Origin of the sequence: Microcystis sp. Msp_OC_L_20101000_S702, assembly GCF_007095705.1 — a bacterium.
In the GTDB taxonomy this organism is placed as follows: Bacteria; Cyanobacteriota; Cyanobacteriia; order Cyanobacteriales; family Microcystaceae; genus Microcystis; species Microcystis ichthyoblabe_A.
Genome location: NZ_SFBO01000053.1, coordinates 1 through 42,230, shown reverse-complemented (window position 1 = coordinate 42,230; position 42,230 = coordinate 1). Strand labels below are relative to the sequence as shown.

Annotated in this window: 43 protein-coding genes and 3 pseudogenes; 23 read left to right on the top strand and 23 right to left on the bottom strand. The window is 43.3% G+C overall.

Annotated elements, in window-relative coordinates; translation table 11 throughout:
* The first annotated feature begins 475 nt into the window (after nucleotides 1-475).
* Nucleotides 476-1,297, top strand: coding sequence for a sulfotransferase family protein (locus EWV60_RS06105; RefSeq protein WP_002751757.1), 822 nt, complete (start codon nucleotides 476-478; stop codon nucleotides 1,295-1,297).
* 96 nt (nucleotides 1,298-1,393) lie between these two features.
* Here EWV60_RS06105 and EWV60_RS06100 read toward each other — a convergent pair whose 3' ends face one another.
* Nucleotides 1,394-1,594, bottom strand: coding sequence for a hypothetical protein (locus tag EWV60_RS06100; RefSeq protein ID WP_002735656.1), 201 nt, complete (start codon nucleotides 1,592-1,594; stop codon nucleotides 1,394-1,396).
* 402 nt (nucleotides 1,595-1,996) lie between these two features.
* Between EWV60_RS06100 and EWV60_RS06095 the strand changes: the two genes are divergently transcribed.
* Nucleotides 1,997-2,950: an ABC transporter ATP-binding protein gene (locus EWV60_RS06095; protein WP_287231580.1), complete on the top strand. Its 954-nt coding sequence runs from the start codon at nucleotides 1,997-1,999 to the stop codon at nucleotides 2,948-2,950.
* Between the two features lie 21 nt (nucleotides 2,951-2,971).
* Here EWV60_RS06095 and EWV60_RS06090 read toward each other — a convergent pair whose 3' ends face one another.
* Entirely contained in the window at nucleotides 2,972-3,724 is a 753-nt protein-coding gene (locus tag EWV60_RS06090) for a tetratricopeptide repeat protein (protein WP_287231579.1), read from the bottom strand.
* A 44-nt stretch (nucleotides 3,725-3,768) separates the two neighbouring features.
* On the opposite strand from EWV60_RS06090, the gene nblB reads away from it, so the two are divergent.
* Nucleotides 3,769-4,434, top strand: a complete 666-nt coding sequence (gene nblB / locus EWV60_RS06085; protein WP_002777701.1) for a phycobilisome degradation protein NblB — start codon at nucleotides 3,769-3,771, stop codon at nucleotides 4,432-4,434.
* A gap of 73 nt (nucleotides 4,435-4,507) precedes the next feature.
* Entirely contained in the window at nucleotides 4,508-5,599 is a 1,092-nt protein-coding gene (locus EWV60_RS06080; protein WP_004162147.1) for a tetratricopeptide repeat protein, read from the top strand.
* Between the two features lie 219 nt (nucleotides 5,600-5,818).
* Here the strand turns inward: EWV60_RS06080 and EWV60_RS06075 are convergent, their stop codons facing one another.
* Complete coding sequence (locus EWV60_RS06075) at nucleotides 5,819-6,292, bottom strand: DUF29 domain-containing protein (RefSeq protein ID WP_002737830.1); 474 nt, start codon at nucleotides 6,290-6,292, stop codon at nucleotides 5,819-5,821.
* A 100-nt stretch (nucleotides 6,293-6,392) separates the two neighbouring features.
* Nucleotides 6,393-7,379 (bottom strand): RNA polymerase sigma factor, RpoD/SigA family, encoded by a 987-nt coding sequence (locus EWV60_RS06070; RefSeq protein WP_002737778.1) that lies wholly within the window; start codon nucleotides 7,377-7,379, stop codon nucleotides 6,393-6,395.
* A 687-nt stretch (nucleotides 7,380-8,066) separates the two neighbouring features.
* Between EWV60_RS06070 and EWV60_RS06065 the strand changes: the two genes are divergently transcribed.
* Complete coding sequence (locus EWV60_RS06065) at nucleotides 8,067-9,491, top strand: Ni/Fe hydrogenase subunit alpha (protein WP_016514321.1); 1,425 nt, start codon at nucleotides 8,067-8,069, stop codon at nucleotides 9,489-9,491.
* 281 nt (nucleotides 9,492-9,772) lie between these two features.
* Here EWV60_RS06065 and EWV60_RS06060 read toward each other — a convergent pair.
* From EWV60_RS06060 to EWV60_RS06035, 6 genes and pseudogenes are all read right to left on the bottom strand, one after another.
* Nucleotides 9,773-10,004: pseudogene (locus EWV60_RS06060) on the bottom strand (helix-turn-helix domain-containing protein); the annotation flags it as partial.
* A 153-nt stretch (nucleotides 10,005-10,157) separates the two neighbouring features.
* Nucleotides 10,158-10,357: pseudogene (locus EWV60_RS06055) on the bottom strand (IS5/IS1182 family transposase); the annotation flags it as partial.
* A 121-nt stretch (nucleotides 10,358-10,478) separates the two neighbouring features.
* Nucleotides 10,479-13,529 carry a CHAT domain-containing protein gene (locus EWV60_RS06050; RefSeq protein ID WP_287231578.1) on the bottom strand — a complete coding sequence of 1,017 codons (3,051 nt, stop codon included), beginning with the start codon at nucleotides 13,527-13,529 and terminating at the stop codon, nucleotides 10,479-10,481.
* Between the two features lie 170 nt (nucleotides 13,530-13,699).
* Nucleotides 13,700-13,915, bottom strand: a complete 216-nt coding sequence (locus tag EWV60_RS06045; RefSeq protein WP_081330885.1) for a type II toxin-antitoxin system death-on-curing family toxin — start codon at nucleotides 13,913-13,915, stop codon at nucleotides 13,700-13,702.
* Between the two features lie 4 nt (nucleotides 13,916-13,919).
* Entirely contained in the window at nucleotides 13,920-14,144 is a 225-nt protein-coding gene (locus EWV60_RS06040; protein WP_080600713.1) for an AbrB/MazE/SpoVT family DNA-binding domain-containing protein, read from the bottom strand.
* Nucleotides 14,145-14,210: 66 nt separating this feature from the next.
* A complete protein-coding gene (locus EWV60_RS06035) occupies nucleotides 14,211-14,462 on the bottom strand; it encodes a DUF2283 domain-containing protein (RefSeq protein ID WP_287231577.1) in 252 nt (83 codons plus the stop codon).
* A gap of 254 nt (nucleotides 14,463-14,716) precedes the next feature.
* Here EWV60_RS06035 and EWV60_RS06030 point away from each other — a divergent pair, with 254 nt between their 5' ends.
* Entirely contained in the window at nucleotides 14,717-15,082 is a 366-nt protein-coding gene (locus EWV60_RS06030; RefSeq protein WP_002738073.1) for a hypothetical protein, read from the top strand.
* 25 nt (nucleotides 15,083-15,107) lie between these two features.
* Here EWV60_RS06030 and EWV60_RS06025 read toward each other — a convergent pair whose 3' ends face one another.
* Nucleotides 15,108-15,647 carry a hypothetical protein gene (locus EWV60_RS06025; protein WP_287231575.1) on the bottom strand — a complete coding sequence of 180 codons (540 nt, stop codon included), beginning with the start codon at nucleotides 15,645-15,647 and terminating at the stop codon, nucleotides 15,108-15,110.
* Between the two features lie 173 nt (nucleotides 15,648-15,820).
* Between EWV60_RS06025 and EWV60_RS06020 the strand changes: the two genes are divergently transcribed.
* Nucleotides 15,821-16,084, top strand: a complete 264-nt coding sequence (locus EWV60_RS06020) for a hypothetical protein (protein ID WP_002771281.1) — start codon at nucleotides 15,821-15,823, stop codon at nucleotides 16,082-16,084.
* A gap of 374 nt (nucleotides 16,085-16,458) precedes the next feature.
* On the opposite strand, the gene EWV60_RS06015 is transcribed toward EWV60_RS06020, so the two are convergent.
* The gene (locus tag EWV60_RS06015; RefSeq protein ID WP_002751759.1) at nucleotides 16,459-16,851 is read right to left on the bottom strand and encodes a hypothetical protein; all 393 of its coding nucleotides are present in this window, start codon (nucleotides 16,849-16,851) and stop codon (nucleotides 16,459-16,461) included.
* A gap of 12 nt (nucleotides 16,852-16,863) precedes the next feature.
* Here EWV60_RS06015 and EWV60_RS06010 point away from each other — a divergent pair, with 12 nt between their 5' ends.
* From EWV60_RS06010 to EWV60_RS05995, 4 genes are all read left to right on the top strand, one after another.
* Nucleotides 16,864-17,766 (top strand): hypothetical protein, encoded by a 903-nt coding sequence (locus EWV60_RS06010; RefSeq protein ID WP_287231573.1) that lies wholly within the window; start codon nucleotides 16,864-16,866, stop codon nucleotides 17,764-17,766.
* A gap of 88 nt (nucleotides 17,767-17,854) precedes the next feature.
* Nucleotides 17,855-18,052, top strand: coding sequence for a DUF751 family protein (locus tag EWV60_RS06005; RefSeq protein WP_002737592.1), 198 nt, complete (start codon nucleotides 17,855-17,857; stop codon nucleotides 18,050-18,052).
* 42 nt (nucleotides 18,053-18,094) lie between these two features.
* Nucleotides 18,095-18,487 (top strand): 30S ribosome-binding factor RbfA, encoded by a 393-nt coding sequence (gene rbfA / locus EWV60_RS06000; RefSeq protein ID WP_061430326.1) that lies wholly within the window; start codon nucleotides 18,095-18,097, stop codon nucleotides 18,485-18,487.
* A gap of 86 nt (nucleotides 18,488-18,573) precedes the next feature.
* Entirely contained in the window at nucleotides 18,574-20,154 is a 1,581-nt protein-coding gene (locus EWV60_RS05995; RefSeq protein WP_287231571.1) for a glycoside hydrolase family 3 N-terminal domain-containing protein, read from the top strand.
* Here the strand turns inward: EWV60_RS05995 and EWV60_RS05990 are convergent.
* A complete protein-coding gene (locus EWV60_RS05990; RefSeq protein ID WP_287231570.1) occupies nucleotides 20,151-21,350 on the bottom strand; it encodes a lipid-A-disaccharide synthase-related protein in 1,200 nt (399 codons plus the stop codon). The two genes, EWV60_RS05995 and EWV60_RS05990, sit on opposite strands and share 4 nt — an antisense overlap.
* 338 nt (nucleotides 21,351-21,688) lie before the next feature.
* Between EWV60_RS05990 and tsaE the strand changes: the two genes are divergently transcribed.
* Both tsaE and EWV60_RS05980 read left to right on the top strand, forming a co-directional pair.
* Complete coding sequence (gene tsaE, locus EWV60_RS05985; RefSeq protein ID WP_287231568.1) at nucleotides 21,689-22,159, top strand: tRNA (adenosine(37)-N6)-threonylcarbamoyltransferase complex ATPase subunit type 1 TsaE; 471 nt, start codon at nucleotides 21,689-21,691, stop codon at nucleotides 22,157-22,159.
* A gap of 360 nt (nucleotides 22,160-22,519) precedes the next feature.
* On the top strand, nucleotides 22,520-23,605 hold the full coding sequence (locus tag EWV60_RS05980; RefSeq protein ID WP_287231566.1) for a class I SAM-dependent methyltransferase: 1,086 nt from the start codon (nucleotides 22,520-22,522) through the stop codon (nucleotides 23,603-23,605).
* Nucleotides 23,606-23,609: 4 nt separating this feature from the next.
* Here EWV60_RS05980 and EWV60_RS05975 read toward each other — a convergent pair whose 3' ends face one another.
* The 4 genes from EWV60_RS05975 to ftsY form a co-directional block, all read right to left on the bottom strand.
* Entirely contained in the window at nucleotides 23,610-24,893 is a 1,284-nt protein-coding gene (locus tag EWV60_RS05975; protein WP_287231565.1) for a DUF3086 domain-containing protein, read from the bottom strand.
* Between the two features lie 243 nt (nucleotides 24,894-25,136).
* The gene (locus tag EWV60_RS05970; RefSeq protein WP_002777863.1) at nucleotides 25,137-25,553 is read right to left on the bottom strand and encodes a DUF3119 family protein; all 417 of its coding nucleotides are present in this window, start codon (nucleotides 25,551-25,553) and stop codon (nucleotides 25,137-25,139) included.
* Between the two features lie 39 nt (nucleotides 25,554-25,592).
* A complete protein-coding gene (locus EWV60_RS05965; protein ID WP_287231563.1) occupies nucleotides 25,593-26,393 on the bottom strand; it encodes a metal ABC transporter ATP-binding protein in 801 nt (266 codons plus the stop codon).
* 94 nt (nucleotides 26,394-26,487) lie between these two features.
* Nucleotides 26,488-27,822, bottom strand: a complete 1,335-nt coding sequence (ftsY, locus tag EWV60_RS05960) for a signal recognition particle-docking protein FtsY (protein WP_002751781.1) — start codon at nucleotides 27,820-27,822, stop codon at nucleotides 26,488-26,490.
* Nucleotides 27,823-28,027: 205 nt separating this feature from the next.
* On the opposite strand from ftsY, the gene EWV60_RS05955 reads away from it, so the two are divergent.
* From EWV60_RS05955 to EWV60_RS05940, 4 genes and pseudogenes are all read left to right on the top strand, one after another.
* Entirely contained in the window at nucleotides 28,028-28,615 is a 588-nt protein-coding gene (locus tag EWV60_RS05955; RefSeq protein WP_002737441.1) for a Uma2 family endonuclease, read from the top strand.
* 74 nt (nucleotides 28,616-28,689) lie between these two features.
* A pseudogene (locus EWV60_RS05950) lies at nucleotides 28,690-28,809 on the top strand (PCP reductase family protein); the annotation flags it as partial.
* A gap of 107 nt (nucleotides 28,810-28,916) precedes the next feature.
* Complete coding sequence (locus EWV60_RS05945) at nucleotides 28,917-29,504, top strand: Uma2 family endonuclease (RefSeq protein ID WP_002777858.1); 588 nt, start codon at nucleotides 28,917-28,919, stop codon at nucleotides 29,502-29,504.
* A gap of 101 nt (nucleotides 29,505-29,605) precedes the next feature.
* A complete protein-coding gene (locus tag EWV60_RS05940) occupies nucleotides 29,606-29,791 on the top strand; it encodes a PCP reductase family protein (RefSeq protein WP_002737708.1) in 186 nt (61 codons plus the stop codon).
* Between the two features lie 4 nt (nucleotides 29,792-29,795).
* Here EWV60_RS05940 and moaA read toward each other — a convergent pair whose 3' ends face one another.
* A complete protein-coding gene (moaA, locus tag EWV60_RS05935; protein ID WP_287231559.1) occupies nucleotides 29,796-30,785 on the bottom strand; it encodes a GTP 3',8-cyclase MoaA in 990 nt (329 codons plus the stop codon).
* 318 nt (nucleotides 30,786-31,103) lie between these two features.
* Between moaA and EWV60_RS05930 the strand changes: the two genes are divergently transcribed.
* Nucleotides 31,104-32,447 (top strand): DUF3370 domain-containing protein, encoded by a 1,344-nt coding sequence (locus EWV60_RS05930; RefSeq protein WP_287231558.1) that lies wholly within the window; start codon nucleotides 31,104-31,106, stop codon nucleotides 32,445-32,447.
* Nucleotides 32,448-32,454: 7 nt separating this feature from the next.
* Here EWV60_RS05930 and EWV60_RS05925 read toward each other — a convergent pair whose 3' ends face one another.
* Genes EWV60_RS05925 through EWV60_RS05915 form a run of 3 tightly spaced genes read right to left on the bottom strand, consistent with a single transcriptional unit; the run spans nucleotide 32,455 to nucleotide 33,388 of the window.
* Nucleotides 32,455-32,967: a TolB family protein gene (locus tag EWV60_RS05925; RefSeq protein ID WP_002782737.1), complete on the bottom strand. Its 513-nt coding sequence runs from the start codon at nucleotides 32,965-32,967 to the stop codon at nucleotides 32,455-32,457.
* A gap of 23 nt (nucleotides 32,968-32,990) precedes the next feature.
* Complete coding sequence (locus EWV60_RS05920) at nucleotides 32,991-33,206, bottom strand: hypothetical protein (RefSeq protein WP_002737387.1); 216 nt, start codon at nucleotides 33,204-33,206, stop codon at nucleotides 32,991-32,993.
* Nucleotides 33,207-33,238: 32 nt separating this feature from the next.
* On the bottom strand, nucleotides 33,239-33,388 hold the full coding sequence (locus EWV60_RS05915) for a hypothetical protein (protein ID WP_002748420.1): 150 nt from the start codon (nucleotides 33,386-33,388) through the stop codon (nucleotides 33,239-33,241).
* A 300-nt stretch (nucleotides 33,389-33,688) separates the two neighbouring features.
* On the opposite strand from EWV60_RS05915, the gene EWV60_RS05910 reads away from it, so the two are divergent.
* From EWV60_RS05910 to EWV60_RS05890, 5 genes are all read left to right on the top strand, one after another.
* On the top strand, nucleotides 33,689-35,446 hold the full coding sequence (locus tag EWV60_RS05910; protein WP_002777855.1) for a hypothetical protein: 1,758 nt from the start codon (nucleotides 33,689-33,691) through the stop codon (nucleotides 35,444-35,446).
* Nucleotides 35,404-36,372: a DUF1822 family protein gene (locus EWV60_RS05905; RefSeq protein WP_287231555.1), complete on the top strand. Its 969-nt coding sequence runs from the start codon at nucleotides 35,404-35,406 to the stop codon at nucleotides 36,370-36,372. The genes EWV60_RS05910 and EWV60_RS05905 overlap by 43 nt, the downstream gene beginning before the upstream one ends.
* A gap of 63 nt (nucleotides 36,373-36,435) precedes the next feature.
* On the top strand, nucleotides 36,436-36,753 hold the full coding sequence (locus tag EWV60_RS05900) for a DUF433 domain-containing protein (protein WP_002748414.1): 318 nt from the start codon (nucleotides 36,436-36,438) through the stop codon (nucleotides 36,751-36,753).
* The gene (locus EWV60_RS05895; protein WP_149985262.1) at nucleotides 36,750-37,097 is read left to right on the top strand and encodes a DUF5615 family PIN-like protein; all 348 of its coding nucleotides are present in this window, start codon (nucleotides 36,750-36,752) and stop codon (nucleotides 37,095-37,097) included. Before EWV60_RS05900 ends, EWV60_RS05895 begins: the two co-directional genes overlap by 4 nt.
* A gap of 46 nt (nucleotides 37,098-37,143) precedes the next feature.
* The gene (locus EWV60_RS05890; RefSeq protein ID WP_287231552.1) at nucleotides 37,144-38,835 is read left to right on the top strand and encodes a CHAT domain-containing protein; all 1,692 of its coding nucleotides are present in this window, start codon (nucleotides 37,144-37,146) and stop codon (nucleotides 38,833-38,835) included.
* A gap of 57 nt (nucleotides 38,836-38,892) precedes the next feature.
* On the opposite strand, the gene EWV60_RS05885 is transcribed toward EWV60_RS05890, so the two are convergent.
* Together EWV60_RS05885 and EWV60_RS05880 are read right to left on the bottom strand one after the other, a co-directional pair.
* A complete protein-coding gene (locus tag EWV60_RS05885; RefSeq protein WP_002751806.1) occupies nucleotides 38,893-40,980 on the bottom strand; it encodes a serine protease in 2,088 nt (695 codons plus the stop codon).
* A gap of 24 nt (nucleotides 40,981-41,004) precedes the next feature.
* A complete protein-coding gene (locus EWV60_RS05880; protein ID WP_002751807.1) occupies nucleotides 41,005-41,817 on the bottom strand; it encodes a S1 family peptidase in 813 nt (270 codons plus the stop codon).
* Nucleotides 41,818-42,230 lie beyond the last annotated feature (413 nt).

The window sequence follows — 42,230 nt, the reverse complement described above, 5'->3', positions numbered from 1 at the left end:
GTCCATTAAGAAATGTTACAAATTACATGGGTACATTAAGAAAAGTTAAGGGGCGTATCCATTGATGGATAAGGGTTTTCGGCTATTATAGTATATATGTATGGGGGAAGTTCAGTTATATCGCCGTTGCCATCAACTCTGAGCAAGGAATTTCCCCCCGCATCGGTGGCATAAATAACACCATTTTGCACAACGACGGAGAATTCTCATTTTAAGGTTTCATGACATTAAAACCCTTGCACCTAGAGGGGTTAATAATTCTTAACGAATCTCTAGATCGCTGAAACAACGCAAAATCGTTTCAAAATGAGAATTGCTGGTTGATCATAAACCAGACATCGGTTCGCGCTGTAAAAAACCAGAGCTAACAACTTGGCAATCTCATTTTGTATAAACCTCACTTTTATTTGGGTCTTAAATGGGATACATTATAGGGGAATCTTAGCGACAAGTTGACGCAATTCCTGATTAACCTATGACTATAGCCCTCGATCGCTTACCCCAATCTTGGCAGGGTTTAGCCCATCGTTTAACTTATAAGTATTTTCAGGCACGCATTGATATACCCAAAGACCCCTATAAAATTCTCTTTCGTCCCCAACCCTATCAGGTTTTATTTATTCTTAGCCATATGCGATCGGGTTCGTCTTTATTGACCCATATCCTCAATTCTAATCCTGAAATTATCGGTTTTGGCGAAACTCATCTGGTTTATGAGAGTGAACAGGATTTTAAAACTTTAATGTTTAGACTCCACTGGCGTTTGAAAGATTTAAACATGAATCATAAATATATTTTAGATAAAGTTCTTCACGATGAGAAGTTTTTAGATCATAGTTTTTTGCAATCTGATGCGGTTAAGACCATATTTTTACTACGAGAACCGAAGCGCACTTTAGCTAGTATTCTAGATATTAAACCCCATCACAATGAGCAGCAAGCCCTGGGTTATTATACTGGTCGTTTAGCCACCTTAGAAAGTTATGCCCGATTAATTAACAGTCAAGAAAAGAGTTTACTTATCACCCACGATCAACTATTAAACCAAAGTCAATTGGTCTTTAATAGTTTACAGAGTCATCTCGATACTAAAACGGGATTTTCTGAAGAATATCGAGTTTTAAACACTACTGGCATTCGTGGGCTAGGCGATTCTTCCGAGAATATCAGAGCGGGTAAAATTATTAAACAAGCCAGAAAATTAGATATAGAAATTTCCGACGATGTTTTAACCCAAGCCCAAAAAGCCTACGATCAATGCTACGAAACCCTTAGCCATTATTGTCATTGTATCTAAGCTGAATTGGGGATGAGCAATAGCCTTGATTCTCTCCTCGGAGTCCCAAGAAAACCCCCCTAATTCAACTCTAGGTTGATCCTTTAGTAGGTTCGATTAGCCTTCAATATTAGCAATTGTAAAGCCCATCTGACACTCGTAGAGATTGGGCTGTTGGCTGCCCCCTTTGCCTAGGGAATGACCACAGCCTAGTTTACCCTCTCGCCACCGGGGTTGCCCCTGCTGGTTGGCTAAAAGACAGCCCTGACACACAGAACCCGTATCGAGAATGTGTTCGTCGGTTAAGATCACTAACATGACGTTCACCCCTATTAATCTCCGATCATTCTTGTCTCCATTGTAGGAGGTTTTTTCTGAGATGTAGTGCCGCGCTATACATTCCGCTACTTTTTGGCTTTTTTTCGCCTGGACTCTTGTTATACAAGGTATTTACCGATCAATTGTGAATACTCAGAAGATAAGGCGGCTCTTCTAGGTTCTGTGTGAGGATGTTATAATATCAATACAGAATAGGAGGTGGGTTATCTGGATAAATTTTGATCAACTCCTCGATTTACCAAATGTAACAGTGGTCAATTATCAAAAAATTGAGAAGATATTAAGACTTAAACAATTTAACAACAACCAGCGGAAGTCATGGGAGATAAACCCTGTATTCTTGGTTAGCGAGTCACCCTCAGAACCTAACTTAAAAACTTTATGAACGCACCCGAATTAGCCATTGCTACCGTTGGTTTAACCAAACAATTTGACCGCCATGGGGCTGTTAATCAAGTAGATTTACAGATTGAAGCGGGGGAAGTTTACGGGTTAATCGGTCCAAATGGAGCGGGAAAAACCACTTTAATTAGGATGTTAGCGGCAGCGGAAGAACCGACAACGGGAGAAATATATCTGCACGGAGAACGTCTTTTAAGAGATGAGAGTAATCCCCGTCTCAAAAGAAATTTAGGTTATCTACCCGATAATTTTCCCCTCTACGATGACCTAAATGTCTGGAATTATCTGGATTATTTTGCCCGTCTTTATCATATCCCTCGCTCCCAACGTCATCGCCGCATTTATGAGGTTCTAGAACTGGTACAATTAACCAATAAAAGTCATAATTTGATCGCTACTTTATCCCGGGGGATGAAACAACGTTTAAGTTTAGCCCGAACGATTATCCATGAACCTTTAATTTTACTTCTCGATGAACCGGTTTCTGGATTAGACCCGATCGCTCGCCTACAATTTCGTGAGATTATTAAAGTCTTACAATCGGCAGGTATGACTATTTTAATTTCCTCCCATGTCCTTAGTGATTTAGCGGAACTTTGTACTTCTGTGGGTATAATGGAATTAGGTTATCTAGTGGAAAGTACCTCTTTAGAGGAATTAAATCAACGTCTAGCTGGTCAATACTTGCAGATTACGACTCTAGGCAATTTAGAAGCCTTAGAAACCGCTCTTAAACAATGTGTTTTTGTGGAAAGTTGGCAAAGAATTATTAATACTAATACTCTCCGAGTTAAATTTACGGGAACCCTAGAAGATAGTGCCGAATTGTTGAAATCTTTAGTCGTTTCTGGCCTGGCCTTAAGGGAGTTTTATACTTGCCGCGAAGATTTAGAAACTATTTTCCTAAAACTGGGACATCGACAGGCATCTTAAGGGGAAATAATAACTTTCAATCTAACTAGATAGTAACTTTTCGACTAATTTAATTTGCTCCTGACTAAAACCCGCTTCCTTCAGATGTGCCAGAAACCATTTTTGTCGATAACGACCGTCTAAATCCCTAGCCTTTCTATAGGTATCCCGCGCTTTTTTACTATCACCTTGATCTAAATAAATCATTGCCAAAGCCACAAGAGGATGGGGATTATTTGGCTCTAATTTAACTGCTTTTTTAGCGTTAGTAATAGCTGAATCAAAATCTTTTAGGCGATGATAGACGAGGGATAAATTATAGTAGGCGATTTCATTATCGGGTTTTAAACTAGCGGCTTTAGTATGAGTGACTACGGCTTTTTCAAGATGACCACCGACAAGATAAACAATACCCAAAGCATTATAAGCAGCCACATGATCGGGAGCAATTTTAATCGTTTCTTCGAGGGTTGTTTGTGCCGCTAAAGGTTGTTTAGCTAGGTGTTGTGTCCAGCCTAAAATTACTCTCCCGTCTAGATGATTGGGGTTTAACTGTACCGATTTTTTTAAAGCCTCAATACTTTTGATAAAATCTCCCTGTTGACGATACTGTAATCCCAATTGACGATAACGATTAGCAGCCTTAATGTCTGATGGGGGAATAATCGGACTGGCAGAAGGAGAAATGATTATCTTAGCCGTCGGTTCTTTTTTAGGGGGAGAGGGGGGACTACAGCCCCAAAAAACCGGGGAACTAAACATGATCAAGATAGTCAGGATTCGATAACTATTCATGGGACAATTAATACCAGTCCAATTGTTAAGGGTGTCATCAAATTATGAATTATTCCCCCGAATCCGTGCAACGGCTGCTCGATTCCAATGATTATGGCGATCGCTTATCGGGAGTTAATCAACTGCGTTATTTAGCCCCAGAAATCGCCTTCGAGATGTTACAGCCTTTAATTAACGATAGTAACGCTAGGGTGCGTTATTCGGCGGTAAGTCAGCTAGATATCCTCGGTCGTCAGAATCTCGATCTGGCCTTAACTATTCTACGCGATCGCTTGTTAAATGATCCCGAAGCAGACGTGAAAGCGGCCGCGGCCGATGCGATCGGGGGGTTAAAATTAACGGCAGCCTACGATGATCTGGTGGCCGTCTATGAACAATCCAGCGACTGGTTAATTCAATTTAGCATTGTGGCCGCTTTGGGCGAATTGGGGGAACCCCGGGGCTTTGAACTGCTCGAAATCGCCCTAAACTCCGATAATGAACTGGTAAAAACGGCCGCCGTTAGCGCTTTTGGGGAACTAGGCGACCCTCGCGCCGTCTCTTTACTCGTCCCCTTGGCTAATGATGATGACTGGCAACTGCGCTATCGTCTTGCTCAAGCTTTAGGCCGCTTAGGGGGGGAAGATGCGATCGCTGTTTTGACCCAGTTAACCAGCGATAAAAGCGCCCAAGTTGCCCAAGAGGCCCGCAATAATCTCGTTCAAGGGTGATGCAGAATAGTTGATTTTTGTCAATACCATTTACAATAAACTTTAATTAAGAATCGTTAACAAAGGTAAAGCGATGGAACAATTTACCCGTTTAATCTTGCTCGTCAGTCTCCTTGCGGGGGGCTGTTTCTCTGCCTCAATTGCGATCGCTGATAATCCGGCGGGGGCAATCGTGAGCAAGGATTCACAGGTTAACGAACTACTGCGTCAAGCGCGGCAATTGGTCAAAAATGGCAATTATGGGGAAGCTATAGCCGTTTACGAGCAGGCTGCCGCCCTTGATGGCAATAATGCCAAAATTTTCTCTGGGATCGGCTTTTTACAAACGCGGCAAGGGGATTATAACGCCGCCGCCCAAGCATACCAAAAAGCTTTAAGTCTCGATCCGAGTAATCCCGACTTTTTCCATGCTCTCGGTTATAGTTTGGCTAATATCGGCGATTACGACAATGCAGCCACCGCTTACTACTACGCTATCCAAATAGAACCGAAAAACGTCCAACACTACCTCGGTTTAGGGGTGGTATTATTACGGCAAAAAAACTATGCAAAAGCGGGCGAAGTTTACCAATGGATTTTAGCTCTCGACCCCAATAATCAGCAAGCCCACGAAATCATGGGTAAAGCCTTGATCGAACAGAATAAAAGCAGCGAAGCCTTCGATTTTCTCCAAAAATCCCTGCAAAGATTCCCTAACAATAGTGAATTAAGATTGCAACTGGCCAGCCTTTTGCTCAAACAGGGCGATTTAAATGGTGGAACCCAAATTTTAAAGGAAATAGAGCGACAAAGTGCAGGAAATTTTTTAATTCAGCTAAAAATAGGGATTTTACTCGAAAAACAAGAGCGTTTTGACGAGGCTCTCCCCTTTTATCGTCGGGCTGTTTTCCTAGAACCCCAATCGTTGGAAGCACAAGCGGGAATCGGTCGCATCCATCTGGCCAGAAAAGATTATCTTGCAGCAATTATCGCCTATCAAGATTTGGCCGAAATCGCCCCCAATAACGCTGATGTCTATCTTAATCTCGGTCGGGCCTACGCGGGCCGAGGACGAAAAAGAGAGGCGGAGGAAGCTTTTAAGCAAGCGCGAGCGGTTTATGTGCTGAAAAATAATCAATCCGGCCTGGAGGAAGTGGATGCCCTGCTGAAGAAATTGCTTGAGTAAAACCAGATCAGTTATCAGTTATCAGTTATCAGTTATCATACTAAATCTAGTTATTAAAAACTGATTATCTGTTCCCTCTTTTGCCTCTTGCCTCTTGCCTTTTGCCTGTCCTCATAAGTATCCTATGCTCAACGGATTTAGTATCGGTTATCAGATTTGAGTTTTCAGTTCACTGATGACTGTTTAGCGATTTAAGGAGTGATTTAGACAGTCAATAGTTTATTCCCAATCGATCGGCAGCCATTGATGATCTAAAACCTGTTCGAGATTAAAAATTATCTGACTGGGTAAACCGCCGGGGGATAAACCCATTTTTTTCCGGACGGCCTCTAAAGCTGTATGGTAGGATGGCTCAAAAATCTCCCGAAGATAGGGCTTTAAACTAGGGCTATCCTCCAGTAAATCTTGAATTTCTGCCCGAAAATTATTGATTTCTCCATTCCAATGATTACCATTCCGGTCTCTTTCCGATTGCCAGTAAGTTAATTTGAGTAAATGTTCTAGGAGACGAGTTAAAAGACTTTTGAGCGCGTGTCTTTCACTTCTCCCCATCGATTCAATCTCCTCAATTAAATTGTCTAAATCCACCTCGGCAAACTGGCCTTTTTTTAATTGTTCTGCCGTGGTTTTTAGCCAGAGATAAAAATCTTCTTCGTATAGTGTTGGGGTCGCTGTTTCTGTTGATCTAGTCATGACGGAACTGCCACAGGTGAAAACTAATCGGGATTCTATATTAATTAAACCCAAAAAAAAGAGAGCTTGAACTCTCCTTCTTGGTTATTTGCTAATCTTACTAACTAGCGACAATATATTCCTTGACGTTGGCCCGGCGACGGCGCAAATGAGCTAGGGCCTGGTGTTCTAATTGTCGCACCCGTTCCCGACTGATGTTCATTCTCTGACCGATTTTGGCTAGGGATAACTCCTTGCCATCGGTTAAACCGAAACGGAGAGTAATCACTTCCCGTTGTTGGGGGGTTAATTCGGCCAGGAGATTGGCTAAGTCTTGCCGTAATAACTCTTGGGTGATGAAGGTATCGGGAGAAACTCCGCTATCTTCCAATAATTCCGACAATTCCGTATCTTGGTTATCGCCGACGCGCACATCAAGGGAGATAGGTTGACGAGCCATACTGAGATATTCGCGGATTTGAGCGGGTTCTAGCTCTAATTCCAGGGCAATCTCGGCAGGGGTGGCACTTCTTCCCAGTTTTTGGGCGAGTTCGCGCTGGGTTCTTTTGATTTTATTCAGTTTTTCGGTGATATGGATGGGTAAACGAATGGTGCGGGCCTGTTGAGCGATCGCACGGGTAATCGCTTGTCGAATCCACCAGTAAGCATAGGTAGAAAATTTATAACCTTTGGTGGGATCAAATTTCTCTACACCCCTTTCTAATCCCAGACTACCCTCTTGAATTAGATCGAGGAATTCCATGTTCCGCTTTTGATATTTCTTTGCGATCGCAACTACCAAGCGGAGGTTAGCCTCAATCATTTTCCGTTTAGCTCGATCGCCAGTTTTCAAGGCGCGATCCAGTTCATTTTCGCTTAAATTCACCGAATCCGCCCACTCCAAGCGCTGTGGTTCCCGTCCTAATTGTTTCGATAGTGCTTCTTTCGCTTCTAACAGGCTCATCATCCGTTGGACTTGTTTGCCGTAAATAATTTCTTGTTCGTGAGTTAGGAGGGGAACCCGCCCAATTTCGTGCAGATAGGTACGCACCATATCGGCATTGAGGGTGGGCTGTGGTTGAGTTTGGTTGGTTTTTGCTGTGGGCATTGGTTTGGTGGTGACTCCTTGACACAGAAAAAGTCTGTTACTATTCCGACTCGCGGGTGAGTCTGGCTTATCTGAAGTCGGTATGAGTTCGATTCGGAATTCCTTTGATTGTATCCTGTGCTTTTAGACGCAGACAATCCCCTAAAGGTTCAAAGCTAATTCATTCTTTGGTATGATGTTAGGTTTATCCTTTTTCCCCCAACATTTAGAACAAAAGTATTACAGCCTAGAACTATCAACTACAATCGCTTGTTTTTGGGTCGCTTTTTCCCGAATCCTCGGCAGTGCCGCTGATACTGTTAGGTAAGATTACAAGACAAAAAGGTGATTTTCCCGATTAGTCATAAACAATTTGGCTGACTTCCGACCCTTTCGCCCTCAGCTTTGAGAGGAAGACTGACAGCCGAGAACCGACTTCTATATATATAATGACCGATCAACACCAGCAAAGTGAGATGTAATCATTGCGGATTTCCGAACTATTTTCTGTAGTATTTGTTACAAAATGCCAAATTAGCCGCGATTGAGAATCGGGAAAAATTGTTATAAAAATTAGGATTGCTAGGAGGGTAATAACTATCATAGAAACAGCAGGGCGGAGATCGGGATAAATTATCGTTTAAACCAAGCTCGATCGCAGTCTCCACAATGCCGTTCTGTGGAACTCCTGAACAATGAGGACTTACTATGACTAAAACCGTCGTTATCGATCCCGTCACCCGGATCGAAGGCCATGCCAAGATCTCGATTTTCCTTGACGATGGGGGGGAAGTGGATGACGTGCGTTTTCATGTGGTCGAGTATCGTGGTTTTGAGAAATTCTGCGAGGGACGGCCGATGTGGGAGATGGCGGGAATTACTGCCCGAATTTGCGGCATTTGCCCCGTTAGTCACCTACTTTGTGCCGCCAAAACCGGCGATAAAATTCTAGCGGTGCAAATCCCCCCTGCGGGGGAAAAACTGCGGCGCTTGATGAATTTGGGACAATTAACCCAATCCCATGCTTTAAGCTTTTTTCATCTTAGCAGTCCCGATTTTCTGCTTGGTTGGGAAAGTGACCCCGCTAAACGGAATGTGTTCGGTTTAATTGCGGCCGATCCCGACCTAGCGCGAGCAGGCATCCGTTTACGTCAATTTGGACAGAAAGTTATTGAACTTTTGGGAGCAAAAAAAATTCACCCCGCTTGGTCTGTCCCGGGGGGTGTGCGTTCCCCTTTAAGCGAAGAAGGGCGACAATGGATTAAAGAACGACTGCCGGAGTCTAAAGCGACTCTTTACACGGCTTTAAACCTATTTAAAGGACTTCTGGACAATTTAACCACAGAAATCGCCGCTTTTGGTAATTTCCCTTCTCTATTTATGGGATTGGTTGGTAAACGGGACGAGTGGGAACACTACGGTGGTCATATTCGTTTTACCGATAGTCAAGGCAATATCGTAGCCGATAACCTGAGCGAAGACAATTATCGCGATTATATCGGCGAATCAGTTGAAAAATGGTCTTATTTGAAGTTTCCCTACTATAAACCCCTCGGTTATCCCAATGGTATCTATCGAGTTGGTCCCTTGGCCCGCTTAAATGTTTGTTCCCATTTTGGCACGGAGGGAGCAGATATCGAGTTACGCGAATATCGCCATCGGGTCGGTGGTGTAGCAACCTCTTCTTTTTATTATCATTATGCTCGTTTAGTCGAGATTTTGGCTTGTTTAGAACAGATTGAACGTTTAATCGATGATCCCGATATAGTTTCTCAACGCTGCCGGGCCGAAGCAGGAATTAATAATCTGCAAGGGGTGGGAGTTAGTGAAGCGCCCCGGGGTACTTTATTCCATGATTATAAAGTGGATGAAAATGGTTTGATTGAAACGGTGAATTTAATTATTGCCACAGGTAATAATAATTTGGCGATGAATCAAACGGTGAAACAAATCGCCCAACATTATATCCATGGTGGCGAAATTCCCGAAGCGATGTTAAACAGGGTGGAAGCGGGTATTCGTTGCTATGATCCCTGTTTAAGTTGTTCCACTCACGCTATGGGACAAATGCCGCTACAGCTAGAGTTAGTTAATGCAGCTGGTGACGTGATTAATACTCGACAAAGGGGTTAATTATCTAAGTTGTTAGGGTGTTGGGAAATAGGGCAAATTCCTCCTAACACCCGGGGCTATTTCATTTTAGATGATAAGATATTGGGGGAAAATAAAACGGTTCTTCGGTTTGTCTTATGCAACGTACAGGGTTATAAGGAATCAAACTATTATAGAGAAAAACATTTGGCGATTTTTGTCAATTGTTTTCAATCTAGAGCGAACTAAATCAATTAAATCTCTTGCCAGATAAGGATTTAGTGGATTTATGCCGCACTATCGAACCATAACAAGTAACGAAGAGCCAAAAAATTTTTCTGTTTCTTTTTGGGGCGTTCAATGGGAGTTTCCGTTACATCCACTACCCTTACGACCGGTATCTCTGCTTGATTTAGTAGAGCTTTTTTTCCTTTTAAACGGAAGTTTCCCGATTGTGAAAGCATTTTTTCCGTCTTATTTACAGCCTATAGTTAATTCTGATATTTGACCGCTTGTACCAATGTGAAAATATGTTCTATATTCTCGCCAATATTCGGCTCTCCCAGCTTTGGTGGGTAAAATGTATTCTAAGATACATTTCTCAAGAGCGAGGGGGTGGAACGAACCACAAAGACACAAAGGACACAAAGATCGATCGATCCTATGTCAATTAAACTTATCACACAGAACCTAGAAGAGCCAATATTCTAACGTTACTAAAACTTGTTCTTCTATAGATAGTTTAGGTTTCGGTCCGCTTTTAGATACTGAATTAGAGTCGGCTTCAACACTTTTTACTGATTCTACCATCCTACCATCTTTCTATAGGTTTGTTTATACACACCGAAACGGCGTTTGAACTGTTCATCTGATAAGTTTTGATAATCCATATTTTTGCTAATAAACATAGCAAAAGTATGGATGATTTCCTGACCTAAGATCACATTTTATTCTTTTTTCCACTTCCATCTAAAAATCGAGAAAAAAGCAAGGCCTTCCATTATACCATAAAAAAATTATGCAAGAGGTCTAATTAGCAGCCCCAATCAAAATAAATAGCGACCAAAAATAAGGGTGGGGATACTTTTCGATCAGGCTTAATTTTGCCTCTCTCATCGATGCGCTTTTGCTCATTCCTTTCTGGAGATTTTGATAGAATTCAGCCATCATAATCGAATTAATTGCCTCATAGGATTTGTCTTCAAATTTTTTGCCATCAGGCGCGTTCCAAAGACTGGCAATTACTGATTTAGCACCGGCTCTTTCTAAGACGTAAGCAAGTCCTGAAATTTCCTGGCCGTCTGCGTTGGCTTCCTTGGCGGTTTGACAGGCACTAAGAGTGATTAATTCGGTATTTTTTAAGCCTAATAATGCGGCATCAGCGATGTTATATTGCTCTTTATTGGCGAAAAGAATAGTATTAGCTTGCATACCCAAATTAGGACAGCCAGCGAGGTCAAAACAGCCGTGAGTTCCGAGGTGGAGAATGGAGAAACGCGCCGCTTGAATTTTAAATGTGTCTAGGGTGGCTTTTTCACCGAGATATTTTTCACTTCCCGGAAAGATTTTGCTGATAGTTTCTGCTTCTATTTCTGTGCCTTTAAGTTCTTCTTGGGTGGGTTTAGGGTTAGCAAATGCTAGACCTTGTAAGGGTTTTCTTTCGGTCGCGGGAGGAGTAGATGTGGAGATGCGAGTTAAATAATAAATCGGATATTTTTTTAGGAGAACTTGTTTATTTTTCTTATCGTAGAGAGTTTCAAAGGGAATATAGCGCAGTTGTCCGGTAGCGATGATGGCGATATTTTTCGGGGAACTGGTGGCGATTTGGGACTCAATGGGACGGATTAAAATCTCGTACAATTTACTGCTGGTAACGCGCCAGTAGGCATTTTTATCATTGTCTAATTGGGTACGGTATTCGCTGACGAGTTTATTCAATTCATCGCGTTTTGCATCGCTTTGGATAACGATTAATTTTTCTCTAGTAACGAGAAATAGGGCGACTTTATCGCGGAGGAGAACGGGTTGAATAACGAGGGTATCAGGAGCGATATTTTTCTGGAGTTGGGCGATGTCGGTGGGTTTAGTTTCAAAAAGTTCAGCAATTTCTGGATATTTCTCTCCGATAGTTTCCGCATTTTTATAGACTTTTTCCTCGAATTGTCGGATCTGTTGTGCCAGTTCTTCAGAGAATTTATCCTGTAGTTGTCGGCGCATTCCTTCGAGTTGTCGATTGTCGGTGTTCCAGTTATCAAGTGCTTTTTGTGCATCGGGATCAGCAACTTTGGCATTAATCAGGCGATTGTAATCGGCGAGATCGGCGGTAGTGGCGAGGTTTAGCCATTCAAAAGCTTTTTCGGGTTGGTTTTGTTGGATTAGGACTTCGGCGAGGGTGATAACGGTTCTTTCGTTAGAGGCTAAAAACGATTTTCGATTTTGACCTGCAATATTTTCCCTCGAAATATCTCCCCGTATCTTGAGGATAATGTTGAGGGACTCTTCCAAATTCTTGATCGCTTCTGCGGGTTGATTTATCTTTTGATAAGCAACTCCTAAATTATTTAAAGAATTAGCTTCCCCTTTTAGATCGCCTATTTTCCTCGCTATGGCTCGATTCTCTTGATGGTGATCGATCGCTTTCTGATATTGTCCGAGGGAAAGATAAGCACTTCCTAAATTGCCTAAAGAATCGGCTTCCCCTTTTAGATCGCCTATTTCCCTCGCAATGTCTAAAGTCTGTTTAAGGTAATCGATCGCTTTTTCGTACTCTCCGAGGAAGTAGTGAGCAACTCCTAAATTGTTTAAAGAAGACCCTTCCTCTTGGCGAAGGCCTATATCCCTCGCCATGGCTAAAGAGTCCCGGTGGTAATTGATCGCTTTTTGATACTGTCCGAGGGATTGGTAAGCATTTCCTAAATTGCCTAAAGATCTGGCTTTACTTCCTTGATCGCCTATTTTCTTCGCAATGTCTAAAGACTTCTGGTGGTCATCGATCGCTTTTTGGTATTGTCCGAGGGATTGGTAAACGTTTCCTAAATTGCCTAAAGAATCGGCTTGCACTTTTAGATCGCCGATTTTCTCAGCGATTTCTAAAGACTGCTGGTGGTAATTGATCGCTTTTTGGTACTGTCCTAGTAAGTGGTAATTAAGTCCTAAATTGTTTAAAGAGGCCGCTTCCCCCTGTCGATCTTTAATCTCCCTCCTGATGTCTAAAGACTGCTGATGGTAATCGATCGCTGTTTGATACTCTCCACGCGATTGGTAAGCGTTTCCTAAATTGTTTAAAGAATTGGCTTCTCCTTGGCGATTAACTATCTCCCTGTTAATGACTAAAGACTTTTCGTGGAGATCGATCGCTTTTTGATATTGTCCGAGGGAAAGATAAGCACTTCCTAAATTGTCTAAAGAAGCCGCTTCTCCCTGACGATTTTTGATTTCTTGATAAATTTTTAAGGCTTTTTCCCACGATTGCAAGGCTTCTCGAAACTGACTTATTTCATATTGTTGAACGCCTTGCTCGAAAAGCTTATCCGCTTCTTTTCGCTGTTTTTCTGCTTCCATTAATACTAAGAGTTTTTCAGCAATTTTTTCTAAATCAGCATCCTTAATTTCTTTTGCGATGGTTAAAGTCTGCTGAAAAAATTCTATGCTCTCCTTAAATTCTCCTAACTCATAGTAAGCCCCACCGAGATATAAAAAGGCGAGGGCTTCTACACGACGTTCTTTTGACTCTTGTGCTATTTTAACCGCATTTTCTAAAACAGAAATAGCTTGACGGTATTGACCGTCGTTAACATAGGCATTGCCTAAATTAGCGGTAGATTTAGCTTCTCCTGAAAGGTCTTTAATTTGCCGGTAGGCTATCACCGCCTGTTGACAGGATTGAATCGCCAATTTTACTTGATTATTATCAAGATTCTGGCGACATAATTGCAAAAGTTGATCCGCTTCTGCTTTCCTCGCATCCGTATTTTGCGCTATTACCGCAGGGACGAGAGAGGAGAGTTTCCCGTTAACAACTGGTAGGGTGACGGTAGCCACTAGAGAAAGGGTAAGTAAGGCGTAAAATTTGGGATTCATAGTTATTTCCGCTATCAGTTATTAGTTAATACACCTCATCATGAGTTCCAATGTTAATCAAAACTATCCTATCTGTTTGAGTTTTTTCGTCTCGTTCCAAATAGAAAATGATGCGGCAATCATAACTACAGGAACAAGCTCTCAATTCCTGATATTCTCCCCTGACTCGATTAACATTTCTTGCTGTTCCCTGGGTAAGCGTAGGCTGCTGCCAAAGAAGCCATGTCAGGATGCGACTCAGAATAAGCCAGAAAATTTTGCGGTCGGGAAAGTGCGCTTTCTAGCAACCCCTCATCTCGAATACCCTCTAATCCACCATGCTCGGCTATTTGGCGGTGATGAATCGCGAGAGCTACCCCATCAGCTATCCAGATTAGCTGGTTCATGAGCCTAAGTTGCCAGCTTTCTCAAAACATTCCAGTCTTCGCGCATCACTTCCTCCGCCACTTCCATTTGCTGGACAAATTCGGGGTCGTAGGGTGTAAGCTCAAAGCCATTCGGCGTTTCCAAGAGGTAGAGCATATCGCCTTTACTAAGGCGCAGCTTCTCCACCAACTCTTTCGGGAAAATCACCCCCATAGAGTTCCCTACCGTTGTGACTTTTAACTTAATCATCGTTTTTTGACTGAGTAAATATATCAATTATAGCACCTCCCATATTTCCTGAATTTCTCACATCACTTAACAATTTAGTATTAACTTTCCGAACCATTGTCTAATCTCTTGTTTTTCACTCTCTTCCAACGGAAAATCAATATTTTTGAATCGTTCGGCCGTTCTCTGTTTGACTCCTAAAATCTCAATCCCTACAATCCTATCCGTCTCATCGTAATCATAGACAATCCCCAGCGCTACTTCCTCAGAATCAATAACCTTTCCCTCAAAACGACGAATATAAGCGGCATTAGCGGCTTGATCATAGTCTATTTTCATAGTTTCCCCTTTAATCGGCGTTCAAAATGGACAGTTACCAAAAGATTATAATTACTAAGTAGGTAGGCGTTAAAAATTATCAGAAACCCCCCTTATCAAGGGGAGCATGGGGGATCGCCACCCCCCTTATCAAGGGGAGCATGGGGGACCGGCACCCCCCTTATCAAGGGGGGCAGGGGGGATCGAACCTAAAATCCATTTTTAATTTAATTATAACCAGCTACTTATATTGTTCACATCAAACAAAAATACCCATGAAAACTAGACAAGAATACCTCAACGCCCTAGTCAACTTTGACCAACCCCTATCAACTATCCTCCCTATCCTAAAAACCTTTCCTTGGGACAGTAGCGAAGCAATTATCACCCTAAAAAAAGAGCATCTGATCGATATTCTCGATCGCTATCTCAATAACGCTCTATCTGCCACCGACCTAGAAAACTGGGCCGATGCCATCGAATGCAGAGAAGATATCGCCTATAAAACAGATGAGGAAAATCTCATCAATGACATCATCTTTGACCTCGCTAACCCGACCTTAAACGATCCACTATCACCAAAAACAATCGAACAATACATCAGCCAACTTTCCCATTTAAAGTCTTCCTTAATTGCTTAAAAAATAGACCTCTATTTTGTGAATTTTAATGGGGGTTTACTTGAATCTCAATTTTGTCCGAGGGGTTAAATTTAATTTCCTCGACAACGTAGGAACGGTTACGCACCACATCCTCGATCCCTCCTATTTCTAGAGAATCTAGCGAGGTTATAGTTACTTCTGCTTTTCCTTCATTAACATCAACAATTTTGAAGTTCTGTAGGGGTTCCGTCCAGCTTTGTCTATTCTGTTTTGGATTGCTTGATCCCCCTTCCCCACGAATAACAAGCCTTCCGCTTTTGATAATAACCTTCCCTTGAAACTCTATCTGTTTGATCTCTTTCATTGCCACTTCTTTTGTTTTTGATTCTCTCCCTAAAGCGATCGTTTTTGTTGGAGAATCGAACTTGATTAATCTCCCAGATAGAGAAGTGCCATTTTTTAAAGATACTTTTGTATCATCCGGCATGAATACGGGAATTTTCTTGACGGGAGATCGATCGCCGGTGGCTGGTAGATGATAGCCAGCAAGAGAGGCGATAAAAACTAGGCTAGTTGCGGTTATTATTGGGTAGAGTTTTTTCATCTTTACCTTGCCTGAATGATCGGGATTTAGTTGGTTCTGTTTTCGATCTTGGATGCGGTGGGTTAGGAGTAACAGTAACCCAACCTAGGGTTTTTTCTAGAGGGTTTTTTCCATATTTTAGCGTCAGGATTGTCAAAGGGGAAGCGTTTTATCTTCTCTTTATGTTAAAACTTATGAAGGTACTCCTTTATGCGGTAAGCGATAGAAATATGACTCTACAAGAGCTAATGCGGTGGGCGGAAAAATTATCCGCAATCGAGAAACGGCAACTGATCGAAAAAATTACCGCAGAAATGGCATCGGAATCGGCAGAAGTTAATCAACCCCGTCCCTCTTTATGGGGTATATGCGCCGATTTAGGACAGGCTCCCTCGGCTGAAGATATCGATAAAACCCGACGAGAAGCGTGGGGAGATTTTACGGCAGAGGATCTTTAAGTGTTAAAAGCAGTTTTAAGTAGGTAGGCGTTAAAAATTATCAGACACCCCCCTTATCAAGGGGGGCAGGGGGGATCGGCACCCCCCTTATCAAGGGGGGCAGGGGGGATCGAACCTGAAATCCATTTTAAATTTAATTATAACCAGCTACTTAGATACTCATGCGGTTATCTGGTATTTTTATATCGAATTATTGCGGCAACCGCCCTATATTTAAACGGTTCCTTAATTAGCCGAGATCGAAAAATTCAATTATCAACGGTTAATACGATCTGGTAGCAACGAACTAATCAAATTCCTATTCCCCGAATATAATTGGATGCGGTGGGTTAGCGCTACTCGTAACCCAACCTGCGGTTTTTGTCAATATATTTTTACTTTCCGAAACCTTTGTTCGGGCGGTTTTGTTTGGCAATACGGAGGGCTTTTCCGGTTTTGCCATCCTGTAGTGCGATCCGCATCGATCGCTTTTTCTGGTAGGATTGAATATCCGCCGCTAACGGATGATCGTTATCGATGCGTAGATGGGTTAAAGAACAGATAAGACCCGTTTGTTTTCCCAATTCATTTTTTAGGAAACAAATAATTCCCCCCTCGTCTCCCGTGTAGAAAATTTTATCGATCGAAAACTGGTGATCGGGTTTGTATCGCTCGCCTTTTGTTTCAGCTAGTTTTAACGTTTCGGGAGTTGCACGCACAGGGATTGGTAAACTCGCTTCCATTTTCTCAATTAACAAACGAACTTGTCGGGGATCGTCGATGGACATGGGTTATTCTCCTTGATAAAATACAAAGAACTGGCGATAGAACCCGATCGATCGAGTAGGATAGCGATCGAAAACGCCAATCAGGGACATTTTACCGTGAGCGCTCCGAATTCGCCCCCTCCCGGAACACAGATACTAGGAACCTTCGCCAGTCTTCTCGGTTTGCTGGGGATTTTTCTCTATTTTACGGGATGGATCTATCGGTGGGCCTATTTCGGCTGGTTTAGCCTTGAGATTAACCGTCTGGACTTGCCCTTGCGTTCCTTCCTTTTTGTGCCGATACAGGTCTTCTGTGGCGATTTCGGGGCGTTTCTGCGAACTTTTCTGGCGCTGGTTGCGGTTGCCTTTGCGATTCAATTTACTCTCTGGATTTTGTCTCCCCTGCCATCCTATTCAATTGTCAGTCAATCTAAACGGAAATTTCATCAAATATTTCACCCCCTAGGTTTATTAGTCCGGGGAATTCCCGAAGCTCTCCGAAAAGATTTGATCGCTGTTATTTGGCTATTAATTATACTTTTTTGGTTAGCTCGAATTCAGGGCTCGATCGATGCCCGTCGCGATGCAGTTAATGATACTTCTACCTTACCAGTTATCACTTTAGTTTTACCGGAAAAACAGATAGCGATCGGTCGTAATCCAGAGGATGTTTTTACCGATCCTTCTCTCAAAGGTTATCGAATTATCGGTGAGACTAAATTACTCGAAGAGCTGCGGGGAAAAGAAACGAATGATAGCAAAGTTAATCCCCCGCGAGTTTGGCGGTTATTAATCCAAAATAACAATTGGACTTATGTTTTTCGCGGGTTATCCCCTCAGTCGGCAGAAAATGAACGTCCGGCGATTCTAGCCATTCGCGAGGATAAGGAGGGACAATTGATGATTCTCGCGCCGGATGTCCCACAATCCCGATGAGAGTCAATCGGGGAAATGATCAAATTATCCTTGAACATCGAAGCTTACTGCTATAATTACTTACGGACAAAGATAATAAATAAAATTTATGGGCGACTTTTTTGATAACGTGAGCCGTTACCCCCGCTATCTGATTAGCTTTAGTTTAGGGATTTTCTTCGCCTTTTTTGGCTGGTTGGCCCCTTTATTAAAAAATCCCCTCACAGCGATCGCACTTGTCGGCTTTCTGGGGGGAACTTTCGCCTTTCTTTATTTCACCCTCAAAGCCATGCTCGGATTAGCTTGATACAATGGTAAGGGTTTCGCTGTTTTTAGAGGAGGAAGAATTATGGCTAACGACCGTCGAGTATCTCGCGTGTCCTCGCTAATTAAGCGCGAGGTCAGCCAAATGTTATTAATGGAAATTAAAGATGATCGCGTCGGTGCCGGTATGGTGAGCGTTACCGATGTGGACCTCTCCCATGACCTACAACACGCTAGGATTTTTGTGTCTATCTACGGCAACAAAGATGCAAAGGCCGAAACTATGGCCGGTTTAAAAGCGGCTGCGGGATTCGTCCGACGTGAACTGGGTCAACGCATCCGTCTCAGACGTACCCCCGAAGTGGTCTTCCTAGAAGATTCTTCCCTTGAACGCGGCGATCGAATGTTACACCTTCTTGATCATATTAAAACCGATCGACCCCCAGAAGATGACGATTCCGCTATCAGTGACCAGTGATCAGTAGAGGATAACTAAATTTAGGCAAAACTGGCAACTTAAAACTTAAACCTGATAACTGATAACTGATAACTGATAACTGAATAATGAGCGATCGCATTTTATCCCTAAAAGAACGTATTGGTCAGATGATAGTAGTCCGCGCTTCCGGCTATCTCTTTGACCAACAAATCCGCTATCCTGCTTGGGAACCTGTCAACGCCACCCTGAAACATTGGTTAGAAACCCTCCACCTCGGTGGGGTGATTCTGTTGGGAGGTAGCGCCGCCGAAATCGCTTTCCGCAGCCAACAATTACAAAGTTGGTCCGGCGATAATCATCTCCTCATCGCTGCCGATATCGAGGAGGGAGTCGGCCAAAGGTTTTCCGGCGCCACTTGGTTTCCCCCCCCGATGGCTTTAGGAAAAATAGCCGAAAAAAGCTTGACAAAAGCCACAGAATATGCTAGGGAAATGGGAGCAATTACCGCTAAGGAGGCTCTAGCGATCGGGATTAACTGGATTTTAGCCCCAATTGTCGATGTGAACAATAATCCCGACAATCCCGTTATCAATATTCGTTCCTTCGCCGAAACTCCCGAAATCGTCGCTAATCTAGCTCAAGCTTTTATTTTAGGGGCGGATTCCTATCCAGTTTTGACTACGGCCAAACATTTTCCGGGCCACGGTGACACCAGCAATGACTCCCATCTCGATCTTCCCATCATCAACCACGATCATCATCGCCTAGAAGCGATCGAATTGCCCCCCTTTCAAGCGGCGATCGAGTCGGGGGTTGATAGTATTATGTCAGGCCATCTGTTAATTCCCGCTTGGGATGCCGAATTTCCCGCCACTCTTTCCTCGAAAATTCTCGGGGAAAAACTGCGCCAAAATCTCGGTTTTCAGGGTTTAATTGTCACTGATGCCCTGATTATGGGAGGAGTGACTAAAATTGCCAGTGCTGCCGCCATAGCAGTGAGGGCGGTACAGGCGGGGGCCGATATACTGTTAATGCCACCCGATCCGATCGAAGCGATCGAAGCGGTGTATAGTGCCGTGCAAGCGGGTACAATTAGCGAAGCCAGAATTAATGATTCTTGGCAGCGTATTCAACGAGCAAAAGAGAAATTAGGGCAAAGACAGCCATCCTTAGAATCCTTAAGCAGTTTAGCGGCACCGCAAGCTCTAGAGATTGTCAGCGATATTTTAAAAGATTCCCAAACAGTTAGCGCTAATTTACCGATTCAAGCCACTCAAGGCCGCAATTTAATCATTATCGATGATTTACTCAACTGTGACTTTCTCGATCGCTCTTGTCCGGCGGTGACAATTCCCCGACAATGGGGTTATCAAACGCAAATAATCGACCGTAGCACCTTTAATCTGTCCCTCGTCTCCCCAGAAACGACTCTCCTACAAATATTTATCCGTGGTAATCCTTTTCGGGGTAGTGCCGGATTAGGGGAGGAAACGAAAGCTATCTATCAAGCTTTGCTGAAAACTGGACAAATTCAAGCATTGATTATTTATGGTAGTCCCTACGTTTTCCAGTGGTTTCGTCAACAAAGCGGAGAAATTCCCTATCTTTTCAGCTACGGACAACAAGCAAGCGCCCAAAAAATTGCCCTAGAAACTATTTTTGAGGGGCCCACTAGCGGCGAAAATCAGACCGATACTTTCGTTTAAGGGCAAAAATTGCCTAGTAACCATTGGGCAATGCGATCGGAGGCACCAGCCGCTCCCATTCTCTGACGACCATTAAAGGCGATTTCTTGCCACTTTGGGGGATTTTGTAATAAATATTCTAACTTGTCTGCCACTGACTCGGCACTATCGCCCAAGAGAATTGAACAGCCTAATAAACGCTGTTGCAGTTTGGCAAAATGGGGAGTAAATTGTGGTCCAGATCCCGCAATTGTGATCGCCGGTTTACCCAAACCGACGAACTGTTCCGTGGCAGTTCCCGCCATGGCGATCGCTAGATGGCAACGGACTAAATATTCGGCGTAATCCCTTTGAGAAATAGTTATAAATACCTCTTGACAAATAAACTTATTTGTGCTATATTCTCGCCAACCCCGGGAAATTAAAGCAGCCGTAAAAGATTCTAGGGGGAGAGAAGGAGCGATCGCCGCCAAAAATTCCAGCTTGTAATCGGGAAAACGGCCGATAATGGCGGCCACAGCTGCGAGAATTTGCTGCCAATTGTGGAGAGATTCGGGAAAGCGCGAACCGGGTAGCAGCAGAATATTTAGGCAATCTTGGGGAAAATCGCCCGTTATCGAGGGTAAAAGGTCATCCATCATCGGATTACCCCCATCGACAACGGCAATTGACCACTGTTGTAAAATTTTGCTAGTTAAACTATCCCGGGGAAAAACCCCCCGACAGCGAGGACGGGCCATTAACCAGCGTTCCCAGGGATAATAGTAGGAACCCCAGAGGTGATCGATCATCGAGCTACTATCTAACCATCCCTGCTCATCCCGGAGATAGTATTCCGATTTAGCCGTTCCCACAAAAGCATAATCTGTCCCGCTCAACCAAGCAAGGGCAAGGGGTAAGATATCTCCCACCGCGACAATTTTTCCCCTTTCTTGGCCCCAATTTCCGACCAGACGGTATTGACGGGAGGTTAATCCTAATAAACCCTCCCGCAGATCTCGCCATAATTGTTTGGGATCGCTAGTGATAAAACCCCCAGAGGGCATTTTTTGACCTCGATCGAGAAGGGGAATCCCCAGACGAGTATAAGCATAACCGTTACCCACTAGGGGTAAAGCAGTAATATCCGGACAGTGGGGAGATGATTGCAGTCTTTTAATAATCCGGATCGCGATCTCATCTTCACCGTGGCCATTACTCAAAAATAATAATTTCACTGTTCCCCTTAACTTCTAGCTTAAAGTCCTAAACTTCGGTTGTTTTATTCCCTTCGACCCTAGACAATGCTGATGGTTAGGGAACAATCAATTTTATAAAAGCAGTTAACCAACTCCCATTTAGTCTAATCTACCGGAAGGTTTCGCCGATCGCCTATCTCTGTCCTGATAGCGACCATTTGACCAAAGGTAAGACTAAGAGATAAGAGATTAGTTTAACTGCTTCTATTTTTATCGATCAAAAGACCAAATTTGGCCCCCCAGAGCCAAGAAGGTCAGAAAGCTGCTCTGATCGCTATATTAGAATCAGTGGTTAATTGGCATCCTAACGGGAAAAAATGATTATCGACTTACCCGATCGAGAAGCTACTGTCAATTTAGGCGAAAAACTGGGGCAAACCTTGGCCTCTGGCAGTGTAATTTTATTAAAAGGCGATTTGGGAGCGGGAAAAACCACCTTAGTACAGGGAATTGGCCTAGGATTGGGTATTCAAGAGCCTATAGCTAGTCCTACCTTCACCCTCGTTAACGAATATAACGAAGGCCGCCTTCCTTTGTATCATTTGGATTTGTACCGTTTGCAGGGTCAAGATATCGAGGCCCTGTACCTAGAAAATTATTGGCAGGGAATCGAGGTAGATTTAGGGATAGTGGCGATCGAATGGTCAGAACGTTTAACTTTTTTGCCAGAAAATTATCTAGAGATTACTTTACTCGATCGAGGCGAGCAGGGACGACGAGCGCTGCTCAATTTTGTCGGTGGGGACGAAAAAAATAGCGACCCCACAGGAGTCGCTATCAGCACTTGACTCTTTAAGCAATCAAACTTTAGCGGTAACTCTGGGCATCTAAGATAGATGTTGGGTTCGATCCCCCCTTAATCCCCCCTTATCAAGGGGGGAACTGATAGTTTTTAACATCTAACTACTTATAAGATGTAAAAAATAACTATTTTTTTACCTTTAATTTGCCCTTCCCACGGGGAAACTATCAGCTTTTCAGGGATATAATACTAAAAAAATCGGCAATTTCTGCTAATTTCACACTATCTTTAGATTTATCTTCTATCTTGATGTCTGATCGGTTTTGGCAGTGGTTGACCCTTTCCCCTCCTAGGGAATCGTGAAAAGAAAAAAAGAAGCGATCGAGTGCTAATTATGAGATGAGCGATGCAGGAAGAAAAAGCGATATTTAATATCAACAATACTTTTTATCGACCGGAGAGTAAAATCGTCCGAGATTTAGGAGTTTTAGGGGCGGCAATTGCCCAAAAAGAGCGGGGAAGTTTGCGCGTTTTAGAAGTAATGAGCGGCTCTGGTGTGCGAGCGCTCAGGTATTGGTTAGAAAGTGGTGCGGATTGGCTGTGGGTTAATGATGGTAATCCAGAAATTAAGCCAACTTTAGCGGCTAACTTAGAGAGTTTATTACAACAGAAACAAGGGAAAATAACCTATAAATCTGCTCAAGAAGTTCTCCTAGAATGTTATCTTGAAAAAGACCATTATGATCTAGTTGATATTGATGCTTTTGGTTCCCCTGCATCTCTGTTTAGTGCTATTCCTTTAGCCACTAAAATCGGTGGTTTAATTTATCTGACTAATACCGATGGACGGACGTTGACGGGTCATAATCTAGAAAATAGTTTAGCTGATTATGGAGCATCTGCTCGCAATCATCCGGCTGCCCACGAACAGGGATTAAGATTAATTATCGCCGGTTTGCAATTAGAATCGGCCCGGTTAGGTTTAGGAATTACGCCGGTTTTTTCCTTCTTTTTTGGTCAAAGTTATCGGGTGATGGTGCGGTTAACAGCTAATAGACAATTAAATAGTCATAACTACGGTTTTCTCGGTTATTGTCATAGCTGCGGAGAATATCAATCAGTGCCTTGGCCGAAGTTAGGCAAGATAGTTTGTTCTGGGGACGGACAACCTTTAACCTTAACCGGACCCTTGTGGTTAGGCAGTTTACACGATCGTTTTTATCTAGAAAAAATGGCAGATTTAGCCGATCAATGGCAGTGGAAAAAGGTAGTTAAATTGTTAAAAATAATGGGGGAAGAAAATGATTTTCCTCCCTATTTTTATAGCTTTCGGGAAATTGGTAGAAGGGGCAAATTAGATCTACCTAAAAAGGAAGATTTAATTGCGGCTCTCTTAGAACAAGGTTATCGAGCCGCTGCCACCCATATTAACCCGCAAGCGCTGAAAACTAACGCTTCTTTAGCCCAATGTATCGCACTACTCAAGGACTAATTAGTTAATACCAATAACTAGAACTTTGTTGGGGTTCAGGGGCAAAAGCTAACCAGTAGGGGAATTGTAAAAGAGCGAAATTCAGCCGTTCTTCGGTATCATCGATGATAATGAGCGGTGAATACTTATCGTCGATTAAACGTTCCGCTTTTTGAATTAAAGCTTCGGGAGACTCAAAGAGAACGATGCCGCGGTCAGGTCCAAAATCGGCGCGGGAAATGCCGAGACAATCTTGGAGACCGCGCCGCCATTCGCCTAAACGTTCGGGACTATTAGCCAGAACGAGAGAACGGAAGCGATCGCCTTGTAATTCCGCCATAATCGAGATAATTGCCGAAGCCACCAGAATATTCTGGAGACGGCTGCCCATACCGCGAATCGTACCCCGGCCCCCCTGTTTAAAGAACCACTGTTGCACCCGTTCGGCGTGAATTGGTTCAAAAGTGCGCCGTAATTGCCAAGGCGGACCGTAATAGTCAGGACGACTGCGATAACGCTCTAAAAGAGTTTGTATGCGCTGATTTTGGTCAGAAAAGCCCTGTCTAGGGGTGGATTGTCCCACCGGTTCCGATTCATAACCCGAACGATTAGAACGACGGGGTTCTTGCCAATTATCCCGGCCCTGGTTACTGGTACGGGGGGGACGGGGAATTTCTCCGCGATCATCCCGGCCTTGACTGCCACGGGATGGACGGGGGTTTTCCTCTCGTTCGGTCCGCTGGGGAGGTTCCACAGGTCGGGGGGATTTTTCGGGGGTTTCAAAACGGGGTAATTCCAATTGTTCGGCAGCCGCGGCCAAATCCTGTAAACTGCCCACCAGATAGTCTTTAAATCCCTGAACCCGCACGGCTAGATCCTGGGAGACTCCGGCGAAATTACTCCGCATTTCCTGCCGAATCCGCTCACGACGGCGTTCTAACTGTTCGATCGCCACTTCTAAAGCCTGTTTGCGTTGTTCTAGGTCTTTTACGCCTTCCTTGAGCATTCTTTCGATTTGAGCTTTGATATCCCCCAATTCCTCGGCGATCAAGCGTTCTTTTTCCGCTTTTAATGCCGAGATTTCTGCCGCTAGGCTCTGTTTTTGCCGTTCTAGAGCCTCGATTTCTGCTCGTAGGGGTTGCGCCTGCGCTGGGGGAACTAATTCGCCTTCGGGGGCGATTGCCGATGGCAGGGGATTCTCTACCGGGCGATCGTTCCAGAGATCATCAAAACTAAATTCTTCGACAGATTCATTGGGTAAGTCTGTCATTTTGTCAAGGGGTAAAACATTAAAATCTTCTGAATTCATCGGCTTTAGAAATGCAGAGCGAACAAAGGGCCAAGGCAGGCAATTAAGTAAGTGGTTCTAATTAATAGACGATATATCTTGCCTTCGATCCCCCCTGCCCCCCTTAATAAGGGGGGTGCCGATAGGCGGGGGATCCCCCCTGCCCCCCTTAATAAGGGGGGTGCCGATAGGCGGGGGGATCTGACAATTTTTAACACCTACCTACTTAAGACGCTATTAGCCAAATCTAATTTTAACTCAATCTTAGTTCGCTTCTGAGTCGATCGCTTGCGATGCTGCTAAAGGATAGTATTTTTCGAGGCACAGTCTCAGGGTTGCGCTGTCAAAGATAATGGGCAAAAAATGAATGCTGTTAATTTCTTTGAAATAAAATAGGATCGGGACTTTATTCCAGAAAATTCGCCAATTTTGCCATTCTTGGTAGGGAAAGGAGCGAATTTGTTGCCCGGACAGATAGACATCTAAGGAGGTAGGGGTAAACTGGAGACGAATGCGGGTAGTCTGGAACATCAAGAATAGGCCTAACAGGGAGAAAATTATTCCGAGCCAGACCTGTAAAAAGAGTAAAGGCAGCGATAAAATTACCAAAAACAGGGGAATTCGATAGTTAGGAGCCAGTTCGATCGTTCCTGTTACTTCTTGCGGGGAAATAGTTTTCATTGGTGTCCCTATCGGCAGTCAGCCAAAATATCTTCGCTTCTAGTTTATCGCATTGTTTTTCGAGAAGCGATCGAGATAACCGAGACTCGATCGGGGATGATCTGGTGGTGTCATGGCATCGTAGAAGGAGACTTTACCCCCATAGGCACGCCGGAGATTAAAATCAGTTAAGACCTTAGACCGTTGATCGGCGAGGATCAATTCTTTATTTAAGAGGATTAAATCAGCAAAATGAGTGATAGATTCGCCTAAATCATGATTAACCACCAGGACAATTTTATTTTCTTGGGCTAACTCACCAAAGATATTAAAAAGGATCCCCTCGGTTTTTTGATCTACCCCAACGAAAGGTTCATCAAAACAGAAAATCTCCGCTTCTTGGGCCAAAGATCTGGCTAAAAAGACTCTTTGCTGTTGTCCCCCCGACAACTGACCGAGGGGACGATGGCGTAAATCAGCCATTTCCACCCGTTCTAGGGCATTTAAAGCCCGTTGACGACTAATATGGGAAAAAGGACGAAACCAACCAGTTTTTCTGACTCTCCCCATCATCACCACATCCCAAGCGGTGACGGGATAGGTCCAGTCGATTTGAGATCTTTGGGGAACATAAGCGACTTTATCCAGTTGTTGCTGTAGAGATTGCCCTTGATAGTTAACGCTTCCCTGTTGTACGCGAATTAATCCTAGCATGGCTTTGATCAGGGTACTTTTGCCCGCACCGTTGGGACCGATAATACCGGTTAATCGTCCTGGATAAATTTTCAGGGTGATATCCCGTAGGGCCTCCACGCCGCGATAATATACTCCTAGATGACTAACTGTAATTGTCCTTTGCATAGTTGTTATCCCGAGTCTCCATTTCTAGCATAGCTAAAAATGAGACAATTATGAAGCAACCATGAAAAGATTATGAAAGATAGCTGGGGTGAGATCAATCGCCACTCAGTAAAGCTTCCACGAATTCGTAACTGGAAAAGGGCCGCAGATCCTCGATTCCTTCCCCAGCGCCAACAAAGCGAATCGGTAGGTTAAGCTGACGCGCTACGGCAAGGGCAACACCCCCTTTAGCTGTACCATCGATTTTAGTCAGGATCACGCCGCTTAATTGGGCAGCTTCCGAGAAAACCTCTGCCTGTCGCAGCCCGTTTTGTCCTAAAGTGGCATCGAGAACTAGAAGGGATTCCACCACGGCACTCTCGGCTTTTTTGTCGATAATGCGGCGAATTTTGCTTAATTCTGCCATTAAGTTCTTTTTATTCTGCAATCTTCCCGCCGTATCCACTAAGAGTAATTCTATCTCCCTGGATTTAGCGGCTTCGATGCCATCGTACACCACGGCGGCCGGGTCGGTATTTTTGCCCGGGTTGGCAATGACTTCGACTTGCGATCGCTCTCCCCAAACTTTCACCTGTTCCACGGCAGCAGCGCGAAAGGTGTCGGCAGCGGCGATCATACAGCTATAGCCAGATTGTTTAGATAAATGGGCTAATTTGCCGATAGTCGTCGTTTTACCGACTCCGTTAACTCCTGTGAGCATCCAGATATTTAATTTACCTTTTTCTGGCTCAAAACCGGGGTTGCTATAATTGGCTAAAGGTGCATCTAAAATCTCGCGGATAATTTCTTTGAGATATTCGATCGCTTTTTCGGGGGGCAGAGCTTCCTGTTTTAGCTTATTTTGGAGGGTAGTGATAATATAATCGGTGGCATCTACCCCCACATCGGCCTGAAGCAATAAAGCTTCGATTTCCTCCACCGCATCTTGATTGAGGGGACCCTGACCGACCACGGCCTTAAGCTGATTGACCAAGCTGCGGCGCGTTTTGCCTAAACCCTGACGCAATTTTTTTAACCAGGTGATTTCTTCTTCCGAAACGTCCTCTGCTTGTCGTCCCTGATTTGCTAAAACTTTGGCCGACCAGATAAAATCTTCATCCGGTTCTGTGGGGGTTTCGATGGCGGTTTCTTTGAGAATTTCGAGGCGATCAGATTTTTTCAGCCATGCGGGGGTATTATCCTCGGTTTCTTCTTCTTTAACTGGTTCTTCCTCTTGCGGAGGTTCCGTTTCAGCAATAGATGTTTCAGGGGTTTCGCTCACGACGGCCTCGGCCGTGGCTTTTTTCTCTTGAATATTTTTAAAGGCTTTTTTGGCCCAATCTAAATACTCTTCCTGACTGGTTGCCTCGCTGGGGGTTTCCTCTACGGGTGCGGGGGGTGCTTGTTCTTGTTCGGGTTGGACTTTCTGACGACGGAACCAGTTAAACATAGGAGAAACTAAACATAAAACTATTTATCTAGTTTATTTTAACCTTTGAAGTGAGCAATTTTGATAGTTAGATTTTTAATTGTGGATTTCTCAGCATTTTTTGCTAGAGATTAAGGAAAAAATGATAACCTTGCTCAAGGATAACTTTATCTCTTTTTAGGGAAATGCTGTATCCTAGAAAATAGAATAGGAAGGAGAATCAAAAATGTTAAGCACTACCGAAACTAAATATTATACTCCCGAAGAATATCTCGCTCTGGAGGAAACGTCCGAGGATAAAAATGAATATCGTCAAGGAGAAATTATCCCAATGGTAGGAGCAACAACTAATCACAATCAGATTTGTCTAAATTTTTGCCGTAATTTTCCCTTAAATATCAATAATCAAGATTATTATACCTACATGGAAACGGTGCGTTTATGGCTATCAGATTATAGTATTTACACCTATCCCGATGTGATGGTGATTAAAGGTCAACCTCTCTATCAAGGGAATAGTCAATCTAACGTGATCAATCCCTTAATTATTGTCGAAGTTCTCTCCAATTCTACCCAAGCTTATGATCGAGGGGATAAGTTTAAATTCTATCGTTCTCTGCCAACTTTTCAGGAATATATTCTGATCGAACAATCTAGTTATAGTGTGGAACGTTACTATAAACAAAAGGATGATCAATGGTTAATTGATTTCGTCACGGGGGAAAATGCGGTTTTACAATTGGTGTCGGTAGATTGGCAGATTTCTTTGCAAGATTTATATCAAAGAGTCAATTTCGACCTAGCAGAAACCTAAAATTAAAAGAAAGGTGAAAAAGAGTCGCTGTCAAGAGAATCATTATCTCAAAACGGACTACTATTGTTAAATATATGGAAGCTCTAGATTTTTCCGATCAACTACAATGGACTGCAGAAGCAAAAGCAAAACTGAAAAATATTCCCTATTTTGTCCGTTCCCAAGCGCGTCAAAGGATTTCTGAGATATTGAAAATACACTTTTTCGAGCAACTCAATTGATAACCTTGCTCAAGGATAACTTTGTCTCTTTTTAGAGAAATGCTGTATCCTAGAAAATAGAATAGGAAGGAGAGTCAAAAATGTTAAGCGCTACCGAAACTAAATATTATACTCCCGAAGAATATCTAGCTCTGGAGGAAACGTCCGAGGATAAAAATGAATATCGTCAAGGAGAAATTATCCCAATGGTAGGAGCTACCACTAATCACAATCAGATTGCTGGAAACTTCTATCGAAGATTTCCTCTGACTATCAATAATCAAGATTATTATACCTACATGGAAACGGTGCGTTTATGGCTGTCAGATTATAGTATTTACACCTATCCCGATGTGATGGTGATTAAAGGTCAACCTCTCTATCAAGGGAATAGTCAATCTAACGTGATCAATCCTTTAATTATTGTCGAAGTTCTCTCTAATTCTACCCAAGCTTATGATCGAGGGGATAAGTTTAAATTCTATCGTTCCTTGCCAACTTTTCAGGAATATATTCTGATTGAACAATCTAGTTATAGTGTGGAACGTTACTATAAACAAAAAGATGATCAATGGTTAATTGATTTCGTCATGGGGGAAAATGCGGTTTTACAATTGGTGTCGGTGGATTGGCAGATTTCTTTGCAAGATTTATATCAAAGAGTAAATTTCGACCTAGCAGAAACCTAAAATTAAAAGAAAGGTGAAAAAGACTCGCTGTTAAGAAAATCGTTATCTCAAAATAGCTCATCTTTTTTGGTATAATAGACGGACTACTATATGTTAAATCTATGGACGCTCTAGATTTTTCCGATCAACTACAATGGACTGCAGAAGCAAAAGCAAAACTGAAAAATATTCCCTATTTTGTTCGTTCCCAAGCGCGTCAAAGGATAGAAGAATTAGCTCGTCATGCCGGTTCCGATCGAGTTACCGTGGAAATGGTAGAACAGGCTAGAATAGAATTCGGACAGTAGATTTTTAGCCGCCAATTTGGGACATAGTACGGGTATAAATGCCGCTTGATGTGCCGGAATCACGCAGTTTAAAGTTTATTTCTGCTTTCAGTTCCATTAATTTCCTGACTTTTTCCCGGATTTCTGCTGGCGAAATTCCCTGACGGAGGGCAGTTTTTAGGTCAATTTGTCCAGTTTCGTTGAGGAGACAGGGACGCAACCAACCATCGGCCGAAAGACGTAGGCGGTTACAGCGATCGCAAAAACATTCCGACATCTGACTGATAAAGCCGATTGTACCCTTAGCCCCCGGAATTTGAAAAACATCGGCCGGACCATTTCCCCGCACTTGACCCTCATTTAAACCCCATTTTGCCCGAATTCGCCCCCTTAATTCCTCGTTCGCAATCCAAGCTTTTTCTTGAAATAAATCACCGTTACCGATGGGCATAAACTCGATAAAACGGACGTGCCAACGCTTCTCGATGGTCAAAGCCGCTAAATCTTCCACTTCTGCCTCATTTATCCCCGGAATTACCACCACATTCAATTTTAAGGGGTCAAAACCCACTCTCTGGGCCGCTTGAATACCTGCCCAAGTTTTTTGCCAACGACTCCGGCCGCGATTACCGATAATTTTATCGAAAGTGTCGGGGTCGAGGGAGTCTAAACTGATATTAATCCGTCTTAGTCCAGCGTCATACAACATTTCGGCTAAATTGTCAAGTAAATAGCCATTAGTGGTCAAGGCTAAATCGCTAGTAGCAGATAAAGATGTGATATCGCGCACAATCTCCACTACTTCGGGATGTAAGAGAGGTTCCCCACCAGTAAGGCGAAATTTGCGGAAACCAAGGGGAATAAAGACATTTTTGACTAAAGTAAGAATTTCCTCCCGGGTGAGTAAGTCTTGCGGTCGAACATAGGCCAATTCTGCATCTTCAGGCAGACAATACTGACAGCGAAAGTTACAGCGATCGATTAAACTAATCCTGAGATAGTCAATTTGGTTCATGTTCACGGGGAAATACTGTTATAAAACTTCATGAATTTATCATAACAATTCTGGCTCGATCGATATCTAGACATCGGGCTAAGTTTCCAGAAAACCACGGCTACATCTAGATTTTAGTCTATGATGACAATAGATTTGCTCAATGGCAAGAGCCAATAACGATTGGGAAATTTGACAATTTTTCTTGATTGTACTTAACCAAAAAGGTCAGCTAACACTGGCAAGAAATATTAAACAATCCTCTAGATATAGACAAACAGAATACTATCTAAATTGAGCGAGCCAATAATGCTATGATCAAAAATTAATTATCTTGAGATGGTAATTTCTGTGATGTTACCTTTTTTGCTACCCATTGCCCAAACTCCTCCTATTGTAGAAATAATTCGACCGGCGCAGGTGCGTCCTTTACCGAATCAACTAGATCAAGTTCCCGTTTTTAATAGTAATAGTCCCGAATTATTGCTAGGAGAAGGGATTTTACTTTCGACTTTTCCCCCTCAAGAGAAAAGTTTTCCCTCGGCCCATTTAAATTATGCTTTTCAGGGACGCTTTGATATTTTTGCCCACCATGTAGCGAGGGGGAGTTTTCCCGATAATTTACGCACCCTTTATTTGGGGATATTACTCCACAATCCCAGTCCTAATCCCGTGACCGTTAAAATTCTGCAAGGAGCTAGTTATTTGAGTCAACCCGATGCAGCTTTTATCGATTTACCCGCACAAGTGGAAAATAATCAGGGGACGGTTTTTGCTGGGCCGGGAAGTCGGGTAATGGGGGATATTTTAATGGGGCAGCGTCAGGATATTTTTCCCGATAGGATTATTATTCCCCCTGGGGAGAGTTTTATGGTCTTAAATGCGGCGATTCCCGTGCGCGATTTGACTCCCCCTTTAAACGGTAGGTCCACTTATCTCCGTCTGGAAAGTGACGGTCTTCTCTACGCTGCTAGTTTAGCTCTTTATGCACCCCTAGATGAAAATGGACAGGAAAGACCACCAAATCTGACAGAGTGGCAAAATTTGCTAGAAAAAGGCGATTTATCGACTCCGCGCGATCGAGCGCCCACTCCTCCCCATAGTCAAGGACAGATAATTTATGGACGGGTAGCGGGGGTGTCCCAAGGTTCAGCTTGGCCAGCCCGATTGGTCGATCGAGCTTCTTTATGGTTAAATATTCCTGATTCTGGTCAATCTATAGCCTATGGGATTAGCACCCTACCCGGGGGCAAATTGGGAACGGAACAAAATCAAAGTGCTAGTATGTTAGTTCGCTATCCCGATACGGCCTATCAAGCTCATGGTAATTACGGTGTGGAATATGGGTTAAGTTTACCTCTATTTAATCGAAGTGATGAGGCGAAAACGGTGACTATTGCGCTAGAAACACCGATTAAAGAGAATATTATCGGTCAGGGTTTGCGTTTTCTCGATCCGGCTGCCCCACAAGTGTTTTTTCGGGGAACAGTAGCCGTCAATTATAGCGATGACCAGGGACAGGCACAAAGCAGATTTTTTCATCTCGTCCAAAGACGCGGACAAGAGGGGCAATCTTTAGTGACTCTGACTATTCCTCCGGGGGATTGGCGTGTAGTACAGGTAAATTTTTTATATCCACCAGATGCGACCCCTCCGCAGGTTTTAACGATTAAGACTGAGTAGAACAAGTTTAAAATTGGCCGTTAACGATCGCAATATTCCATTGACCGTCTTGGTTGGTTTCAAAGGCAATTTGGCGACCATCACCGCTAATGGTGGGATTGCGGACGCTTCCCCGCAGGTTAGCGGTTAATAGGGTTGCACGGGACTGGGAACGATCATAAACCATGACATCACTTTTACCGCGTTCGCTGGAGATATAGGCAATTAAACGACCGTCAGCATTCAGAGATGGCTGATCTTGGCTAGAATCGCCACGATTTAGGTTAGGAAGATTAACTAAGCGCTTTTCTTGCAGATCGAATAAATATATACTACGACGACCGGAGCGATCGGAAGCGAAGGCTAAATAGCGACCATCAGCACTATAACTGGGGAATTGATCGGGAGCAAAACTATTTAAACCACCGGCGGGAACTTGAGGAGTGATCAAAAGAGGGGAATTACAGCCACTTATCCCCGATAACAGCCCAAAAGAGGCCAAAAATCGCCCCAGCCAGACAAAAAAATTTTTTTCTTTCATCTTGACTTTTGACCCCAAATGTGCTAGTAACTTTCTTCCTTGCCGACGGTTTTGAGGGTAAGTAGTTGATTGCCTTGACTGAGACTATCGGCGATCGCTTCTCGAATCGGTAGGTCAATACTGGTTTCAGCGAGGATTTCTTGGGCTTTTTGCCGCAAATCTGCCCCGGTATCGGCATCTACTTGGTCTAGATCGAGTAATTCCTGCGATAGCTGTTCGATCGAATTCGGGTTAGTCATAGCTCAGGCTCCCAACAAGCTTAATTACACTTTTATTGTATTGTAAAGAATAAGGCTTCTGTTTGTTTTTGATTTTTCTCAGCGATTAAGGGATTTTGACAAGCAATTAACTTTTCTGATGGATAATCTTCACTCTCAAATTCCACTAAGTTCACTCGATCGAATAATACTAATTGAATCACTATACACGGCCGCCATTTTAGCCTAAACTTCCCCCATTTGTCTATTTAAGGAATATTACAATAAACACGGGGTATATAAAGAAAAGTTAATGGGTTTATCCATTGATGGATAAGGGTTTTCGGCTATTGTAGTAGATATGTATGGGGGGAAGTTCAGCAATACTACCCAATCAGCACCCTCAAGTCTGGCGGTTTAGTGGAAGAGCAGTTTATTGTCCGCATGGCAAGAGGAAAGGCTAGAATAGAATTAGAGAAGATTTTAGACTTTAATAGCAATTACATTTTCTAAGTAGTACGGCTATGAGCATCAGCGATCCCACTAGCCAAAAAGCCTCGTTAACTCAGCTAAATCGCGCTCTCCGGCACTTTACCGACCGACACGAGTTAACCTTGCGATTTGCAGAATATCTCAACGATGACGAGCTTGACCCCCATAAAATCCTATTCTTCTATGGGGATGGTGGCAATGGCAAGTCGCTGCTGCTGAAATTCTTATTGGAAAATTGTTGCAAGCGCTTTCCTTTAGAAACTTGGACAGAACTTAAAACCAAAACCCATCCTGAAATTGTTGAGTTTATTAAGACAATTACTGACTGGGAAAGTGACTTTCAATTTGTGCCAGCCACACTGTTGGATTTTGAATCCCCAGCCAGGTCATCGCGACCAGAACAACCTCAAGACAATTTCGACGGGCTACTGATTTTGCATAATCAGTTAATAACCAATGCTGTTCGCTTGGGATATAAACTCTCTTTTCCGCTCTATGAATTTTCTTGCATCTGGCATTTAAAACAGACAGGAAAACTCACGAATGAAACTGATATAACTAAGTGGTTTCCTTCACAAGAGTTATTTGTAGTTGGTGGGATTATTAACACAATTAAAACGATCGCTCAGGAGAACAAAGACTTGGCGGCCATACTAGGCTTGCCCGGTACCTTAGCGACACTAACAGCCAGCACGTTGAATCTCATAGCAAAACATTTGGGTAAGGACTTGAATCGTTACCTAAATGGTCGAGGACTCCAGAAAAAAGATTTTCAACGGATCACCGAGTTAGACCCCGATACGGAATTGATTGTTGCTTTACCTAACTTTTTTGCGGAAGATCTCAAGGTCGCCATGCAAAGAGAGGGCGCTCCTGAAAAACTGGTGCTGTTTTTCGACACCCACGAAGCCTTTTGGGGAGAAGGGCGCAATCAAGGAAGTGCCAGATTTTTCAAGCAGGATGAATGGCTGCGGTGTCTGTTGTCGCAGTTGTTGGAGTTGCCCCAAATTGTCATCGTCATGGCAGGACGGGAAATTCCCCAGTGGCATCGAGCCAGCTATTGTTCAATTACAGCGGACAAGTTAGAGTGCAGGCAAGTGTTCAACTTTCAAGTAACCGATGCCCTCGACTACCTACAAAGAGTCGGAATTGAGGATACCCAAGTGCAGCAGAGCTTGATTGCCTATAGTAGTTTTGATGGCGATTCCGTTCATCCTCTCTTGCTGGGGCTATGCGCGGATTTAGTCAGGATGGCGCCAGAAAAAAAAGAAGCCTTTACCGCTGCCGACTTTCAATCCGTTTCCGAGACAGGAGAGGGATTTAATCGGAAATTAGGGATTTTGGTAGAAAGGCTCCTAAAATACACGGACAGGGTGTTGGAAGATGCGGTTTATGTCTTGAGTGCCTGTCGAGCCTTTAATGAAGACCTTTACTTTCATCTGGGCGAATCCTTGAAATGCAATCCCTCCCATGCTGCCTTTGACTCGCTCCTCAGTTTTTCCTTCGTCTGGCAGGCAGAGCAACAAGGTGAAGGGTGGTATCGTCTTCATCCCTTCATCCGTCGTTTCAACCACGAGCAGAAGCGGGAGCGAACCCAGGCTGCCCATCAAGTCTTGGAGCGGTACTATCGAGAAAGGGGCAATCTGGCTGAAGCTCTCTATCATGCTTACTGGCAAGAACCTCTGAGAGCAAAAGAGGAGTGGATCGAAGTTTTTGGAAAAGCCAACCAACAGGAGGACAATGAACTATGTCAGGCACTAGCGGAAATCAAGAAAGAAATTCCTTTCTAGACGGTCAAATTGCCCAATTAATCGGGGATTATCTAACTCGCTTGCAGCGATATGAGGAAGCTAGGGAGGAATACCAAGAAGCTAGTGAAGGGTATGAAAATATCTCTCCCGCTTCCCCGGACTTTGAGACAGCCCAAAATAACCAAAAAGTAGTTCTGGGAAAACTTAATCGCTTACCAGAGCGGCAGAAATCCAGTCAAGACTACCGTTTAGAAAAGCTCTTTGCTGTTGAAAAGGAACAATCTCGTTCAGTTTCCTTAAAAAGCCGAGTCAATTTGAGCCAATGGTTGCAAAATGTTTTTGAGGAAAGCTGGCAGACGATTGAACAGCTTTTTGCACCTGGAGAACCCTGTTTTGCCTATGCTTATGCCTTACGCGAGCGCGGGGCTGATTTTATGGATTCCAAGACGGTTAGCGATTTAATTGAGACGATTTATACCAGTCAGGAGGAGCATCGCCGCAGACAAGCAGCACTGCGCTTGGGAGAGATGGGAACTGCATCTTCTGAGGTATTGGCGGCTCTGACTCACTTGCTGGGGGTAACTCAGGATGAAGAAACCCGTTGGAGTGCGGCAGAGAGTTTATGGCGGCTCGCTCCGCATAACTTGGCAGCCGGGTTGAGGAGAGTTAAAGATTTAGGAATGCTGATCGGGGAACACCCAGTGACTCTAATGGTGGCTGTCTTGCCTAAAACTGACCAAATGATAGCGGTTCTCCTCAGGGTCTATCCGATGCGAAACCAGAAATATTTGCCTGCCCACTTACAATTAGTGGTGCTGGATGAGGCTGGGAAAACCTTTTTGGAAACTGAGGCAAGAGAACTGGACAATTACATCCAACTCAAGTTTAGTGGTTCACCGGGAGAACAGTTCAGTGTCAGGGTGGGACTGGGAGAGGCAAATATTACCGAAGATTTTACCCTCTAGCAGAACTTTCCCCCTGAGAAATTGCTAGGAACTAAAGTACAAGTAAACGGAGAAAGTTTAATCATGAAAACCGCACTAACCGAATACAAGCATATTCAAATAGACGAACGCGGGATACCAATGATTGCAAGCTCGACAATGAAGGTGATTGATCTGGTGATGGCTCAGATGGCTTACGGTTGGACTCCTGAAGAAATTCAAATCAACCATCGCCATTTGAGTATGAGTCAGATTCACTCAGCCTTCGCCTACTATTGGGATCATAAAGAAGAATTGGACGGGGCGATCGCTGCCGATCTGGAATATGCCCAAAAAATGCGGCACTCAGCGATCGAGTCGCCTTTTGTGGCCAGACTTAAAACACAAGGAATTCTCAAGTGAGCCTCAAACTTTATATGGATGAAAACGTACATGGAGCCATCACGATAGGATTGCGCCTTCGAGATGTTGATGTGCTGACAGTTCAGGAAGATGGTTATTCTGGTAGCCCTGACCCCGTAATTCTAGACCGATCAACAGCACTAGGAAGAATTGTTTTTACACAAGACAGGGATTTCTTAGTTGAAGGGAGTCACCGTCAGACAGTAGGAATAGACTTCGCTGGAGTTGTTTATGCTCATCAGTTAATGGTTTCAATTGGCGACTGCATACGCGACTTAGAACTCATCACCAAACTGGGAAACCCCGAAGAATTTGTGAATCGCATTCAATACTTACCCTTTTAAATAGGCGATCTATTAATATTTTTTTTAACAACGACAGGTGATAGCAATGGCTAAGTTAGTGACTGTTAAATTGGGAGAAGGCAACTGGGAACAGGGATTTCCTGTTATCCTGCAAATTGCTGAGGAAGGCTCCCCTCCTTCGATCGAAGTTACAGGTAGATTGCCAAGCGCTCCGGAAATTCCCCAAAACTATGACCAATGGCAGTCTAGTTATAGACATTTGCCTGTTGTTGTCAGGCTAACAGCACCTGCTACCCAAATTACCAATGTTTCCACTACTGCCGACTGTCGCCAGACCCTTCAAACTTTGCAAGATAGCCTCAAACGCTGGCTGAACTCCGAGTCGTTTCGTCCGGTGAGAGAGCGTCTGTTAGAGAATTTGAACCGTTCCGAACCCATTCGCTTCATCATTCAAGCTGGGGATGGCTATTTGCGGCGGCTACCTTGGAATTTGATTGAGTTCTTTGACCATTATCCCAAGTCAGAGGTTGCGATCGCCGCTCCTGTCTTTGAAAAAATTGTTAGCCCACCTTCCCCCACCAAAAGGCTGAGAATCTTGGCAATTTTAGGCAATAGCGAGGGCATTGACGTGACGGCAGATAGACGCTTCTTGGAGAATTTGCCAGGGGCTGAGACGGTTTTTTTGGTAGAACCGCCTCGACAAAAGATTAGCGAACAACTTTGGGAACAACACTGGGACATCCTTTTTTTTGCCGGACACAGCCATACGGAAGGGGAAGTGGGGCGCATTTATATTAATCAAAGGGAAAGTTTGACTATCGGTGAGTTAAAACATGGTTTGAGGACAGCGATCGAAGGGGGGTTACAGTTAGCCATTTTTAACTCTTGTGATGGGTTGGGGTTGGCCAAGGAATTGGAGAATTTGCAAATTCCTCAAGCGATCGTCATGCGAGAACCTGTACCCGATAAGGTGGCACAGGAGTTTTTAAAGCATTTTCTCAAGGCATTTTCTAGGGGTAAATCTTTGTATTTGTCGGTGCGGACGGCGAGAGAACGTCTAGCTGAAGAAGGATTAGATACGGAACTGCCGGGGGTGATGGGGCTGCCCGTTATTTGTCAAAATCCTGCTGCCGTTCCTATAATTTGGCAAACTCAGAAGAGGCTGCCTATCCGTTTTTGGATAGCACTTCCCTTTGTTTTTGCCGCTTCGATGGCACTGGTGTTTATTATACCTAGCATTATCTCAATGTCAAATCACAATGAAAATTCACCTCCAAATCGACCGCCAGAAATTGAAACCTATCAATTCCACAAGTACGGAATTTCAATAAAATATCCCCGTAACTGGCAATTACAAGAGGGAAAAGGCGACCTAGAAGGATCAGGAATTTTTGTCAAATTTTCACCAGATAAAAACGATTTATCCTCTTTTCCTCCTCGCCTTACTATTAGCCTAGACGAATATTTGATTGGTCCACCTATGTTAGACGATTATGTGAATGACACTATCTCTAAAATAATAAATCAACAAAACTCCAGCATTATTCTTAGGTCTGAGCAGACGACCTTAGCGAATAATCAAGCTCATCTCATTGAGTATACTTGGCAAGATGATCTAGGTTTTCAGTTGAAATCTTTACAGTTCTTAATGATAAAAGGAGAAAAAATTTACAGAATCACCTACACGGCGGAAAATAAAGAATTTCCTGAGTTTTTGCCGCTTGTAACAAAGGTTATGATTAATTCATTCCAAGTTGAACTGAATCCAAATCTCTAGCAAAATATGAGGAGAAAAATCAATTTTGATAACAGGTCTACAGATTGAGAGAGAAATTTATACTCTTCCACCTAGAAGCTCATTAATTCTGTCAATCGCATCTTGGTAATCTTCTTTTCTATTTTGTTGTTTATAAAGTTCTGCTGCTTTTTTAAAATCTTCTAAGGCTTTTGGTTTTTCTCCGAGATCTCTATATGAAAGCCCGCGGTTGTAGTAAGCATTCGCCCAATCGGGAACCAGACGAATAACCTGAGTATGATCATTAATTGCTCCCCGATTATCTCCCAACTCACGATGAATCAAACCTCGCTCAAAGTACGCAATGTGATATTGAGGATCGTTGAGAATTGCTTGATTATAATCCTTGAGTGCTTCCTGATAAGCTTTAAACCGATTAGAATGAATCCAACCCCGAAGAAAATAGGCACGAGCATCTTTGGGGTTGAGGCTAATAGCTTGGTTCAGATCTTTAATAGCTTCTTGGTGTTCCCCTAATTCATCTCTAGCATCTGCCCGTTCTCTGTAGGCAGCTGCATATTTTGGGTTGCGCTTAATTGCTTCATTGTAATCGGATATTGACCCTTTATAATCTTTTAAGTAATAGCGGGCGTTTCCTCTGCCGAAATAGATACTCGCAGATCTAGGGACAGCAATATTCTCCTTAGTTAGAGTAACATCAAAATCTCCTCTATCTTTGCGTCTAAGCTTCAAGGTGACTTGAGTAACCGACTCACTGCTCATTTGATTAACAGTTAGTTCAACTAAATCTTCCGCACTTTTGTTCAGTGTTGATTTACCATTAATAGCTATAATTAAATCATCTAGAATCAAGCCTTGTTTGAAAGCAGGAGAGTTTTCAAAAATCTTGGTAATAATTAGCCCTTGACCAGATTCATGTCTCCGATATTGAAAACCCAAGCCAGAGTATTCTAAGAAGTTAAGGGCTTGAGTATAATCAGAGATCGCTCCTTGGTAGTCTTTTAAAGAATAGCGGGCATCGCCACGATTTTCGTAAGCCAGAAAAACATCAGGGTCGAGGCGAATTGCCTCAGTGTAATCCAAGATTGCTTTCTGATATTCCCCGAGTTCTGCATAGACAGTTCCTCGGTTGTTATAAGCTCCGCTGTATTCTGGATCGAGACGGATCGCATGGCTATAATCTTCGAGCGCACCTTGGTTATCTTCACTATAATCACGAGCTAAACCACGCCAAAAATAAGCTCTGGAGTTGTTCGGGTTCAGCTTGATAACTTCAGTCATATCCGCAATGGCTGCTTGATATTTGTTTTGCTCGATATATGCGATGCCTCTTTGTAAATAAGCATCAACATTGTTAGGTGAAATTTGCAAAACGCGATTGTAAGCTGCAATCGCTTCTTCATAGTTACCGCTATTGGCCTTAGATATTCCTAGAGTTAGTAAGTCTTCTGCAGTAGGCTGAAGAGCTACCGCAGGTGGCGATAGTACTGGATTATTCCGAGCCGCCAAAAAAGTTTTGATAGGAATTGCCAACCTCAAAGCTCTATCATCTGGTGACTCACGTAGCCCATTAATACCAATTAGAAAACCCTTTTCATCTAACAACGGACCCCCTGACATCCCAACAAAGATAGTATTATTAACAACTAAAGCATAACCTCCACCTTCTGGCGTAGAGCGTCGTTCTATAAAAGAGCCAACATTAAAACTGTATTCACGTTTTTCGGTTTTTGGTTGTTTAGCCGTCCAACCCGAAGCGTAAACTATTGCAGAACCTATGATTTTGTCAGAATCGCCTAACTTAGCAATTCTATAATTTTTATTACTCTCAAACTCCACTACTGCTAAGTCTAGCCCTGGTATTTCTTTTCTATTATAAATAGGATAACGATTTCCATCTGAGGTTTGAATTTCATATTGTCCTGCTTGAAATTCATTACTTTTGTCGTTATAGAAAACATGACGACAAGTTAAGACAAAATATTTGTTACCTTGTCGGTCAAAAATCACCCCAGAGCCAGTTCCTGCACCGTCAATTTTTACCGTAATTTCTTCAGCAATAACTTGAATCTCTTGAAGTGTCAACGCTATAGCAAGCTGAGGTTGCACTAGACAAACCACTGCCCCAATTAGTGCGACTGGAATTTGATAGGAAAATTTCATCATTATCATATTTCTTTTGAAGAATTACTACTGCTTGTGGGTTCTGAGTGCTGGAAGTCCTAACTGTTTGAAGGTTTCAATGGGGATTCCCCAACTATATTGGCTCATTTTCTTATGTTGATCTGGTGTTGCTTCAGAATTATCTGTAAATTCATAGGGAATATCCCAGAGAGGTTCTGCGTGCATTCCATTAATAGCAATAACTTCACCCCGATGATTGAATAGTGGCCCCCCGCTCATTCCTTTTTCAATTACATTAGTATAGCCAATTTGATAGCCACCTTTTAAGGGCTTACTTAGTATCTGCGTGACTTTCCCGCTGGTAAAAACAAAGCCAGTATTATAGTCTGTAATGGACGGTGAGATTGGCCTTGTAGATGATTCTACTGACAAGGGAAACCCTGCAGCAAACACCTCTTCTCCCACTATCGCAGGATCACCAAAAGACGCTACTTTATATACAACCTTAAAGCTACGAAACTGCAACAAAGCCAAATCATTACCCTTAAATGATACAGACTGGAATAAATTAGCTAAATAAACATGGCCATCTGAAGTCTGAATATGATATGGGGGAGTACCAGATCTCAGGACATGGGCATTAGTCAGAACTGTATAAACTGTTCCCTGCCGGTTTACTAGGAATCCCGACCCTATGACTTCTCTTGAGAGAATTCTGACTGTGATAGACTGAGCCTGTTTTGGCAATTGCTCCGATATTAAAGATAGCCCAGCCGCTTGCCAAGATAAACCCAAAAGAGAAATCTTTGAGTCTCTACTTGGAATAGACACCCCACCATTGAGCAACCCAAAAGGAATGAAGATCGATGAACTCCCCATACAAGCAACTACTATTACTGTCCGCCACCGCATATTAGTTTGTTTTGTAATTCACTCACTGATCCCAAATGTCTGAATCTCGATCAAATGGCGAGGAAGAATTTGAAGGATTCACCCCTCCCAACAAACTGTTTACATCTAGGTAGAATTCGCCATTGACTTTGGAAATTTCGCTATCCCCACTTAGAAGGACGGGTTTACCTGAAGCAAGTCTGGCATTATCTTTGATCTGTTCTAAAATAATCTCAGGATTTGTCCCGCGTTTGAAAGTCACTAGCACTCCGTCTTTAAGACCTATCCATTAGTCACATCTTTCTTAACATAAAATTTGACAAAAAGAGAAAAGTGTGCAAGATGGCTCAAGGGGGTTCTATGGGGGGACTAATTTGATGAGATAGTTTCCAAGTCTGGCT

What these genes read in the sequence shown, in the direction of transcription:
- EWV60_RS06105 (WP_002751757.1), top strand. Translation starts at nt 476, where the DNA reads ATGACTATAGCCCTCGATCGCTTACCCCAATCTTGGCAGGGTTTAGCC.
- EWV60_RS06100 (WP_002735656.1), bottom strand. Translation starts at nt 1,594, where the DNA reads ATGTTAGTGATCTTAACCGACGAACACATTCTCGATACGGGTTCTGTG.
- EWV60_RS06095 (WP_287231580.1), top strand. Translation starts at nt 1,997, where the DNA reads ATGAACGCACCCGAATTAGCCATTGCTACCGTTGGTTTAACCAAACAA.
- EWV60_RS06090 (WP_287231579.1), bottom strand. Translation starts at nt 3,724, where the DNA reads ATGAATAGTTATCGAATCCTGACTATCTTGATCATGTTTAGTTCCCCG.
- nblB (WP_002777701.1), top strand. Translation starts at nt 3,769, where the DNA reads ATGAATTATTCCCCCGAATCCGTGCAACGGCTGCTCGATTCCAATGAT.
- EWV60_RS06080 (WP_004162147.1), top strand. Translation starts at nt 4,508, where the DNA reads ATGGAACAATTTACCCGTTTAATCTTGCTCGTCAGTCTCCTTGCGGGG.
- EWV60_RS06075 (WP_002737830.1), bottom strand. Translation starts at nt 6,292, where the DNA reads ATGACTAGATCAACAGAAACAGCGACCCCAACACTATACGAAGAAGAT.
- EWV60_RS06070 (WP_002737778.1), bottom strand. Translation starts at nt 7,379, where the DNA reads ATGCCCACAGCAAAAACCAACCAAACTCAACCACAGCCCACCCTCAAT.
- EWV60_RS06065 (WP_016514321.1), top strand. Translation starts at nt 8,067, where the DNA reads ATGACTAAAACCGTCGTTATCGATCCCGTCACCCGGATCGAAGGCCAT.
- EWV60_RS06050 (WP_287231578.1), bottom strand. Translation starts at nt 13,529, where the DNA reads ATGAATCCCAAATTTTACGCCTTACTTACCCTTTCTCTAGTGGCTACC.
- EWV60_RS06045 (WP_081330885.1), bottom strand. Translation starts at nt 13,915, where the DNA reads ATGAACCAGCTAATCTGGATAGCTGATGGGGTAGCTCTCGCGATTCAT.
- EWV60_RS06040 (WP_080600713.1), bottom strand. Translation starts at nt 14,144, where the DNA reads ATGATTAAGTTAAAAGTCACAACGGTAGGGAACTCTATGGGGGTGATT.
- EWV60_RS06035 (WP_287231577.1), bottom strand. Translation starts at nt 14,462, where the DNA reads ATGAAAATAGACTATGATCAAGCCGCTAATGCCGCTTATATTCGTCGT.
- EWV60_RS06030 (WP_002738073.1), top strand. Translation starts at nt 14,717, where the DNA reads ATGAAAACTAGACAAGAATACCTCAACGCCCTAGTCAACTTTGACCAA.
- EWV60_RS06025 (WP_287231575.1), bottom strand. Translation starts at nt 15,647, where the DNA reads ATGAAAAAACTCTACCCAATAATAACCGCAACTAGCCTAGTTTTTATC.
- EWV60_RS06020 (WP_002771281.1), top strand. Translation starts at nt 15,821, where the DNA reads ATGAAGGTACTCCTTTATGCGGTAAGCGATAGAAATATGACTCTACAA.
- EWV60_RS06015 (WP_002751759.1), bottom strand. Translation starts at nt 16,851, where the DNA reads ATGTCCATCGACGATCCCCGACAAGTTCGTTTGTTAATTGAGAAAATG.
- EWV60_RS06005 (WP_002737592.1), top strand. Translation starts at nt 17,855, where the DNA reads ATGGGCGACTTTTTTGATAACGTGAGCCGTTACCCCCGCTATCTGATT.
- rbfA (WP_061430326.1), top strand. Translation starts at nt 18,095, where the DNA reads ATGGCTAACGACCGTCGAGTATCTCGCGTGTCCTCGCTAATTAAGCGC.
- EWV60_RS05995 (WP_287231571.1), top strand. Translation starts at nt 18,574, where the DNA reads ATGAGCGATCGCATTTTATCCCTAAAAGAACGTATTGGTCAGATGATA.
- tsaE (WP_287231568.1), top strand. Translation starts at nt 21,689, where the DNA reads ATGATTATCGACTTACCCGATCGAGAAGCTACTGTCAATTTAGGCGAA.
- EWV60_RS05980 (WP_287231566.1), top strand. Translation starts at nt 22,520, where the DNA reads ATGCAGGAAGAAAAAGCGATATTTAATATCAACAATACTTTTTATCGA.
- EWV60_RS05975 (WP_287231565.1), bottom strand. Translation starts at nt 24,893, where the DNA reads ATGAATTCAGAAGATTTTAATGTTTTACCCCTTGACAAAATGACAGAC.
- EWV60_RS05970 (WP_002777863.1), bottom strand. Translation starts at nt 25,553, where the DNA reads ATGAAAACTATTTCCCCGCAAGAAGTAACAGGAACGATCGAACTGGCT.
- EWV60_RS05965 (WP_287231563.1), bottom strand. Translation starts at nt 26,393, where the DNA reads ATGCAAAGGACAATTACAGTTAGTCATCTAGGAGTATATTATCGCGGC.
- ftsY (WP_002751781.1), bottom strand. Translation starts at nt 27,822, where the DNA reads ATGTTTAACTGGTTCCGTCGTCAGAAAGTCCAACCCGAACAAGAACAA.
- EWV60_RS05955 (WP_002737441.1), top strand. Translation starts at nt 28,028, where the DNA reads ATGTTAAGCACTACCGAAACTAAATATTATACTCCCGAAGAATATCTC.
- EWV60_RS05945 (WP_002777858.1), top strand. Translation starts at nt 28,917, where the DNA reads ATGTTAAGCGCTACCGAAACTAAATATTATACTCCCGAAGAATATCTA.
- EWV60_RS05940 (WP_002737708.1), top strand. Translation starts at nt 29,606, where the DNA reads ATGGACGCTCTAGATTTTTCCGATCAACTACAATGGACTGCAGAAGCA.
- moaA (WP_287231559.1), bottom strand. Translation starts at nt 30,785, where the DNA reads ATGAACCAAATTGACTATCTCAGGATTAGTTTAATCGATCGCTGTAAC.
- EWV60_RS05930 (WP_287231558.1), top strand. Translation starts at nt 31,104, where the DNA reads ATGGTAATTTCTGTGATGTTACCTTTTTTGCTACCCATTGCCCAAACT.
- EWV60_RS05925 (WP_002782737.1), bottom strand. Translation starts at nt 32,967, where the DNA reads ATGAAAGAAAAAAATTTTTTTGTCTGGCTGGGGCGATTTTTGGCCTCT.
- EWV60_RS05920 (WP_002737387.1), bottom strand. Translation starts at nt 33,206, where the DNA reads ATGACTAACCCGAATTCGATCGAACAGCTATCGCAGGAATTACTCGAT.
- EWV60_RS05910 (WP_002777855.1), top strand. Translation starts at nt 33,689, where the DNA reads ATGAGCATCAGCGATCCCACTAGCCAAAAAGCCTCGTTAACTCAGCTA.
- EWV60_RS05905 (WP_287231555.1), top strand. Translation starts at nt 35,404, where the DNA reads ATGTCAGGCACTAGCGGAAATCAAGAAAGAAATTCCTTTCTAGACGGT.
- EWV60_RS05900 (WP_002748414.1), top strand. Translation starts at nt 36,436, where the DNA reads ATGAAAACCGCACTAACCGAATACAAGCATATTCAAATAGACGAACGC.
- EWV60_RS05890 (WP_287231552.1), top strand. Translation starts at nt 37,144, where the DNA reads ATGGCTAAGTTAGTGACTGTTAAATTGGGAGAAGGCAACTGGGAACAG.
- EWV60_RS05885 (WP_002751806.1), bottom strand. Translation starts at nt 40,980, where the DNA reads ATGATGAAATTTTCCTATCAAATTCCAGTCGCACTAATTGGGGCAGTG.
- EWV60_RS05880 (WP_002751807.1), bottom strand. Translation starts at nt 41,817, where the DNA reads ATGGGGAGTTCATCGATCTTCATTCCTTTTGGGTTGCTCAATGGTGGG.